49 protein-coding genes, 4 tRNA genes and 1 pseudogene (2 of these 54 cut by a window edge) are annotated in these 57,671 nt (G+C 51.4%); 31 read left to right on the top strand and 23 right to left on the bottom strand.

Going from position 1 to position 57,671, the window contains the following annotated elements; translation table 11 throughout:
- The 3 genes from mnmA to IG82_RS0100685 all read left to right on the top strand — a co-directional run.
- On the top strand, positions 1-417 hold the 3' end of the coding sequence (gene mnmA / locus IG82_RS0100695) for a tRNA 2-thiouridine(34) synthase MnmA (protein ID WP_245591050.1). It extends 699 nt beyond the left edge of the window; 417 of the gene's 1,116 nt are visible here — the last part of the coding sequence; its start codon lies beyond the left edge, outside the window; the stop codon is at positions 415-417.
- A complete protein-coding gene (locus IG82_RS0100690) occupies positions 381-899 on the top strand; it encodes a hypothetical protein (protein ID WP_156095275.1) in 519 nt (172 codons plus the stop codon). Before mnmA ends, IG82_RS0100690 begins: the two co-directional genes overlap by 37 nt.
- A 144-nt stretch (positions 900-1,043) precedes the next feature.
- Positions 1,044-2,717 carry a hypothetical protein gene (locus IG82_RS0100685; protein WP_031933776.1) on the top strand — a complete coding sequence of 558 codons (1,674 nt, stop codon included), beginning with the start codon at positions 1,044-1,046 and terminating at the stop codon, positions 2,715-2,717.
- 90 nt (positions 2,718-2,807) lie between these two features.
- On the opposite strand, the gene IG82_RS0100680 is transcribed toward IG82_RS0100685, so the two are convergent.
- From IG82_RS0100680 to IG82_RS0100670, 3 genes are read right to left on the bottom strand one after another with little or no spacing between them, the layout of a single operon-like run.
- A complete protein-coding gene (locus IG82_RS0100680; protein WP_031933775.1) occupies positions 2,808-3,596 on the bottom strand; it encodes a helix-turn-helix domain-containing protein in 789 nt (262 codons plus the stop codon).
- Positions 3,586-3,891, bottom strand: coding sequence for an alanyl-tRNA editing protein (locus IG82_RS0100675; RefSeq protein ID WP_031933774.1), 306 nt, complete (start codon positions 3,889-3,891; stop codon positions 3,586-3,588). The genes IG82_RS0100680 and IG82_RS0100675 overlap by 11 nt, the downstream gene beginning before the upstream one ends.
- Positions 3,869-4,351, bottom strand: a complete 483-nt coding sequence (locus IG82_RS0100670) for an alanine--tRNA ligase-related protein (protein WP_052545540.1) — start codon at positions 4,349-4,351, stop codon at positions 3,869-3,871. Before IG82_RS0100670 ends, IG82_RS0100675 begins: the two co-directional genes overlap by 23 nt.
- An 883-nt stretch (positions 4,352-5,234) precedes the next feature.
- Here IG82_RS0100670 and IG82_RS0100650 point away from each other — a divergent pair.
- The gene (locus IG82_RS0100650) at positions 5,235-7,274 is read left to right on the top strand and encodes a hypothetical protein (RefSeq protein WP_156095274.1); all 2,040 of its coding nucleotides are present in this window, start codon (positions 5,235-5,237) and stop codon (positions 7,272-7,274) included.
- A 70-nt stretch (positions 7,275-7,344) separates the two neighbouring features.
- Here IG82_RS0100650 and IG82_RS0100645 read toward each other — a convergent pair.
- The 3 genes from IG82_RS0100645 to lpdA form a co-directional block, all read right to left on the bottom strand.
- Positions 7,345-7,437: transfer RNA gene (locus IG82_RS0100645), tRNA-Ser, on the bottom strand.
- A 25-nt stretch (positions 7,438-7,462) separates the two neighbouring features.
- Positions 7,463-7,537: transfer RNA gene (locus IG82_RS0100640), tRNA-Val, on the bottom strand.
- Between the two features lie 114 nt (positions 7,538-7,651).
- Positions 7,652-9,046 carry a dihydrolipoyl dehydrogenase gene (gene lpdA, locus IG82_RS0100635; RefSeq protein WP_332840767.1) on the bottom strand — a complete coding sequence of 465 codons (1,395 nt, stop codon included), beginning with the start codon at positions 9,044-9,046 and terminating at the stop codon, positions 7,652-7,654.
- Between the two features lie 93 nt (positions 9,047-9,139).
- On the opposite strand from lpdA, the gene uppS reads away from it, so the two are divergent.
- Positions 9,140-9,844: an undecaprenyl pyrophosphate synthase gene (uppS, locus tag IG82_RS0100630; RefSeq protein WP_031933768.1), complete on the top strand. Its 705-nt coding sequence runs from the start codon at positions 9,140-9,142 to the stop codon at positions 9,842-9,844.
- Positions 9,845-9,849: 5 nt separating this feature from the next.
- Positions 9,850-10,548, top strand: coding sequence for a phosphatidate cytidylyltransferase (locus tag IG82_RS06795; protein WP_052545539.1), 699 nt, complete (start codon positions 9,850-9,852; stop codon positions 10,546-10,548).
- Here IG82_RS06795 and IG82_RS0100620 read toward each other — a convergent pair.
- A complete protein-coding gene (locus tag IG82_RS0100620) occupies positions 10,520-11,836 on the bottom strand; it encodes an aminoacyl--tRNA ligase-related protein (protein ID WP_031933766.1) in 1,317 nt (438 codons plus the stop codon). The two genes, IG82_RS06795 and IG82_RS0100620, sit on opposite strands and share 29 nt — an antisense overlap.
- A 238-nt stretch (positions 11,837-12,074) precedes the next feature.
- Here IG82_RS0100620 and IG82_RS0100610 point away from each other — a divergent pair, with 238 nt between their 5' ends.
- The 3 genes from IG82_RS0100610 to IG82_RS0100600 all read left to right on the top strand — a co-directional run bounded on the left by IG82_RS0100610 (position 12,075) and on the right by IG82_RS0100600 (position 15,087).
- A complete protein-coding gene (locus tag IG82_RS0100610) occupies positions 12,075-12,839 on the top strand; it encodes an outer membrane protein assembly factor BamD (protein WP_172642843.1) in 765 nt (254 codons plus the stop codon).
- A 3-nt stretch (positions 12,840-12,842) separates the two neighbouring features.
- Positions 12,843-14,915 carry an NAD-dependent DNA ligase LigA gene (ligA, locus tag IG82_RS0100605; protein WP_031933763.1) on the top strand — a complete coding sequence of 691 codons (2,073 nt, stop codon included), beginning with the start codon at positions 12,843-12,845 and terminating at the stop codon, positions 14,913-14,915.
- 98 nt (positions 14,916-15,013) lie between these two features.
- Positions 15,014-15,087 (top strand) — tRNA-Gln (locus tag IG82_RS0100600).
- 60 nt (positions 15,088-15,147) lie between these two features.
- On the opposite strand, the gene IG82_RS0100595 is transcribed toward IG82_RS0100600, so the two are convergent.
- A complete protein-coding gene (locus IG82_RS0100595; protein ID WP_031933762.1) occupies positions 15,148-16,077 on the bottom strand; it encodes a divergent polysaccharide deacetylase family protein in 930 nt (309 codons plus the stop codon).
- A gap of 107 nt (positions 16,078-16,184) precedes the next feature.
- Positions 16,185-16,913, bottom strand: a complete 729-nt coding sequence (locus IG82_RS0100590) for a pseudouridine synthase (protein ID WP_031933761.1) — start codon at positions 16,911-16,913, stop codon at positions 16,185-16,187.
- 140 nt (positions 16,914-17,053) lie between these two features.
- Here IG82_RS0100590 and greA point away from each other — a divergent pair, with 140 nt between their 5' ends.
- The gene (gene greA / locus IG82_RS0100585; RefSeq protein ID WP_052545536.1) at positions 17,054-17,560 is read left to right on the top strand and encodes a transcription elongation factor GreA; all 507 of its coding nucleotides are present in this window, start codon (positions 17,054-17,056) and stop codon (positions 17,558-17,560) included.
- A 115-nt stretch (positions 17,561-17,675) separates the two neighbouring features.
- Here the strand turns inward: greA and IG82_RS0100580 are convergent.
- Positions 17,676-17,752, bottom strand: a tRNA-Pro gene (locus tag IG82_RS0100580).
- A gap of 284 nt (positions 17,753-18,036) precedes the next feature.
- Between IG82_RS0100580 and IG82_RS0100575 the strand changes: the two genes are divergently transcribed.
- The 4 genes from IG82_RS0100575 to ppdK all read left to right on the top strand — a co-directional run bounded on the left by IG82_RS0100575 (position 18,037) and on the right by ppdK (position 25,037).
- Complete coding sequence (locus IG82_RS0100575; protein ID WP_031933759.1) at positions 18,037-18,942, top strand: glycine--tRNA ligase subunit alpha; 906 nt, start codon at positions 18,037-18,039, stop codon at positions 18,940-18,942.
- Between the two features lie 143 nt (positions 18,943-19,085).
- Positions 19,086-20,195, top strand: a complete 1,110-nt coding sequence (locus IG82_RS0100570) for a hypothetical protein (protein ID WP_156095273.1) — start codon at positions 19,086-19,088, stop codon at positions 20,193-20,195.
- Between the two features lie 77 nt (positions 20,196-20,272).
- Positions 20,273-22,375: a glycine--tRNA ligase subunit beta gene (gene glyS / locus IG82_RS0100565; RefSeq protein ID WP_031933757.1), complete on the top strand. Its 2,103-nt coding sequence runs from the start codon at positions 20,273-20,275 to the stop codon at positions 22,373-22,375.
- Positions 22,365-25,037 carry a pyruvate, phosphate dikinase gene (ppdK, locus tag IG82_RS0100560; RefSeq protein WP_082192002.1) on the top strand — a complete coding sequence of 891 codons (2,673 nt, stop codon included), beginning with the start codon at positions 22,365-22,367 and terminating at the stop codon, positions 25,035-25,037. The genes glyS and ppdK overlap by 11 nt, the downstream gene beginning before the upstream one ends.
- 42 nt (positions 25,038-25,079) lie before the next feature.
- On the opposite strand, the gene IG82_RS06790 is transcribed toward ppdK, so the two are convergent.
- Positions 25,080-26,267, bottom strand: a complete 1,188-nt coding sequence (locus IG82_RS06790; protein WP_052545535.1) for a tyrosine-type recombinase/integrase — start codon at positions 26,265-26,267, stop codon at positions 25,080-25,082.
- Positions 26,268-26,274: 7 nt separating this feature from the next.
- Positions 26,275-26,931, bottom strand: coding sequence for a transaldolase family protein (locus tag IG82_RS0100550; protein ID WP_031933754.1), 657 nt, complete (start codon positions 26,929-26,931; stop codon positions 26,275-26,277).
- Positions 26,932-27,249: 318 nt separating this feature from the next.
- On the opposite strand from IG82_RS0100550, the gene hpf reads away from it, so the two are divergent.
- From hpf to trkA, 7 genes are all read left to right on the top strand, one after another.
- The gene (hpf, locus tag IG82_RS06785; RefSeq protein WP_052545534.1) at positions 27,250-27,603 is read left to right on the top strand and encodes a ribosome hibernation-promoting factor, HPF/YfiA family; all 354 of its coding nucleotides are present in this window, start codon (positions 27,250-27,252) and stop codon (positions 27,601-27,603) included.
- Between the two features lie 811 nt (positions 27,604-28,414).
- Complete coding sequence (gene dnaK, locus IG82_RS0100520) at positions 28,415-30,361, top strand: molecular chaperone DnaK (RefSeq protein WP_031933751.1); 1,947 nt, start codon at positions 28,415-28,417, stop codon at positions 30,359-30,361.
- A gap of 1,025 nt (positions 30,362-31,386) precedes the next feature.
- The gene (locus IG82_RS0100495) at positions 31,387-31,677 is read left to right on the top strand and encodes an HU family DNA-binding protein (protein ID WP_031933749.1); all 291 of its coding nucleotides are present in this window, start codon (positions 31,387-31,389) and stop codon (positions 31,675-31,677) included.
- A 379-nt stretch (positions 31,678-32,056) separates the two neighbouring features.
- Positions 32,057-32,920, top strand: a complete 864-nt coding sequence (locus tag IG82_RS0100485) for a hypothetical protein (RefSeq protein WP_156095272.1) — start codon at positions 32,057-32,059, stop codon at positions 32,918-32,920.
- Positions 32,921-32,954: 34 nt separating this feature from the next.
- The gene (locus IG82_RS0100480) at positions 32,955-34,031 is read left to right on the top strand and encodes a sensor histidine kinase (protein WP_031933746.1); all 1,077 of its coding nucleotides are present in this window, start codon (positions 32,955-32,957) and stop codon (positions 34,029-34,031) included.
- 55 nt (positions 34,032-34,086) lie between these two features.
- Positions 34,087-35,454, top strand: coding sequence for a sigma-54-dependent transcriptional regulator (locus IG82_RS0100475; RefSeq protein ID WP_031933745.1), 1,368 nt, complete (start codon positions 34,087-34,089; stop codon positions 35,452-35,454).
- A 14-nt stretch (positions 35,455-35,468) separates the two neighbouring features.
- Positions 35,469-36,839, top strand: coding sequence for a Trk system potassium transporter TrkA (trkA, locus tag IG82_RS0100470; protein WP_082191978.1), 1,371 nt, complete (start codon positions 35,469-35,471; stop codon positions 36,837-36,839).
- 60 nt (positions 36,840-36,899) lie between these two features.
- On the opposite strand, the gene gltX is transcribed toward trkA, so the two are convergent.
- A complete protein-coding gene (gene gltX / locus IG82_RS0100465) occupies positions 36,900-38,366 on the bottom strand; it encodes a glutamate--tRNA ligase (RefSeq protein WP_216476112.1) in 1,467 nt (488 codons plus the stop codon).
- Between the two features lie 108 nt (positions 38,367-38,474).
- Between gltX and rbfA the strand changes: the two genes are divergently transcribed.
- From rbfA to IG82_RS07370, 6 genes and pseudogenes are all read left to right on the top strand, one after another.
- A complete protein-coding gene (gene rbfA, locus IG82_RS0100460; protein ID WP_052545533.1) occupies positions 38,475-38,870 on the top strand; it encodes a 30S ribosome-binding factor RbfA in 396 nt (131 codons plus the stop codon).
- Positions 38,855-40,105, top strand: a complete 1,251-nt coding sequence (locus IG82_RS0100455) for a lipoprotein-releasing ABC transporter permease subunit (RefSeq protein WP_031933741.1) — start codon at positions 38,855-38,857, stop codon at positions 40,103-40,105. The genes rbfA and IG82_RS0100455 overlap by 16 nt, the downstream gene beginning before the upstream one ends.
- A gap of 76 nt (positions 40,106-40,181) precedes the next feature.
- Positions 40,182-40,388: a 30S ribosomal protein S21 gene (rpsU, locus tag IG82_RS0100450; protein ID WP_031933740.1), complete on the top strand. Its 207-nt coding sequence runs from the start codon at positions 40,182-40,184 to the stop codon at positions 40,386-40,388.
- Positions 40,389-41,180: 792 nt separating this feature from the next.
- Complete coding sequence (locus tag IG82_RS0100435) at positions 41,181-41,915, top strand: metal ABC transporter ATP-binding protein (protein WP_052545530.1); 735 nt, start codon at positions 41,181-41,183, stop codon at positions 41,913-41,915.
- Positions 41,894-42,944, top strand: a pseudogene (locus IG82_RS07375) (metal ABC transporter permease); the annotation flags it as partial. The gene IG82_RS0100435 and the pseudogene IG82_RS07375, both read left to right, overlap by 22 nt.
- A gap of 1 nt (position 42,945) precedes the next feature.
- Positions 42,946-43,675, top strand: a 730-nt coding sequence (locus IG82_RS07370) for a metal ABC transporter solute-binding protein, Zn/Mn family (protein WP_408605310.1), incomplete at its 5' end; no start/stop codon positions are given.
- 24 nt (positions 43,676-43,699) lie between these two features.
- Here the strand turns inward: IG82_RS07370 and IG82_RS0100425 are convergent.
- The 3 genes from IG82_RS0100425 to IG82_RS0100410 form a co-directional block, all read right to left on the bottom strand.
- Positions 43,700-44,713: an ABC transporter permease gene (locus tag IG82_RS0100425; RefSeq protein ID WP_031933736.1), complete on the bottom strand. Its 1,014-nt coding sequence runs from the start codon at positions 44,711-44,713 to the stop codon at positions 43,700-43,702.
- Entirely contained in the window at positions 44,713-45,801 is a 1,089-nt protein-coding gene (yejB, locus tag IG82_RS0100420) for a microcin C ABC transporter permease YejB (protein ID WP_031933735.1), read from the bottom strand. Before yejB ends, IG82_RS0100425 begins: the two co-directional genes overlap by 1 nt.
- Positions 45,802-45,913: 112 nt before the next feature.
- Positions 45,914-46,354 (bottom strand): rubrerythrin family protein, encoded by a 441-nt coding sequence (locus IG82_RS0100410; protein WP_031933734.1) that lies wholly within the window; start codon positions 46,352-46,354, stop codon positions 45,914-45,916.
- A 144-nt stretch (positions 46,355-46,498) separates the two neighbouring features.
- On the opposite strand from IG82_RS0100410, the gene IG82_RS0100405 reads away from it, so the two are divergent.
- From IG82_RS0100405 to IG82_RS06540, 3 genes are all read left to right on the top strand, one after another.
- On the top strand, positions 46,499-47,095 hold the full coding sequence (locus IG82_RS0100405; protein ID WP_031933733.1) for a superoxide dismutase: 597 nt from the start codon (positions 46,499-46,501) through the stop codon (positions 47,093-47,095).
- Positions 47,096-47,109: 14 nt separating this feature from the next.
- Positions 47,110-48,217, top strand: a protein-coding gene (prfB, locus tag IG82_RS0100400) for a peptide chain release factor 2 (protein ID WP_216476111.1) whose coding sequence is annotated in 2 segments (ribosomal slippage) — positions 47,110-47,172 and positions 47,174-48,217 — 1,107 coding nt in all. Because the reading frame shifts where the segments join, the coding sequence is not laid out codon by codon here.
- Between the two features lie 12 nt (positions 48,218-48,229).
- Positions 48,230-49,309, top strand: coding sequence for a N5-glutamine methyltransferase family protein (locus IG82_RS06540; protein ID WP_156095270.1), 1,080 nt, complete (start codon positions 48,230-48,232; stop codon positions 49,307-49,309).
- Positions 49,310-49,655: 346 nt separating this feature from the next.
- On the opposite strand, the gene IG82_RS0100380 is transcribed toward IG82_RS06540, so the two are convergent.
- Together IG82_RS0100380 and recR are read right to left on the bottom strand one after the other, a co-directional pair.
- A complete protein-coding gene (locus IG82_RS0100380; RefSeq protein WP_168338578.1) occupies positions 49,656-50,612 on the bottom strand; it encodes a peptidylprolyl isomerase in 957 nt (318 codons plus the stop codon).
- 151 nt (positions 50,613-50,763) lie between these two features.
- Positions 50,764-51,363: a recombination mediator RecR gene (recR, locus tag IG82_RS0100375; protein ID WP_031933730.1), complete on the bottom strand. Its 600-nt coding sequence runs from the start codon at positions 51,361-51,363 to the stop codon at positions 50,764-50,766.
- 322 nt (positions 51,364-51,685) lie between these two features.
- Here recR and IG82_RS0100365 point away from each other — a divergent pair, with 322 nt between their 5' ends.
- Positions 51,686-52,381: a hypothetical protein gene (locus IG82_RS0100365; RefSeq protein WP_031933729.1), complete on the top strand. Its 696-nt coding sequence runs from the start codon at positions 51,686-51,688 to the stop codon at positions 52,379-52,381.
- Between the two features lie 414 nt (positions 52,382-52,795).
- Here the strand turns inward: IG82_RS0100365 and IG82_RS0100355 are convergent, their stop codons facing one another.
- The 5 genes from IG82_RS0100355 to tkt all read right to left on the bottom strand — a co-directional run.
- Positions 52,796-53,851 (bottom strand): hypothetical protein, encoded by a 1,056-nt coding sequence (locus tag IG82_RS0100355; protein WP_156095268.1) that lies wholly within the window; start codon positions 53,849-53,851, stop codon positions 52,796-52,798.
- Positions 53,852-54,143: 292 nt separating this feature from the next.
- Positions 54,144-54,827, bottom strand: coding sequence for a DNA repair protein RecO (gene recO / locus IG82_RS0100350; protein ID WP_031933726.1), 684 nt, complete (start codon positions 54,825-54,827; stop codon positions 54,144-54,146).
- Positions 54,824-55,714: a GTPase Era gene (gene era, locus IG82_RS0100345; protein WP_172642842.1), complete on the bottom strand. Its 891-nt coding sequence runs from the start codon at positions 55,712-55,714 to the stop codon at positions 54,824-54,826. The genes recO and era overlap by 4 nt, the downstream gene beginning before the upstream one ends.
- Positions 55,707-56,294, bottom strand: coding sequence for an RpiB/LacA/LacB family sugar-phosphate isomerase (locus IG82_RS0100340; protein ID WP_245591046.1), 588 nt, complete (start codon positions 56,292-56,294; stop codon positions 55,707-55,709). The genes era and IG82_RS0100340 overlap by 8 nt, the downstream gene beginning before the upstream one ends.
- 24 nt (positions 56,295-56,318) lie before the next feature.
- Positions 56,319-57,671 carry the 3' portion of a transketolase gene (gene tkt, locus IG82_RS0100335; RefSeq protein ID WP_031933723.1) on the bottom strand. Its footprint extends 669 nt past the window's final position, so 1,353 of the gene's 2,022 nt are visible here — the last part of the coding sequence; its start codon lies off the right edge, out of view; its stop codon occupies positions 56,319-56,321.

Here is a 57,671-nt window from a genome sequence, read left to right as displayed (position 1 = left end):
CAGAGGCGTGGATTGAACCTGAATGAAAATGAACCCCTGTTTGTGGTGAATATTCACCCCCAAACCCATGAAGTCCGCGTGGGACCTAAAGAAGCCCTCTTTTGCCACGCCTTGTCCCTTGAAAAGGTCAATTGGCTTTTAGATCCGTGCGAGCAAACAAGCCGCACCCTTTCGGTGAAGGTGCGCTCATCAGGCGCGTGTCATGAGGCGCGCGCGCTGTTTGATGCCAAAACCCACACAGCCTTAGTGTCGTTAAGAGAGCCCGAGGCGGGCGTGGCCCCGGGCCAGGCGTGCGTCTTTTATGACGATGATCTGCTTCTTGGCGGCGGCTGGATCCAGTCAACACATCAACACCCCATCAAAAAACAGGAGCCCTTTTTATGTTCCGCACAACCTGTCTATGGGCATGCGTCCTAGCTCTTTACACTCTTGACCCCTTGGGCTTTACCCGCCCGCACGGCCTTTATGCCTTTCCTCCTCAGCCACCCATGCCCCCTGAAGCCACCCACGCCCTGGCCAAGCTGTTGATACAAAAAGCCAAGCTCCCGTCACAGCAGCCGCCCACACAAAAACCACCCGCTCCCCTAAAACCCTCCATTTCCTGCAAAGATTTGATCCACAGCACCCTCAATGCCCCGAGTGACGGCAAGGTGGTGAGCATTTGTGAAAATGCCAAAGACCGGTGCGTGGAATATGCGGCCCTTAAATATCTTGTTGAGCGCGGGCAAAGCCCCTTCCCTGAAGAGCAAACCTTACGCTTCTTGGCCGAACTTAAGGAAAAGAGCATCGAAGGGCGAGCGCGCTGTGAAACCGTGCGCCGGGCCTGCCGGGATAAAGATTTCCTCACCTCCCTTTTTGACTCCCGCGAATCTGCCAGCTATCGCCGGATTGAACGTTAATTGAGCGCTGATCTCCGTTTGGGGGCCAGATAGCCGCTCTCTTATGCTGTCCCTGGCCTGTGCCTGTGTTTACGGAATCCATGCTTTTTGACAAATCGTCATTTTTTGTCCTATCATCAGCTTTTATCGCGTAGGTTGACAGTTATGCACCTGTTTCTTGGCATGGTCGCGTTTTTGACGGGGCTCTTTTATGCTGTTTCGCCCCTGACTGCCACCGGCGAAACCATGCTTCACACGTTGGAGGCCTTTGACCCCCTGCTTTACGCCTTTGACGCTCGCCCCACACACACCCTGAATGCCCAAGGCCTGGAGATCAAGCCTGCAACGGTGCTTTTTTTGCCCAGCACACACCCAAGACATGAAATTCAATCTCGTTTTGTTGACACATCCGCGTTTCATAAGCTCACAGAAGAGACGCGCACTCTTGATGAAGCGTGCCGTGAGTTTCGCACCCACATCTCAAACGAACACCCCTTAAGGCTGACTATTCATGTGAAAAAAGGAAACCACCCTTTATGTTTGCACGCACAGCACATCCAACATCTCAGCATCACGGTGGATGAAAAAATCTATCCCCTCACCTTAGGCGATGTGCCTGATGTCACGCACGTCACCCTTAACCTCCACCTTGCTGGGGTGACCCATCTCCCTGAAGGGTTAGCAACACTCCCCAAACTACGCACCCTGTCTTTTACTGTTCATGATCCGTTTCTTTTGTCTGTGCCCCAGGCACTGGCCGACCGAAAACCCGTGATGTCATGTCATCCTATCTTGGAATATATCCATATTGATGGGCAACAAGGCTGGGCGGGGCTGTATGATGAATCCAAGCACGCCTTTCCTACCCCGACCTCAGACGATGCATCAGAAAGTTTTCCAGGTGGTTTGCCAGGCGGCTTGCCAGATGATGTATTCGGGGGTGACAGCCTCACAAGCGGTCTACCCAATCATTCACCCAAAAAGGGGCCTCTCTATAACCGCTTTCCCATCGTGGCCTGCAATGAGGCAACAGCCCTGGTTTTAGAGAAAAGTTGGAAGATGCCCATGACGCCGTGCCGCCTGCACTTCCTTCCTACTGAAAAAAAGGGAGCACCAGATGCCCCACCAGTCCCTACCTTTTTTGAGGTGACAAAAACGTTTGCTGATCCTGTCATCACGGCTATCCGCATCTTTAATAAAACACCACCCAAGGCTTGGCAATGGCAAAAAGAAATAGATTTCCCTGCGTTTGTACCTCCCTTTGGAGATATGCAAAGCGTTTTGACACAAAGATGTCGTGAATGCAAAAACCTCACCTCTCAAGCCCCCCTTTATTGGGAAAACGCCATAGAGGTTACGTCACAAGGCACTACACACAAAATGATTGGCCGGCTTGAGGTAGAGCCCGTGTTTTCTCACACCGCTTCAGATGAGGCCACCATCGATAAGGCCTCAGGCTTTGCCCTGACCCTTGTGTGGTCACAAGCTGAGCCAGATAAGCCTGCCATGACTTTATCTTTAGGACCTCTCTATATCAAAAATGACTTGGTGCGGGAAGGTCACCCACCCTATTACACAGAGGCCTTAGCACAAGAAAACTATACTTCTCAGGGCAAAGACTTTATCAATGTTCACCAAATGTATGAAGGCACATCTTATGTCAGGGCGTTCTTAACCCACATCATGAACACCTTGATGGCCCAAACCCTTCGTCATCAACACATCCATGCCCGCAAAGACGCATCGAAAGACACAGCGCGGACAGAGAAAACCTCGCAGGATAAAATGCCTGCCCACCCTGCAGTTGACCCTTCTCTCCTCAAAGAGGGTTCCTGCTAACAACCAACGCCCCTTGACAAGAGCCATCCTCTTAAGAGCAAGAGGGGATACACTGGCCTATCACGCACAGCATCGCACAAGAGCGGCTCTTTAAGACCTCTCAGGAATAGGGGCCTCTTCTTCGGCCCATGCCAGAAGGTGCACAAGCTGGTCAATCACCCGCTGGGTTTCTTGCCTGTGCCACGCCGCCCATTGCGCATGGGTGATGGCAAATTCGCTGATCCGCGCCAGCCCAATATAGGTGCCCAATAACGCCAGAGACGCCTCAATGCGCAGCATCACCACATCATGGGGGTGTTGTAATAGCACCCGGCGCACCTTGTGTGCATCGTCTGCCAACCGCGTGAGAGAGGCCGCCACGTCATGAATAACCGGTTGGCGATCCAAGATCCACCCCTCCTCCCTTTTGAGAAACGGGCATTGCTTTGCCATCTCCAGCGAGGCTTCAGCATAAAGGGTCAGGTGGGTCACCACGTCTTGAAGGGTTTTGTTTTTGAACCGCATCCCTGCCTGGCGCTGATCAGGCGTCGGCTCTTTCACCGAAACAGGCAGCCCATACCCCACACCGCGTATGTTGGTGATCATGTCACCCAGCCCGGGGCGCACGTGGTGAAGCGTTTGCCGCAGCGCTGACATTTTGCGATGAAGGCGGGTATCATCCGTGCACACCATATGACGCTTGAGCAACACAGACGTGAGGTGCGCATAAGACACAGGCTCAGGGTGATGGGCAAACAGGGCCGCTAACATGTCAGCATGGTGGAGTTTGAGACGATGCTGGCGATGAGCCGCCTCAGAGGACACCTCCAGCACCATGGCCGACACATTGAGGGTGTAGGTCCACCCAGTGCGTGTATCAATCAGCTGTTTAACATTCATCCAGGTTATAAAACGCTTTTGTCTGCCCCTTCTTGATACGACAGGATGTGATCCGAATCAACCCAATGTCGTGCACACACGCCACATGCGTGCCGCCACAGGGCACAGGCGGAAAGCCCTCAATCACGCATACCCACAGCGCTTTGTCCGCAGGCAACGCCAAGGATGAAGGCAGCGCGGCCACATCTGCTGGCTGCAAGGCGCGCGTGGTGACCCGGCGATTTTCATGTCCTGCAAGGGCTTCTTGCATTCTAGCGGCCAGATCGGGCACCTCACACACGCCGTCCCACGCCACATAAGCTTCCCCCTGGAAATTGATGCGCTTTGATGGCCTGAAGGCCCCACAAACGTTCACCCAAGGCAGCCACAAAATGCCCCGCCGTGTGATAACGCGCATGAAGATGGCGCCGCGCGGCATGAACCTTCAAACGCACCGCTTGACCCGGTGAAAGCCCATCGCCTGGACTTCTGGGCGCGAGATAGTGGTGCACACGCCCGCCCACCAAGCGCACATCCACCACAGAAGCAGACATGTCTGCCCCTTGTATTTCTCCCTGATCAGCTGGCTGGCCGCCGCCTTGCGGGTAAAACACCGTCTGATCCACCACCACAAACGGCCCCCGCACATCGGTGTCACAGGCCATCACCAAGGCTGAGGCTTCCAAACAGGTGGGGGCCTCTCTATACATCAACTGTGTCGCCATCGCTGGGCCCATTGGCTGTGCAGGTTGCTGTTTATCTGGCTGTGTCGTCATCTTGGGCTCCTTTCAGTCCTTGGTGTGCCTTGGCAAAGCCTGAGCTCACCATAAGGCACGAGTTAAGCGCCAGGCTAGCACCCATACACAAGGATCACGAGCACACAGACCTCCTCTCACGAGGGAAAAACACACTTTTTATCCCCAGATTATCCCCGTTTTCTCCATGGGGTTTGCCCTCCCTTTTGTGCAGAAGACTTTTGATGCCAACAGCCCCCCACATTCCCTCCTTTACAGATCGTTGCCCTTGATCCATACCCTATCCACACCCCGATCCATAACTCTTATTCATACGCTTATCCATAGGTTTTGATATAATTTTTACGTTTTGACAAAAAAGCTTGACATAAAATGTTTTTTATTTACGATAAAATATATCTATTTGTTTTTGTGGTGTTTTTTGGTCCGTGTGTTGGTGAGGTTAGCGTGGTATGTGGGTGGCTTTGGTGAAGCTATGTATGTGAAGTGTTTGTGTGGAATCGTGTAGTTAAGTGATAACTGTGGAGTCGTGTGTGTTCAGTGTGACGAGGGCATGTGTGTTGGGTGTGTGAGATGTGTTTGGGTGTGTGGGGGATGGTAAGATAAACGGCATGTGTCGCGGCATGAGGCCTCACGGGGGGTGAAAAAGCTGGCGAAAATCTCGCCCCTCGGCATGCACGCGGCACAGGCCATACACGCAAACAAAAAAGAGGCAGCATGTGAAAGGCAGCCAACCGGTGCACAGCCCAAACGGCCCTTCGTGGCGCCGACCCGTCGCCCTGAACCCCTTGTGTCACAATGAAAAGATCATAAATAGCGTGAGGTCACCATGACAATCATGACAACCCTTTCCCTAACATACAAACCCAGCGCCTCCATGAACAGCCTAGGCAGGATAAAGATCATGGCCTTGTTTGTCTCCTTTTTGCTGATCGTCGTGTGGACCTCTTCTTTCTTATCCGCCATGGACCCTGATGATAGCCCTTCCCCGCACAAGGCTTTACCAAAATCACCGCCGTTCACCCCAACGCCTGCACAACAAGATGTCATGGCGTATATCAAGAAGAATATGAACACAGGTGATGTATCAGCCACAGACGCCCGCACCCAACGCAACCGTCACCTCCACACGACGATTGACGAACTGTATCCTTTGAGTTTTACCGTCACCTATAAGAAGGAGGGGAAGGTTGGCATCCTGAGCAGTTGTCGGTCCTGTGACACCTATGCGTTGTTACGCGGACATTTTGATGATGGCTTTTTGCAAATAGAAGCTGTGCCCGAAGCTGGGATCCGCACATTGCCTGAAGCCATAGAACATCTTATTACATGGAGAGGGTCACCCGACTCTTCGTCTACCCGTTGGCGTTGTGACATAAAAATTCATATAGGGGAAGACACCCTATCTCCCAGCAACCTGACGTTATCTTCCCCTCTGGTCATGAATCTTGGGATCCGTGAGATTGATCTTTATAAAGGCTTTCCCACGTTTGGTGAGATGCCTCACCTTGAAACCGTGACCTTTTTATCCTGGAGGTCTAACGTCATGTGGTTGCCCCTCAGCCTGGCGCCCGCACACGATCATCTGCCTCACTTACGGGCTATTTCCTGTTTTGGGGGTGATGATTATCTCCCTAAGCCCTATCTCTGGGCTCCCAAAGGTCTTGTATGCGAAGATCGTGTGATGATGGAGCCGCCCTTGTTTCAATATAGCCACCTTCCTGACCAGGTGGGCTGGGCTGACTATGTGCCACGACCCGGAAAGCTTTGGGGGGGAGATTGTGTCTATGTGCCGCACGAAAAGCAACCAAAACCTGACGCTCCTGTTGCCTCACCTGTCGCCAAAAAATTTTCCATGTTCACCCTGGACCGTCACACCGCCGCGCGCTTATCTGAAGAATATAAGATGCCCACAACGTTTGAAGCCTATCGCCTCACTGTGACTCAACGATCTGAACAGAAGCCCACAAAAGACAAGGAGAAACAAAGCCAGGAGGAAAGCAAGGAGGCGGCCAATTCCCAAGACGCCATCCTTGCTCTGCTAAAAAATGACCTCATCGACCCTACAAAAAAAGTCCTCACCGACTCTATGTATAACTATCTCCTTGAACAGTTGGGCATTACGGCAGACATCATAAAAAAAGGTGACCCAACCGCACAACAAAACGTGAAAGATTATTTTGAGGCCCCTGCAAAGTATCATTCTCACACAGCTGAGGATAGGTTCATGCACAAGGTGTTGTCCGCTTATCTTCCCCTTGAGATGTGGTGGAATATCTTTGGGTTTCTGGAGCAAGAGCCCCTGATGGTGTGGCGTTTGGCCAAGCGTTACCCAGCCTTTGCCCCCTACTGCCAAAACATTTTGCGCGCTGCAGAGCCATGCCTGCCCAGGGTGATCCTGAAAGATATCTATGAGGAACAGCAAAGAGACTTTTGCGATGACGGAGGTAGCCTACCATCTGACGATGTGCCCACCTTCTCAGATGACGATGATGAGGACAGCATAACATTTAACAGTGTGCCCCCAGAACATGCCTTTTCAACCATCATCGATGGGTTCCATCATGTCTCGTGGCTTGCGCTTCATGGTAACCTTCAGGTGAAATCCACCATTGCTGTGACAGAATCTTTTTCTGCCCCTTCAGAAGCAAGCAAAGAGGCACAGGAAAAGGCACAGTTTTATGCATTGACGGTGCGTTGGGAGCCTGACGGTAAAGCGCCTTGGGGGGCCTTTACTGCGGGTCCTTTTTATGTGAAACAACCACACGCTTCAAAAGACCAAGAGGCCCCTTCCTCAACGTTTGTCTACGGCGAGCCAATACGCCTCCATACTGTGGAAGAAGACGATGCGAAGGCTTTTCTTATCCACACCCTCAACATCCTGGCGTGTGAAGAGCTCAATGCCTATAAAGAGGCTATCACCCACCCTGAACAGAAGAGCTGACCGCACAGAAAATGAGAAACACGCGTGCCAGAAAACGCACACACTACGAACGCAGAATAGCAAGAAAATATGGCGGAGAGAGAGGGATTCGAACCCTCGATACGGAGAAAATCCGTATAACGGTTTAGCAAACCGCCGCCTTCAGCCACTCGGCCACCTCTCCCCTGTGGGCACAGACCACCTATCTCTGGTGGGCGTAATAGGATTTGAACCTATGACCCCTACGATGTCAACGTAGTGCTCTCCCCCTGAGCTATACGCCCGCCCTCTCTTTCTGCCACACGCCTTCAAAAGACTCAAGCCCTGAGACCGGATTTTTTGCCAAGGATGGACGCGCATGCCTTGCAGCCGCACCACCCGCCCGCGAAAGGACCGCGTTAATAATGAATGCCGCGATCCATGGCCGCCAAGAGCGATTCATGAAGCGTTTCTGACAAGGTGGGGTGCGGGAACACCGTGTGCAAGACCTCGGCCTCGGTGAGCTCCCCTGTCATGGCCAGGGCGATGTTTGAAATCAGCTCGGTCACCCCGGGCCCAATCATGTGGGCGCCCACAATCTCACCCGTTTTTTCATCCACAAGGGTTTTGATGCCACCATCCCCTGCCCCCATGGCCAAGGCTTTGCCGTTCGCTTGAAAAGGGAACAGGCCCACCTTCACCTGATGGCCGGCCGCCTTGGCCTCGGCTTCGGTAAGGCCCACGCTGGCAATTTGAGGCGCACTGTATACACACGCCGGGATCGCCCGCACGTTCATCTTATGGGGTCGTTGGCCAGCAATAGCTTCTGCGCACAAGATGCCTTCATGGCTGGCCTTATGGGCCAACCACGGCCCCGCCGTGACATCCCCAATAGCATAAAGGCCCGGCACACAAGTTTGACAATCGGGGCCCACCGCCACGCGGCCATGCTCAAACGTCACCCCCAGATCTTCAAGACCTAGGTTTTCGGTATTGGCGCGCACACCCAGCGCCAGCAATACGGCTGAAGCCTTGAGGGTCTTTTTATTGTCTAATGTCACCACACACCCGTCTGCTTCTGTCTTCACAGAGGTGAAACGCCGCCCCAATTGGCACGCAATCTTGCGCTTTTTAAAGGCTTTGAGCAACGATTCAGAAATAAACGCATCGGCAGAAGGCAAGAGGTGCGATTGCGCCTCCACTACCGTCACCTGAGCGCCGAGATGTGCATAAAAACTGGCAAATTCAAGACCAATGGCGCCAGAACCCACCACAACCAACGATGGGGGACACTGTTTTTGCACCATGGCTTCTTTCGAGGTCCACACATGCTGTCCATCCACGTCTATAGACGGGGGCACCACAGGACGCCCGCCCGACGCCACAATCACATGTTTGGCCTTGAGGATCTTTTTGCCTGCCACTGTTACCTCAAACAGGTCCTGTTTTTTCCCTACAAGGCTGGCGGTGCCAGACATCACCTCCACCTCATGCTTTTTGAGCAAAAAACTCACCCCCTTGGACAACTGCTCAGACACGCGGCGTGAGCGGGCCACCATCGCCTCAAAATCAAACGTCACATCCCCAGCAGAGACCCCAAAATCAGCCAGATGCTGTGCCTGATGATAGACCTCGGCAGAGGTGAGTAAAGATTTGGTAGGAATACATCCCCAATTAAGGCACACGCCGCCCAAATGCTCCTTTTCCACCACCAGCACTGACAGCCCCAACTGAGCCGCACGAATGGCGGCCACATAACCACCAGGCCCGCCTCCTATGACAATGACATCTTTTATCATAACGCGCGAAATCACCCGCTTAACATTTATTTCTTAGTGAACTGTAGACAAAAAAACATGAAATGCCTATAAAGTTAGTAGTTATTGTGGGGTAAAAATTTTGATTTCATGACGCTTCCTCCCCAGCATATTGCCTTTATCATCGACGGCAACGGGCGCTGGGCCCTCAACAAACGCCTTTCTCGTGTTGTAGGTCACAAGCACGGCGCCGTCACAGTTAAGAAAATCATTGAGGCCTGCCGCAAGCGCCACATTCCCTATATTACGGTTTATGCCTTTTCATCGGAGAATTGGAAACGGCCCGTGAACGAGGTGAACCACCTCATGAATCTGTTTGAGCATTACTTGGAAAAAGAGCAAGAAGATATGCTGAAGCAGGATATTCGTCTTAAGGTGATTGGCGACAGAGAGCGGCTGCCGCCTCGCCTCATTCAGCGCATTGAACATGTGGAGCAGGCCTCGCAAAACAGCCAATCCATGACCGTGCACGTGGCCTTTAACTATGGCGGGCGAGCTGAAATTGTGCGCGCTACCCAAAACATAGCCGCCCAAGTGAAACGGGGCGACCTGGCGCTTGATGATATCACCGAAGAAAAGCTGACCCAGCACCTCTATACCCACGGCGCGCCAGATCCAGACCTTTTGATTCGCACCAGTGGAGAGCAACGCTTGAGCAATTATTTGCTTTGGCAACTGGCCTATACTGAGTTCTTCTTTTTAGATAAACATTGGCCTGATTTTACAGAGCAGGATCTAGACTTGGCCATTTTCTCGTTCCAAAAACGTCATCGGCGTTTTGGTAAAGCGGCCTAACCCTTATGACGAACGCCACAGGGGCTTATGGCACCGACCTCAAGCATCGGGTGCTGTCTGTGGCCGTGATGCTGGCGCTGTGTGTCCCCATCATCTATTATGGCGGCGTGTTTTTGTTGGGCCTGATTGCGGTGCTGTGGGTGGGTCTTTGTTGGGAGGTGATCAAGCAACCCATGTCAAAAGGACGCGCTGTCCACACAGTTGCGCTGTTGATTCTGGTCCAGACCCTGGCGTTTTGCGTGTATCTCACCCTGTTCGCCGCGCCCTCTTATTTGTTCTTTCTTTTTTTTCTGTCCACATTGTGGATCACAGACAGCGCAGCCTATATAGGGGGAAAATGGATCGGTGGCCCCCGCCTGGCGCCTTATATCAGCCCCAACAAAACATGGAGCGGCTTTGTCTCAGGCCTTGTGACGGGCCAGATGTGGGGCGTGGGGTTTTTGATGCTTGCCGCCCACCTCCAAGGGATCAATCTTTTGATCGGGCTTGTGCTTCCCATTGTGGCCTCGTTGAGCGACCTGGGTCAGTCATGGGCCAAACGCACGTTGGGCATCAAAGACACCAGCAACCTCATCCCCGGCCATGGCGGCCTGTGGGATCGTTTGGATAGCACGCTGGGCACCCTGCTCTTTTTTGAGGGGGTGTATATGCTCTTTCCTCAAGCCTGGCGTTGCTTTATCGCAAGCTTTGCTGGCGCGGGCTGAGGTTGGACCCAAAAACCTGAGACCATGTGCCCGCTTGGGCATGGGACACAAAAGCGGATTCCGCCAACGTCACTTCTTCCCCGGTCGCTCGGTTTGTCACACACACCTGTTGTTGAGACGTCACCACAGCCTGGTAAGGCAGCCCCAAAAGATCCATGTCCTTTTTCTTCACAAGGGGCTCCACGGCGCGATCATCATAAAGCACATCCACGCCGGCCTTTCTCAAATGCGCATACACCGCATCACTGGGCACACGGAGATTTTCATCCATCACCATCAATGACAACGCAAAAGGGGCAAAACAGTCAGGCCACACAATCCCTCGCGCGTCATGAAAAAGGCCGATAAGCCCGGCAAGTAAAGCCGACAAATTGATGGCATAGCTTCCCATGAATACGGGCAAAGAGGCTTTATCATCATGATCAACGCACGCACCCAAGGCGTTCGATATCGATGTCCCCCACAAGGTGATATGCCCCACCTGGACGCCGCGACCACGCACAAAAGTACGCGATGAGGACGACGTATGGGTGGACGCATCTGCAACCTGGGCCTCATACAAGGTGCCCTGCCTCAACGCATCGTGCATAGCCTCGTCTTCATACACGACATCCAGCGACCCCTCAGGAGTCAGTAACACCACCTGGTGAGCACGGGGATTCTCTGGATCCGGCACCAGCACAGCTGATGCGCCCATGCGCTGAAAAACATTCGCATAACTGCCCACTACCCGCCGACGTGACTGGTGCATCCCTTTTTCATCGGCATCAAAAGAACAACCATCTGCCGTGATAAAATCGCGAGAGCGCAACATACCTGGGCCTGGGGTCTCCCGATCTGCAAATTTCCACTGAAGTTGAAAAAAGTATTGAGGAAGCTGTGAGGCGCGCTGAATGTGCGCCTTGAAAAAATCTGTCAACGCCTCTTCACTTATGGGGCTGCACACACATCCTTCACCCTTGCGATCCATCCATGTCACCAGCTCAGGGCCATAAGAGATGGCGCGCCCGCTCGCCTGCCACAAGCGTAAAGGCTGAACCATGGTCATCATAACCTCAAGCCCACCAATGGCTTCTTGGGCCTCACGCACAAGGGTGGATACCTTTTTCAACGCCTTAAGGCCCATGGGCGACCATGCATAGATGCCTGTGGACAAGGGATGGATCATGGAAAGACGACGCATCCACGCATAAGAGGTTTCCCCCGTTAATGAAGGATCATCACATGTATGCCAGAAATAGTTTGTTAACCGCACAACGACCTTTTTGCCAATAATAAAGTTAAACATTGACTATAATCTATTAAACCATGTGGTGAATAGAGTGTATGATAAAAAATAACTTGTTTCTTTTATTTAATGACTCTCTTAATTCTTGCTGTTGATCAGCATCACATACCTCTTTACCAGGGGTCTCTCACCTAGGGTGCGCAGAAAAGGCATTTTTTCAAAGCTTTTTTTAGAAAAGTTTTCCCGCACGAGGTGCTGAAGCTTGACAACCCACAGATAAGCTTTCATGGTCAACACTATGTTGAGGCGTTCTGGATTTTTTGTTAGCTGCGTGGTGGGCATGCTTCTTGTGTCTGGATGCCAGAATAAGGAAGTGCCCTATTCAGATCGTTCCCTCTACACCATTTACATGGCAGGCGTTGATAAACTTGAAAAAGAGAGATTCGTGCAATCGGCGGATGAGTTTGCTCAAGTTGAACAGCAATACCCCTATTCAAGTTGGGCGCCCAAGGCCCAGCTGATGGCGGGCTATGCTCTTTATGAGGGCAAAAAATACACGCGCGCCATTGGCACGTTTGAGAATTTTCTCTATCTCCACCCCTATCACCCTTATGCTGACTATGCCCACTATATGGTGGCCATGGGCTATTACCAGCAAATGGATAACATCAATCGCGACACACAAAGCAGCGAATATGCTCTTGAGGCCTTTACAACGGTGATGAACCGCTATCCCACCACCGCTTATGGCCTTGATGCCAAAAACAAACGAGAAAAAGCGTTCAACCACATGGCCGCCCACTATACTGCCACGGGGCGCTTTTATCAGCAGAACAAGCTTTTCATTGCGGCCATCAAGTCCTTTCAAAAGGTGCTTAACGATTTCCGCGGCTCTCGCTATGAGCCTGAGGCCACATACCGCATTTTAGAGTGTTCGCTCTCCTTAGGCTTGCCCCGAGAAGCCGAGCTGGCCCAGAAACACCTGGTTCGACATTTCCCTCAAAGCGTGTGGTGCACGCGCGGAAAAGAGGTGATGGCGGCGCGCCAGGCCCCTGCGACCTAAGCCATGAATCAGGGCCGTGCGCATGCGCAAGCACGCCTCAAACACCTCGATCAAGAGCTGTCAAAACATAATGACCTTTATTATAACCAAGACGCCCCCATCATTGATGATGCCACCTATGACGCCCTCAAGGCAGAGCGAGAAGCGTTGCTGAAAGCCTGGCCTGACCTTGCCGCATCCAGCACTCTGACTTCGGTCGGCCACAAGCCCACAAGCCCTTTTGAACGCGTCTTACACCGCGCGCCGCTCTATTCTTTGGATAACGTCTTTCAGCCAGACGACGTTATACACTTTATGGGCAAGATGGAACGTTTTTTGGGGGTCTCCGAGCCCCTTACGCTGGTGGCCGAACCCAAAATGGATGGCCTATCCATTGCCCTTGTTTACGAAAACGGAAAGCTCACACAGGCGGCCACACGGGGCGATGGGAAATGGGGGGAAAACATCACCGAAGGCGCGCGCGTCTTGTCCAGCATTCCCCATGATTTAGGTACATCGGCGCCACCCCTCATAGAAATCCGAGGCGAAGTCTATCTTGACAAACAGATGTTCCTTATGCTCAATCAGCAGCGAGAAGCGGCAGAGCTGCCTCCTTTTGTCAATCCACGCAACGCTGCCGCCGGCTCGATGCGCCAATTAGACCCTGACGTCACAAAATCGCGAAACCTGTCCTTTCGTCCCCACGGATTTTTTACACCATCGCCTTGGGTGACCCACTATGACGAGGGTATACGCCACCTCAACACATGGGGCTTTACCACAAATCAGATAACGCTGTGCCAAAGCTCTGAGGATGTGAACCACTATCACCAAGCCATGGAGAAAGAGCGTTCACACCTCGATTTTGATATTGACGGTACGGTGTACAAGGTGAATGACCTGGCGTTATGCCAAAGGCTGGGGCACAGCCACAAAGCACCACGTTTTGCCTTTGCCTACAAATTTGATCCCGAAACGGCCCTGAGCCGCCTTGTGCACATCGACCTTCAGGTGGGACGCCTGGGCACCCTCACGCCTGTGGCGCATCTTGAACCTGTCAATGTGGGAGGTGTGCTGGTGACGCGTGCGTCGCTGCACAATGAAGATGAATTAAGGCGAAAAGATATCCGCATAGGCGACACGGTATCGATTCACCGCGCCGGAGACGTGATTCCCCAGGTCACAGGCGTGCTTCTTGATGATCGCCCCCCAGGCACAACCCCTTTTGTGTTTCCACACGCCTGTCCTGTGTGTGGCGCCCCTGTTATCCGCAAGGAAGGTATGAGTGCCAGCCGATGCACGGGCGGCCTTGCTTGCAAAGCGCAAGCCATGGCGCGCCTCAGACATTTTGTGTCACGTGATGGGTTTGATATTGCTGGTTGTGGCGACAAAAATATCGCCTTTTTCTGGGAAGGTGGATGGGTCACATCCCCTGCTGATTTTTTTACGCTAGGTGCACGCAATGCCCAAAAAACAGAACCCCTGGAGACCCAGCCTGGCTGGGGCCCCTTATCCGTCAACAATTTGTTACGCGCCATCGACGCGCGGCGCCACATCTCACTTAACCGTTTTCTTTATAGCCTGGGCATTCCTCAGGTGGGCGTGGTATCGGCCCGTGTGTTGGCAGAAACATACCTCACCCTTGACGCTTTTTGGAGCGCCCTTGAGCAAGCCACCAATCGCGAAAGCCAGGCTTTTCATGACCTGCAAGCCATTCACAGCATCGGCCCCCTTGTGGCGCAAGAAATCATTCATTTTTTTCAAGACCCCACCACCCAGCAAAGTGTGAAGGATATCTGTGCCCACATCACCATCACGCCTACTGCCCCACCTTCGTCTCAAGAAAAGCCTCTCTCGGGCAAAAGTTTTGTCTTCACCGGCACGTTGTCTCAACTGACACGGCAAGAAGCCAAAGCGCGCACAGAAAGCCAGGGCGGCAAGGTGCTGACAAGCCTATCGAGCAAAACAGACTTTCTTGTGGCGGGCACGAGCCCGGGCAGCAAAATCAACAAAGCACAAGCCTTAGGCGTTGACGTGTTGGATGAACCTGCCTTTTTGGCACTCTTAGACGCCCAGCCGTTTGGAAACCCACCATAAAAGCCACACGTGTGCCGCGCCCCACAGAAAGATTGAGGGCATCGCCTTTACGAAAAAGGCTTGGCTTTTCCCGCAGAGTTTCTTACCCTCATACCTAATGGGAGATAGTTTAACGGTAGAACGCCCGGCTCTGGACCGCGTAGTCCTGGTTCGAATCCAGGTCTCCCAGCCACTGTCTTCTGTGCCAACAGCCCCTTTCAGGTCTTTCAAGAGGCAACAAGTCTCAAATCGCCTATCTGGGGCGAACAGACAGCTGCGCCGATAAGGGCACAACATGACCTCCCGCCTTATGAACGCGCATGGGCAGATGTGCGAGACGCTCCATATCACCGCGCGTGACCAGAATGGCAATCACAACAGATTTCTTTTTCCTCACCAATTTTGCCAAAAAAGCGGGTGTCACCCTCTGACACCCATCAAGAAAGACGTGAGACGTGATGACATACAGCCCGCACTCTCGACCCAAACGCTCTGCACAACTGAAGGGTGTGGCTAACGTATCTAAGAAAAAAAGGGCATGCTGACAACAATAATCAAAAAGCCGCCCCATAGCCTGCTCATTTTTTGTGAATGCGGTACCGTTGGTGTGGGTAATGCCAATCACCCGAAAAGCACGCACACGATCCATATAACGCGCTATATCTTCACAAGAGCTTTGGGCGCTTAAAAACTGTTGATCCTGAATGCGACCCTCTGATTCTAGCGGCACATCCAACAACACCTCATGCCCTGTTTTATAAAAACGCTGACACAAAAAATCAGCATGATACGTCCCAAAAGGCACTGCCACAGCAAACTCGCGCGGAATGTGCACAAGCGATTCTTTTACCAGCTTTTTGTCTTGACCTAACCCAAAAATCACAAAGCTCACAAAAGGACCCTTGCCTTTTAAGGGCGCAATGTGCCCATGCTCACCCAGTTTACCGCCCTCATGACAAGAGGCATATTTTTTGGACTCTGGTTTTGCCACCACAGATACATTCAGCGCAGGAGCTTGGTGCACCACATCCTCACGAAAGGCGTCCTCCCCCTTTTTCTCTCCCTCAAACAACCACAAAGCTGACATGAGAAACGTCAAGCATATGCCCACCACCACGCCCAACACAACAGGCCGCGTGATGGGGCGGAAGATACGTTTCAAAAACTCAAGAAAGGGCAGCATGATCAAAGAGTGTTACAGCAAAAGTCAAAAGGCCAAAAGTTATGTTTCAGAAAACCCTGCACCACGCCAGTCAACACCGTGACAATCAAAACCCAAGCAATCATCGTTTATGGAACATTTTTATCCATGTTGTCAATTTCTTTTTCTTGCACCTGTCTGTGCGCTCCAGGCGTGAGTCTGCCAAGAGAAACACCCCCATAACGCGTTCTGATAAGACGCCGCACTTCACACCCCCAAAAACCCAGGATTTTGCGAATTTCCCGATTTTTTCCTTCGTAGAGGGTGATGGCACACTGATGATCTTGCGCCCTTGTGTTGCGCAATGGCTGAATAGAGCATGGTGCATAGTGCACCCCCTTGATGGTGAGGCCTGCGCGCGCCTGGGCACACATGTCAGGTGTGAGCCCCCCCCGATAATGCACATGATACACACGAGCAATCCTGTGACGCGGCAGCTCTAAAAAACGCTTGAAAGCCCCATCATTAGTGAGCAACAACAACCCTTCTGATTCTTGATCCAAGCGCCCCACAGTTTTGAGACCTTTTCCCGCCCCTTTAAACACATCAAACACAGAAGGCCTGTGAAAATCATCATGATGGGTTGTCAGCACCCCACGCGGTTTATAAAAGGCCCACACACGCCTGGCCGGTTTTGCTGAAGGAACAGGTGCACCATCCATCACAATGTGGTCTGCCTCGCTCACCTGCATGGCAGGGTCAAAAACACACACATCATTGAGGCACACGCCGCGCTCTTGAATCCACCGGTCCAAAAAGCGGCGCGAGCCCATGCCACGCTCAGCTAAATATTTGACGAGTCGCACCTTGCGCCACACTCCTACCTTTGTGGGACCTTGAAACAAAAACCCCTTGCGCGTTGTGATGATTTTTTAAAAAACGACCCACCCCTCTTGTGCAGGCCCCGCATCTCTCCTAATATATCCTCTTATCTTAATGGGTAGCAAGGGGGAGAGATATGCCTAAGATTCCCATGACGCAACGGGGCTACAAACAGCTGACGCAAGAATTGAGTCGCCTCAAAAGCACAGACAGGCCTGATGTCATTGCCGCCATTGCCGATGCCAGGCGCCATGGTGATCTCTCTGAAAACGCAGAATATGCGGCGGCCAAAGAAAAACAGCGCGTGATTGAGCGGCGCATCAGTGAACTTGAGCAAAAAATTGCTGATGCTGACGTTGTGCATGTGCGCGCCCCGGCGGATAATTCGGTGGTCTTTGGTGCGTGTGTGACCCTTTTTGACGAGGCAAGCGAGCGCGAGCTTTCCTATCAAATTATTGGCGAAGACGAAGCCGACATCAAAAATGGCTTTTTGTCCATTGAATCACCCTTGGCGCGCGGCCTTTTAGGAAAAAAACAGGGTGAATCCATTGAAATCACCTCTCCTGGCGGCACGAAAGAGTATGAAATTCTCAGCATCTCTTATGACATTGCCCAAGGTAAAGCAGCGCCTGTTTCACGCTAGGCCCCATTCATGCTCGTAACACCGCCGCTCAACAAAAGCTCGTCCCACATAAGGTGTTGCGATGACGGGACCACACATGTTGGCCCCATCTTAGCATAGGTTAGCCTACACCCCTTGGTCGGGGTGAGAGGATTTGAACCTCCGACACCCTGCTCCCAAAGCAGGTGCGCTACCAGGCTGCGCTACACCCCGACCCTTCTCAAGTAACATAAAAAAAAACTTATTTCTATGTTATTGTTAATAATTATTTACGGATGTGCTTTGACAAGACACACAGACCACTGACAACAAATGCCGAGCATAATCATACATATGGGACATAATCTCAAATAAACACAGGCAAACAAAAGGCAATTATTGGCTGCACCCCCCCCTAAAGAGTTGACCTGACCTCTATCACATCCATCACCCTCCCTTGTTGCATGCGAGCTGGCTTTGCTTGACGCGCGCGCAAAAAACCCGATAAAGTGCACGGTATGAATGCTTGCCCACACACCAACGATCTCCCCTTCATCACCTTTCAAGGCGCTATCGCCACGTTGAATGCGTTTTGGGCAAATCAGGGGTGTGCGCTGTTGCCATCTTATGATATCGAGATGGGTGCCGGCACCTTTCACCCTGAAACGGTCTTTCGGTGTTTGGGGGCCACCCCGTTTTATGGCGCCTTCGTGCAACCCTCACGCAGGCCCACAGACGGGCGATTTGGCCTTCATCCTAACCGCGTCTATCGGCACCACCAATTTCAGGTGCTTCTCAAGCCGTCACCTGCCAACGTGCAAGACCTTATGCTGCAAAGCTTTGAAGCCCTGGGTCTTGACATGGCTATGCACGATATTCGCTTTGTGGAAGATAACTGGAAAAGCCCCACGCTGGGCGCCGCTGGTCTTGGATGGGAAGTGTGGTGTGACGGGATGGAAATCCTCCAATTCACCTATTTCCAACAAATGGGAGGGATCCCCCTCAAACCTATTACGGCAGAACTCGTCTATGGCCTTGAACGTTTGATGATGTTTTTACAACATAAAGACTGCGTCTATGATTTGTTGTGGCAGCGCATGCCAGACGGCACGTCCCTTACCTATGGCGATGTGTACCAAGAGGCCGAAGCTATGCTGTCGTCTTATAACTTCCACGAAGCCAATGTCTGTGACCTGACGACGCGCTTTTCCATGGCGGTGAAAGAGTCCAAACACCTGTCGTCCCGAGAAATGCCCCTGCCGGCCTATGAACGCTGTGTACATGCAAGCCATATTTTTAATCTTCTCGATGCGCGAGGGGCGCTCAGTGACAAAGAGCGTGTTTCTTATATACAAGAGGTACGACACTGCGCTGAACAAAGCATCCACGCGTGGCAAAACCGAGCTTCTGCCCCCCTTTCATGAGCTCTTCGCTTTTGAGGAAACACATCCCAGCGCACACCCATTGTTTGGATTTTTTATAAAAATAAATCAAAATAAGATCGCTTTTTTGTAAAATTTATATAAAATAACCACAATCCATGAAGTAAAATCACAATGAATACCTTATGTTTTATTTGTTAGCCACCTTTGTGGCCTGTCTATCTTTGTGCTCACCCACGTCCCATGCCGGCATGTTTGATCTGGCAATCCTGGCACCCAAAGATCTTGTGTCCACCCAACGACGGGTCTTATCTGGGCATGCCGAACGCCAACGTATTATACTCGACGTGCCACAACAAGCACCACGCATCTTTTTATGCAAAATCAATGTCAATGATGAGCAGGTAGAAAGCCTCGCCGGTGACTTAAGCTACGCCATCGGTGAATATGTCAAATGCACGCAAGGCATGGCTCTCCAAGCCATCATGCAAAAAAATCTTTCCTATAAAGGGGACACCCTTTTCTGGGAAGCTCACCTGACACCTGACAATCTTTTGGATCAGCTCAATAGACGCCTCTATTGCACGATTCATGCTTATGACCCTTTCCATCAGAAACCAGCCTTATTCCAAACGAATATCCTTGTGGCGCGGCATGTGAGAAAAACGAATGGCCAGATGTTTTCATCTCAAGATATGAACATGCTTGTTAATATGTTTACCCTTCCCTCCCTCACCTGGCGCCCACACACCCTGGCGCTGTCATCGTTTCCCGCCACACAAGCACAGAAAGAATACCTCTTCCCATTGGTGTCTAGCCCGGTTTCTTCTCCTTCCATTCCAAGCTCGGTGGCCCTTCGTTTGCCTTCGCCGCAAGGTTTTCCTGCCTCCCTGAAGCGCCACCGTCACCCTGCCGGTAGCCCTCAAAAAGAGACGATGCCTATGACGCCTGCACATAGCCCCACGTCTTCAGACACAGCCCTCTTTATCCCCTTTTTTTCACGCATGAACATAAACCCCTCCTTTCAACTGCAGCCCCCACCAAGAAAGCCTGTTAATCAACCCGCCCCACAAAACGCTTGCCCTGGGCCCCTAACGCCCCCTTACGATCCCCCACCTTATCAAAATCCTTTGCCACAAAGTCCCTTACAGCATTTTCCCTCACAGCAGGTGCCAGCACAGCAGGAACCGTTACCACAAGGGTTTGTGCCTCAAGACCTCTTACCACAAGATTCCTTACCACACGGGGCCCCAGAAATATCTATACCTCCGCTTCCCATGCCCCCAAACATGTGACAGCATGATTGCATCGTGGCTCAGAACGCGCTAACAATAGAGAGGTCAATCGTTAGAGATTCAGGTGGAGAGACGCTGTGGGTGATGTGGTGTTTGAGCTGTTGACAGAAGAGATGCCCGCCCGCGCGCTTAAGGGTGCACAAAAACAGCTTCAAGACCTGCTCCACAAAAAGCTCACACAGGCAGGCCTTGGCTATCAAGACCTCACCACCTTTGCCACACCGCGCCGCTTGGGAGCTCATATCCACACCCTTGACGCTGTGGTGAAACCTGAAACCCTCACCATGAAAGGGCCGCGCATTGATGCACCTGACGTGGCTCTTCAAGGGTTTTTAACCAAGGCGGGCACCACAAAAGCGCAATTGACACAAGAAACCTCCCCCAAGGGCACCTTTTGGACAGCCACCATCACCACCCCTGCACAAAACACACCCGACATGTTACCGGGGTTGCTTTTGGCGATTATCCAAGAATTTTCTTGGCCCGCGCGCATGTTCTGGGGGCAAGGCATCATGTCATGGGTGCGCCCGGTACGCAGAATCCTTTTGTTGTGGGATCAGCGCCCCTTGGCCATGGAGGTTAATTTTGACGGCACCCCCCTTATCAGCAGCCATCTCACAGAAGGTCATCGCTTTTTGGGGCGCGGGCCTTTTGAGGTGGATTCTTTTGCCACCTACCAACGCACTTTGCGTGAACACTATGTGATGGTGTGCACACAAGAACGACGTGCATCTATTTTATCCCAAGTGCAACCCTTGTTGGCTGCAAAAAGGCTTGAGTTGGCGCCTCACGATCTGGGCGAAGGCGGACTGCTTGATGAAGTCCAAAACTTGGTCGAATGGCCTCATGTGCTGCTGGGACGGATTCACGACGATGTGATGTGCCTTCCCGACAGTGTGCTGGCCACCACCATGCGTGTTCATCAGCGATGTTTCCCGACCTACACCTCTGACGGCGTGATTCAACCATTTTTCGTGGCCGTGGCCAACACCCACACCCCCGATGACGGACAAACCATCACCCAAGGCTTTGAGCGCGTGATCCAGGCCCGCCTTAAGGATGCGTTGTTTTTATATGAGCAAGATACCCAAACGCCCCTTAAGGCCCAGCGAGACAAACTCAAGCAGCGCCTTTTTTTCAAAGGGTTAGGCACCCTTTATCAAAAAACAGAGCGCCTTGACACCTTAGCCGGCACTGTGCTGCCCACCTCAACGCACCTCAAGCAAGCTGCCGCCCTTTCGAAAGCAGATCTTGCCACGCTGATGGTGGAAGAATTTTCCGAGCTTCAAGGATCCATGGGCGGCCATTATGCTTCGCGCGAAGGGTTATCCCCTGCCGTGTGCAAGGCCATTGAAGGCCAATACCAAAACCCTGCACAGAAAGAAAACATGAGTCAAGAAGCGCGTTATTTAGGGCTGATAGATCGCCTTGATAGCCTCTATGGCTTTTTCGCACTTGGCCATAAACCCACCGGGTCTAAGGATCCCTTAGCCCTCAAACGCATGGGCAACACCATCCTTGATATCTTGGCCTCCCTCCCCTTTGTGGACATAGACACGCTTTTGACCTCTGTGGCCGCATTATGGAAAGACCACGGGGTGTCTTGTGACCACCCTCAGGTGAGGGAAGATCTCGCCCTCTTTTTTAAAGAACGGTTGTCGTTTTTCTTCAAGCATCACGGCTATCCCAGCCCCCTGATCACCTTTATAGAGGGCGCCACCCTTTATGCCCCACTGGACCTTCAGGGCCGCTGCGCCTATGGAGCCTGGTTATGGCGCTTGTGGCAGCGCCCGGCCTTTCAAGGGATCATCCACGCCATGAGCCGCGCCACCAAGATTCTTGACAAATCAGCGCCTCCTTTATCAAAACCCCCTTCATCAACGCCAGAAGCTTTGCAAAACAACCATGAGCTTCCTGACACATCCTTGTTTACAGCCCCTGAAGAGCACGCGCTGTGGGACCAAATCGAAGCGCTGCACAACCAGCTCACAAAGCCTGCCATGCCTGTCGCGCCAGCGACGTTTGAGGAGCCCCTCTTTAGCCTTAGCGCCTCTATTGACAAGTTTTTTGAAGCTGTCATGGTAAATGCAGATGACCCATGTTTACGAGATAATAGGATCAAACTCCTTGCACTCCTCCATCACCTCACCCGACAATTTGGCCCGTGGGATGTCCTCTAGCACCCACGATTGGATCACCACCCTTGATGAACCGTCTGAAGGCGGTTTTCTAGAACAGCGCCAACGCTTGGGCGGCAAAGGCGCGGGCCTTAAGGAAATGGTGGCGCTGGGCCTGCCGGTGCCTCCGGGCATCATTCTCACCACTCGCCTGTGTAACTGGTTTTATGACCACAAGAAAACCCTGCCTGAGGCCTTTGATGAACTGCTGGCCTCTCATCTGATGCATCTTGAAAAACATATGGGCAAAGCCTTGGGCAATGCGCACGATCCCTTGCTGCTTTCGGTACGCTCAGGCGCGCGGGCGTCGATGCCGGGCATGATGGACACCATTTTGAACCTGGGGCTAAACGACCAAACGGTGCAGGGCTTAGCTGAAAAAACCCACAATCCCCGGTTTGCCTTTGACAGCTATCGTCGGTTTATTCAAATGTACAGCCACGTGGTGTTGGGGTTAAACCTCGAGCCTTTTGAGGCCATTTTAGAGCACTATAAAAAAGCCCGTCACGCGGCTCAAGATAGCGATCTTCCGCAAGAAGACCTTATGGCCATGACAGAGCGTTTTAAGGACCACGTACATCAAATCACGGGCGCGCCCTTTCCGCAAGACACCCACACCCAACTTAAGCAAGCCATCATTGCCGTGCTAAACAGCTGGATGAACAAACGCGCCATCACCTACCGCCAGCTTTATCACATCCCTGAAAGCTGGGGCACCGCAGTGATTATTCAAGCCATGGTTTTTGGCAATCTTGGCGACCACTCAGGCACCGGCGTGGCCTTCAGCCGCAACCCGTCTACAGGCGAAAAATCTTTTTTTGGGGAATATCTGCTCAACGCGCAAGGCGAAGACGTAGTGGCCGGTATCCGCACACCTGATCCCTTGACAAAGGCTCAAAAAAGAGAAGGGCAAATCTCTCTTGAGGAGGTGATGCCTGATGTGTTTGCAGAACTCAGCCGCATCAAAGATCACCTTGAGGCCCATTATAAAGATATGCAGGATATTGAGTTCACCATTGAAAACCACAAGCTCTGGATTTTACAAACCCGTGCCGGCAAACGCACGGCGCCGGCCTCCCTTAAGATTCATATCGACATGGTGCATGAAGGCCTCATCACCAAAGAGGAAGCCTTGCAACGCTTTGACCCCCTCACGCTGGATCAATTTTTACATCCTCAATTGGCCCCTGATCATGGCCTTGCAGCGCTAGGGCAAGGGTTGCCAGCCTCACCAGGGGCGGCGGTGGGGCGCATTGCACTCACGCCGGATGCGTGTCTCAAGTTTGCCGAACAGGGTGAGCCATGCATTTTGGTGCGCGATGAAACCAGCCCAGAAGACATCGACGGCATGGCCAAGGCCAAAGGTATTTTAACGGCGCGAGGCGGCATGACCAGCCACGCCGCGGTGGTGGCGCGCGGCATGGGAAAACCGTGCACCGTGGGCACGCCTGATCTTTACATCAATCTCGCCCAACACAAACTGTCATTGGGAGGTCACACGCTGAAAGAAGGCGATTTTCTCACCCTTGACGGCATGTCTGGCAACATCTTTGCTGGCGAAGGGGCGTTGCAGGTGGCCGCGCCGTCTGACAATTTTTCTACATTTATGACGTGGGCGGATCAAAACCGGCGCCTCTCTATCCGCGCCAATGCAGACACCCCTCATGATATTGAAACCGCCTTTTTCATGGGCGCTGAAGGCGTGGGGCTATGCCGCACAGAGCACATGTTTTTTGAAAGTCAGCGCATTTTGGCATTGAGAAAAATGATTCTCTCACCCGAATCTAATACACGCACGCAGGCGCTGGCTGATATTTTACCCATGCAGAAAAATGACTTTCTGGCCATGTTTAAGGCCCTTAAGGGTCACCCCATGACGGTGCGCCTTTTGGACCCACCTCTGCATGAATTCCTCCCCCATGGTGATGCAGAGATCGACCAACTGGCCCAGGCCTTGAGCATCCGCCCCCATAAAGTGCGCGCGCGCCTTTTGGAGTTGAAAGAAACCAACCCCATGCTTGGCAACCGCGGATGCCGGTTGGGGCTCACCATGCCAGAGGTATATGACATGCAAATACGGGCACTGGTAGAAGCGGGCGTTGAAGCGCAAGAAGACACCCCCGTCAACCTTGAGGTGATGATTCCTCTCATTTCCCTGGCTGGCGAGTTTCGTGTGCTGAAAAACCGCATTCATGAACACACGCAGCAGATCTTGACCACCCTGAACGCATCTTTTTCTTACAAGATCGGCACCATGATTGAGCTTCCGCGAGCCGCCCTGAAGGCAGATAAAATTGCGCGAGACGCTGATTTCATGAGCTTTGGCACCAACGACCTCACCCAGACCACCTTTGGCTTCTCCCGTGATGACGTCAACTCTTTTCTCCCCACTTACAGGCATCAAGGCATCCTTGAACGCGACCCGTTCACCTCTGTGGATCAATCCGGGGTGGGCGAATTGATTCGCATTGCGACCGAAAAAGCCCGACGCGTCAAACCCGCTATCAAGCTGGGTGTTTGTGGCGAACAGGGGGCTGACCCGCAATCGGTGGCCTTTTTTGAGCAACTTGATTTTGATTATATCTCGTGCTCGCCCTTTCGGGTGCCTGTGGCGCGCCTGTCTGCTGCCGCAGCCCGCGTCCGCCGCACAAGAAAGGCATTCTAACCACGCTCACCACACATGTGCGTTTTGACGTAGGGGTTTTGTTCAGCCCCGAGACGAGGGATTATTGTGAGGATGCGCCTTATCATACACCGCGCGCATGTGCGTCAAAGAAACATCGGTATACACCTGCGTCGAATTGAGCGAGGCATGACCCAAAAGTTCTTGAATATGCCGCAGGCTGACCCCCTCGCCTAAAAGATGGGTGGCAAAACTGTGCCGCAAGGTATGCGGCGTGACGCGACCTGTAAACCCCAAGTGCCCACGCAATACCGCCATAATCTGCGCCACACGCGTGGGGTGCAGCCCTTTTCCCCGCAGGCCCACAAAAAAAGGCGTCGTGGCCGTCACTATGTGCGGGATTTTCTGACGATAACGAGACAGCGCCTCATGCACGGGCTGCAGCAAGGGCACCTGTCGCTCTTTGTTCCTTTTCCCCACAAAACGAAGGCACAACCCTTTTTGCCACGCGGGGGGCACATCACCGTGGGTTAAGGACAAGGCTTCAGCAATCCGCATGCCTGCGCCATAGAGCAGCAAAAAAAGGGCTTTATCCCGAGCTTGTTGCCACGTATCCTCCGGAAGATCTGCCAACGAAAGCGCTTCTTGGGTGGCCAATGGACGGGGCAGAGAGCGTGGCGTCTTCATGGATCCCAGTCGTGAGAGGTTGTGAGCCGCCACCGAAAAATCAAGCCCAGCCGCCGGGCCTTCAGGCGCATCTTCACCCTCAGGTCGCGCAGCTTGTTCACGCGAAGAAGGATCAGCGGGGTTGGGCACATCGTGCTTCATGGCATTCTTCACAGTATCCCTCGTGGTGTGCCTCATCACAGCCTTCAACGGAGGATGGCCAGAGGAAGGTGTTAAGGCCGAAGAGCTGACAGTCAGGTCTTGCTGGCTATCTTTGAGAAAGCGAAAAAAGGTTTTCAGCGCCGATAAACTACGGGCCCGCACACGCGACCCCACCCCCTCTTGATGCCGGGCCGCTAAAAAAGCACGAAAATCAGTCACCGCCAGGGACGCCAGCATGGCGCCACTGACCGTCTCTCCATGATAATTCTGTAAAAAGAGAAAAAATTGCTTGAGATCCGACACATACGTCACCCAGGTTTTGGGAGAAAGACCGCGCTCAATGGTGATCCATGCCTCAAAAGCCTCAATCTTATCCCCCACAAAGGCATCGCACAAATGCCGCAAACAGGCAGAAGAAAGAGGTGTGCGCGGTGCCTTACTCATGCTGGCCTTAAGGCAAACACGTGGCCCGCAGCTCTGGATAATGGGGCACAATGGTTTCCAGGCCCTGATCCGTCATGGGGTGCGCGTGCAAGGCAAAAAAGATGGCCGCCGGGCACGTGGCAATATCTGCTCCCCGTAATGCCGCCCCTTCGGCATGCTCACGCTGACGAATAGACGCCGCTAGAATCTCTGTGTTCATACCGCCCATATCATAGGCAATGCGTATATCTTCAATAAGCTGCAGCCCATCGCCGCCTGAGGCCTCAAGACGACCAATAAACGGCGATATATAGGCCGCCCCTGCTTGCGCCGCCAGCAAGGCCTGCGCCACAGAAAAACACAGGGTTACATTCACAGGAATATCTTGCTCAGACAAAAGTCGGCAGGCTTTCAGACCTTCCGTGGTCAAGGGTACCTTCACCACGATATTATCGGCCAGAGAAGCAAAATATTTCCCCTGCGCCACCATCTCGTCTGCCTTTTCTGACAACACTTGCAGGTTAAAGGGCCCTTCCACCACCTTAGCCATGGCCGTAAGATCGGCAAAAGAAAGGTCTGACGATTGAGCCAACAGGTGAGGATTGGTGGTCACACCTGCCAAAAAGCCTGTTTCATGCGCGCGGCGAATATCGGCAGGAACAGACGAGTCAAGAAAAAAACGCAAAGGACACTCCCATGATGATGCGATGATTGCTGACCATTCTAAATTTGGTGCCTTTAAAAAACAATCTTTCTCTCAGCATTTTCAGCATGCCCTCCCCCTCACGCTCTTGCGCTCCACCTTTTTTCCCCAAAAGCCAAACCATTGTTTTTTATATGTGCACCTCACGCAAAAAAGTGGTAGAATAGAGATGAGCGTGTATGGTGCGTCTGTTCACCATGTTCCTTCGCCATTGTGTGGAACGATGGGTGACCAACCGTAACCATCACCAGCGATACGGGCGCCTCGCCTTATGAGCGTGCCCATGATAAGGGAGACGTGATGATGACACATGCTATTACTGGAAAAAATATCGACCTTGGGCCCACCTTTCATCAGTATATCGAAACTGAGCTGATTAAACTGAAAGAAAAATATCACCTTAAAGATATCGACGCACACGTCATTTTTGAAAAGGCGCCGCATCACAAATTTCATATGCACATCATTTTTCCCATCAACAAAACGCATATATTAAAAGCCCACAGCGAACATAGTGAAGCTTATCAATCTGCTCATGATGCCTTCACGCAAATGGGGCGTAATATTCAACGCTATAAAAGACGTCTTCATGATCATCACAAACATCATGACAATCACAAATTTCCACGCAAAGACCAAGCCTTGAGTGCTTAAAAAGCCTTAGCGAACCCAGTGAACGCGGGGGGCTTTCAAAAACCGGCCTTCCGCGTGCACGTTTAGGCGTCGACAAGGATGGCACGCACCCACATGACATGCAGGCATGCAAAGATTCGACAAAAGCATGAGGAAACCTTTGCCGTACACCTTGCCTGGATGCATGCAGGTGTGGCTTTTATAAGGGGCCAAGCCTTGCGTGTTTTTTTTGTTTATACCCGGATGTAGGGATCTTTTGCTTTTTTATGCGGCCTCCTTGTTTGCTGCGCTTAAAGAGATGAAGGTGCGACGACTCTTTTTTTACCTATCATTTCTTGCACATGCACAGCACAGGGAAAGAGATGTCATTTTTTGAAAAAAATATGATTAAGTAGCTGTATTTAAAGGTTTTTTTACGCAAAAAAGAGATTCTATAAAGAGAATCTCTCGATACCCTTTTGACTGTTTTCATGGCTATGTTGTGTACTCAAATTAACTGCTATTCCCTGCGCGCCTTGGCGCGGCATTGCATGTGGTGCTCTGTATGCAATTGTGCCCGCTTATCTTACGCCCACCCTTCAACGCGTTATGCATATTTTGAGGGAATGCTGGCTTTTTCTTCGCTTGTGGCGCTGCTGCCCCATACGCCCTCCCACACCTTTGTGTGCCTGGCTTTCTTGATGTGGACATCGCTTTTTTTTCTTGATTTTACCCCCCAAATTCGTTTAGATAAGCACGTACCTTTTGGCCATAAGGGCAAGGGGTTTATTGTATCAAAACAAAGGATCTCAGGGTTGCTGCAAAGGACCCCGAGCTTGCTGAAGGAGAACATATGAGCACGAATCGCGTTGTTGGCATAGACCTTGGTACCACCAATAGTTGTGTGGCCATGATGGTTGATGGCAAACCCAAAGTTTTAGAAAATGCGGAAGGGGATCGCACCACCCCGTCTGTGGCGGCCTTTGCCAAAGACGGCAAGCGCCTGGTGGGGCAACCGGCCAAGAGGCAAGCGGTCACCAACCCAGACAACACTTTTTACAGCATCAAGCGCCTGATTGGGCGGCCGTATGATGATGCGATCACGCAAAAAGATAAAGAGCTTGTGGCCTATAAAATCGTCAAAGGCGACAAAGGCGACGCCTGGGTAGAAGCCAACGGCAAACCCTATAGCCCCAGCCAGATCAGCTCGTACATCCTGCAAAAAATGAAGGAAACAGCAGAAAAGCACACCAGCGGCCCTGTCACCCAGGCTGTGATCACGGTGCCAGCTTATTTCAACGATGCTCAGCGTCAAGCCACCAAAGATGCGGGTAAAATTGCAGGGCTTGAGGTGTTGCGCATCATTAACGAGCCCACGGCGGCAGCTTTGGCCTATGGCCTTGAGAAAAACAAGGGCGGCAAGGTGGCTGTGTATGACTTAGGCGGCGGCACCTTTGACGTCTCTATTCTTGACATTGGAGAAGGTGTGTTTGAGGTACTCTCCACCAACGGTGACACCTTTTTAGGGGGTGAAGATTTTGACCAAGCCATCATCGATTTTTTGGCCGAGACATTTAAAAACGAAAATGGCATTGATCTGCGCAAGGATCGCATGGCCCTTCAGCGCCTAAAAGAGGCGGCTGAAAAAGCGAAGATTGAGCTTTCCAGCACAGAAGAAACAGACATCAACCTTCCCTTTATCACGGCGGATCAAAACGGCCCCAAGCATCTTCAAGTCAAGCTTACACGTGCTAAACTTGAGAATTTGGTGGACGATTTGATTCAACGCACCTTGGTGCCCTGTGAGAAGGCCCTCAAAGATGCCAAGCTGAACAAAGGGGATATCACTGAAATCATTCTGGTGGGCGGCATGACACGTATGCCCAAAATTCAGGAAGCCGTGAAAACCTTTTTTGGCCGTGCACCGCACACGGGCGTGAATCCTGATGAGGTGGTGGCCATCGGCGCCGCTATTCAGGCCGGTGTGTTGCAAGGTGATGTGAAGGATGTGGTGCTGCTTGATGTCACGCCCCTTTCCTTGGGCATTGAAACGTTGGGCGGTGTGTTTACCAAGCTGATTGACCGCAACACCACCATTCCCACCAAGAAATCACAAACATTTTCCACCGCTGAGGACAACCAGCCCGCCGTGACCATTCGTGTGTTTCAGGGTGAACGTGAAATGGCGGTGGATAATAAGCTCTTAGGCCAATTTGACTTGGTGGGTCTGCCCCAAGCACCGCGCGGTATGCCTCAAATTGAGGTGACGTTTGATATTGACGCCAACGGCATTGTGCATGTGTCAGCCAAAGATAAGGCCACCGGCAAGGAGCAACAAATCCGCATCCAGTCCTCAGGCGGTCTCTCGGAAGAAGATATCGAAAAAATGGTGCGTGATGCAGAACAACATGCTGAAGAAGACAAAAAACGGCGTGCGCTGGTGGAGGTGAAAAACCAAGCCGAAAGCCTGGTCCACACCACAGACAAAAACCTGAAAGAGCATGGGGATGCCCTTGAGGTCGCAGATAAAGAGTCCATCACCACAGCGTTGGAAGACGTGAAAAAGAATCTTGAAAACCAGGATGTGGACGCAGAGGCGCTGAAGAAAACCGTGGAAGAGCTGACACAAAAGTCGATGAAATTAGCCGAGGTGATGTATAAGGCGGAGCAAGAGAAAGCCAAAGCCTCTTCAGGCGATGCGCCATCTGGCGACGCATCTGAGCCAGAAAAGCCGGAAGAAAAAGTGGTAGATGCTGATTTTGAGGATGTCTCCACGAATAAAAAAGCTGATGGCGCTTAAGGGGCAAAGGCACAAACAACGCCACACCCTTTTGAGGGGCCCCTTGAGCAACGTGTCTCTTGCGTGCCTGCCTTGATTGAATGTTGTCATCTGGTGAAGCCTTCCTTACCTTAAGGGAGGCTTTTTTCTTTGTCACACAACGTTTCTAGATGCGGTGTTTTGTCGGCCAATGCAATGTTTATGGACCTAGCATGGGTAGGCTCAATAGACCACCGTGTGTGAGCCAGCGTTTTTGTAGAACAGTGTTTGCAAACGCAGCGTTTATAGGACCAGCGTTTGCCATCATACTCCTAAAAAAGCTTTATACGCCTGACCTTTTGCCCATGACGTTCTTGAACATTTCATCTCCCCCTCTCATCCATGCTCGCCTTCGTATCTCGCGCTCTTACCTCCCTTTTTTTGCTTCCTTTTTTGGCTTCCTCTTCTCACAAAAACACAGAAAACGAAGGCGTTCTGGGCCAGAGACCCACATGTTTATTAAAAAAACAACCCGCGTTTATGACTTTTCTCCACCTCATCATGGATGCAGACCCGCCAAAGAGATGGTCATGTTTTACCGAACACTCTTTTGACTGCACACCACAAACAAGAGCGAGCCTCATGGAAAAAACGATCCTCATGAAAACGTGTATTTTGTGTGTAACCCCAGAAAAACAGGGATATCCCACGCAAAAACATTGCGTCAAAACAGGCATAGACCTAGAATGAGCTTTATTTACAGTCAACGCCCTTTTTTTACTGTCATTGCCTTTGTCACAAATAAGTCTAAAAATTATAATAAAAAAGAGAATAAAAAATAATGTAACCTTTATTAGAGAATCAAAAAGCATAAATTTTGTCATTAAAATACTAAAAAATATATTTTTCTTGAAATATAACTTTATTAATAATAAAAACAGACTATAAGGAAAAACATGTCGTTTTTTTCAGAAAAACAGAAAACAATAGAGGTATGGTTCGTTTTGGCATTCTTTTTTCATAATATTCTGGTCAAACTCTTGTCACAAAAGTAGGGGGTTTTTTTTATGACTCGCTCAGATTTGATAAATCGACTTTGTCAACTGCACCCAGAAATGGATCACCAACTTATTGAAGGTGCTGTTTCTATTTTTTTTCTGGAAATTGTCAGCACACTTCAGCGCGATGATCGTGTTGAGCTTCGTGGACTTGGCAGTTTTTGTTTACGCAAACGTGAAAAACGCATGGCGCGCAATCCCAAAACAGGGGAACCCGTGCCCGTAGAAGAAAAGTGGATTCCCTTTTTTAAGGCTGGCAAAAAGTTGCGCTTGGCGATTAATCAAAAATCACCATCTTAACCGCGCATCACGACTTGTTTTCTTTTGTTCTCGCGCCTTTGCCTGTTAAAGACCTACGCATGTGAAGGCAGGTTGTGCACTTCCGCGTTGATAGGCCAGCAGCTTAGGATCCACAATAAACGTTGGGGAACCGATAAGGGTTGTGGCATTCTCTTCTTTCTTGTAGGATGTTTTTGTTTTTTTTGGACAAAATTATCTGAGGCTCTGTGCAATACACATCATCCACCACAAGGGCCGTGGTGTTGTTTTTCCCGATCAAAAAAAGTATCCCCTTGGATACGTTCTCGGACAGATCCCTGAGCACCGTCTTGAACACACACGTTGACACACCTTTAGTTTTGAGCACAAGCGCCAAGGCACGGGCTCAGGCCACACACCCATGATGTATGCCCGACAACACATAGCTGGTCATCCCACCCACCGAAAGGCCACACATAAAGCCCCCTCGCTTCATCAAAAGATTGTACAATTTTTTATTTCTCTGATTGCTCCGCCTTTTCTTTTTTTGGCCATCTTTTTATCTATCTTCTTCTATCTTGCCACCAGCACATGGTTTGACAAAAAAGTCACAGGCGCCATTTTAGAAGCTCAAAAAATCACCAAAGCCTATCTCAATGAGCACAAAGCCGTTATTAGGCAAAATGTTGACTTATTTTCCCAAGATATCACAGACGCCTTGCCTCATGTTATCCATAACCCTGTTGTATTAGACAAATTCCTCACCCTGCAGGTGGGATTACGAAGTTTGAGTGGTGCTATCCTTCTTAACCGCGAAGGTAATATCTTGGGGAAATCTCAAGTTGTCTTGGGGCTTGAGCCCTATCAAAAAAAAGAAACCGCCGCTTGGCCCCGCGTTCCAGAAGAAACAGCCAAAACGTATGAGACCTTCATCCATATCAATCAAGAAAAGACCATGTTCATCACCACCCGTGTCATTAATCCTGATGTCTTACTGATAACCAGTCGCCGCATAGACCCAGACGTGCTTAACAACATTCATAGGACACAAAAGGCCTTCCATGCCTATTCCCAACTCATCAAACACCGAGAAACCATGATTTTGTGCTGTGTGTTTTTTTTCATTCTGTTGATGTGCCTCACGCTGGGCATGGCTATTGTGTGGGGCCTGCGCCTCTCACGCATCATTCTCGTTCCCATCCACAACTTAATCCATGATGCAAGAGCCATCTGCGCCGGCCGACTTTCTTTGAGCAAACAAGCACTCCCCCCCCCAAACGCCTGATGAGCTGGCCTTATTGTACCAAACGTTTAGAAATATGGCTGCCGACCTTTTTCATCAGCAAAAAGAACTGAAAAAGGCCTATAACGAGCTCACCAAACGCCACCACATGTTAAAAAGCATTTTGGCCAGCATATCGTCAGGGGTGTTGGTGTTAAATCATCAAAAAAAAGTGACCCTCACCAACAAAAAAGCACGCAAACTGCTGAACATGAGCCATAAAAAGCTCCAAACAACATGTTTTGAAGACATCTTTCCAGGTGGTGGAGAAATCATAGAAAGCCAAGATGCTAACTGTCAGCAACTCTCTTTGAGGGTGAGTGGACAAACCTTGATTGTAAGGGTTCAAGCCACGGCCCTGGATGGCGGCAAAACCTTGGTTACCTTTGAAGATATGACTGCCTTCATCAACAGTCAAAAACAGGCCACCTGGATTGACGTAGCACGCTATCTCACCCACGAGATACGTAACCCCCTCACCCCCATACAGCTGTCAGCAGAAAGAATTGGCAAACTGCTCACACACCCCCCGTGCGATATTTCCAAAATGAGTCACTCAATTAACATCATCATCCGGCAAGTCACGCACCTGAGCCATTTGCTTAAAGAATTTTTCGTGTTTGCCAAACCCCCTGTTTCCCACAAAGAGTGGGTCGATGTTGTGCCCCTCATTCACCAAATCATGGAGCTTAAAAAAGCCATGGCACCCAGCATTTTGTGGGAACTGCATGGCCCCACCTCTCTTCAGCTTTATTGCAACCCCCAACAGATACAACAGGTGTTTTTGAATATTCTCAGAAATGCGGTGGAGTCTATTCAAGAAAAAAGTGCCACATGCACCGTGCAGGGCGCGATTCATATTGAAATAAAGCAAGGGCCTGATCATACAACCATCTACATCTCAGACAATGGGTTGGGCCTTGATGCCTCTTTCCAAGATCAGATGTTTGAACCCTATGTCACGAAAAAAAACAAAGGCATGGGTCTGGGTCTAGCCATTGCCAATAAAATCATTCAAGAACATCAAGGCACTATCCGCATGACACGCCATACCTCAGGCGGTGCTCAGTCTATTCTGCGCTTTCCCCAGAACAAACAGGTCCGATCTGCTTGATTTTTAGTCAAAAAAAGAACATGCTGCCGGTCAAAAGATCTTTTTTAGATAAATTATGCCCCGCCCCCCCCTATTGGTTGTGGATGACGAGCCAGACATTTGCGCTACCATCAAAGATCTACTCGAAGATGCGGGGTACCAGGTATGTGCCACCCACTCAGCCCGAGAGGCCCTTAACGCCTTGGTTCATTTGCCGCCATTAGTGGTATTACTTGACGTGTGGCTTAAGGCTTCGGATGGTTTTTCTCTTCTCAAACGCCTCACACGCTCGCACCCGCACACGCCGGTCATTTTGATGAGTGGACACGGCACCTTGGACATTGCGGCACAAGCCATTCAAAAAGGAGCCTACGATTTTATTGAAAAACCGTTTCATACCGATCGTCTTTTGCTCGCGATTCAGCGTGCGCTGAGAGAAAAAAAATTACAGCACGATAGGCAAAGGCTCACCACATATACCCACGACACACCTCTATTTGACCATACCAAAGGCCTGCGAGCTGTGCATCATCACTGTACGGCGCTGACGCGCCATATCCACGCCATGCTCATTGAAGGGGAAGCGGGCACTGAAAAAAGCCGGCTCGCCCACTGGATACACACCCACTCCCCCGAAACAGTCCACGGGCATTATGTGGAAGTCCATGCGCACACCCTTGATCCCCACACCTTTGATGACACGTTTTTAGGGCGAGAGGAACCACATTTTGGCCTTGAGCAGTGCGGTTTGGTGGACCACGCCTTTTCGGGCACCCTTGTGATCAAGCATGTGCACCAGCTGCACCCACGAATACAAAAAAAATTGACACACCTGATTCAAACCATGACCTTTACACGTTCATCTGGCACATCGCTTCCACTGCAAACCCGCATCATCGCCACCACAAACACACCGCTTGATCGGGAGGTGACGCGCACAACATTCAGCCAGACACTGTATGACCGCCTCCAGATGCATCATGTGCGCATTCCTCCCTTGCGCATGCGGAAAAAAGACATTAGCGCCCTGGCGCATCACCATCTCCACACCCTATGCACACGGTATGGACAAAAGCCACGGAGCTTGATGCCTGAGACTGTGACGGCCCTTGAAAGCTATGCATGGCCAGGGAATACACGAGAGCTCAAAAATCACCTTGAACGATGTCTTTTGCTGACAGATCCGGATAATGAGGCCCCCTTGGTGTGTCCCTCTCCTGCACCCACATCTCACCCCCAGGCTGCCTCCTTCCTCCATGACTATTTACGGATGCCCCTTAAACAGGCGCGAGCTCACTTTGAAAAAAAATATTTAATGGCACAAATTGAACGGTTTGATGGCAATATACAAAAAACGTCACAATTTGTAGATATGGAACGCTCTGCACTTCATCGAAAAATACGTATGCTACGCTCAACAACAACGGCTCAAAAAACAGGATAAAGGGAACAGCATTCATGAAGGTTGTCATCTGTGGTGCGGGAAATGTAGGCTTAAGCATTGTGGAATACCTGGCCAATGAGTATGACATCACCCTCATTGACACCTCTGCTGAAGTGCTGTCAGGGGCCATTGAAAAATTTGATGTGCAAACCATCCAAGGCAGCGCCACTGACCCTAATATCTTGAAAAGGGCTGAACTTCACAAAACCAATATTTTCGTTTCTGTCACAGATACGGATGACACCAACATTGTGGCATGCCAGCTGGCCGACAGCCTTTTTGGTGTCAAAACAAAAATTGCACGGCTTCGTGATAGTGCTGACCTTGAGATGCCCTTAATGACGCCCTATAAAAAGCGCTATCTCCCCATTGATATTGTGATCAATCCCGAAAAAGAAACCGTCCAAGAAATCTTACGGAATCTCCACGCTCCCTTTGCCTTCACTAATTTTCCGCTGTTTAACGGACAGCTCCATGTTTTTGGCATCAAAATTACGGAATCAAGCCCGTTTCTCAACTGTCCCATCAAACACCTTGATAAAGACCTCGGCCCCCTTAATGCCATGATTATCAAGATTGTGCGCCACAAAACCACCTTTATCCCCCAAGGGCATGAACTGCTCAATATAGGGGATCATGCCTATTTTCTGGTGCCTGCGGACGCCATTGAAGCCTTTTCAGAGGTGGCAGGGTTTCAAGAAGACCGCACGCAGCGTATTTTGATTTTGGGAAATAACCGCATGGGCCTGGCGCTGGCCTCAGAAATTGAACGCCTCTACCCTGCGATTTCTTGCATTTTTATTCGTTATCAAGACACCCAAAACCTTGACTTTGTGAGTCAACTCAACAACACCATTGTCATTCAAGGGGACCCCCTCGATCATTACATCCTTGAAGAAGCCGGCATCCAGTTTACCGACAACATCATTGCCATCACAACCGATGATAACGTCAATATTTTAGCCTCGCTTTTGGGCAAACGTTATGGCGCCAAACGGGCGACCACCTTAGTGTCGCGAAAAAGCTATGTGTCACTCATGAACTCCCTCGGCATCGAAAACCCGCTGAATTTATCGTCTCTCACACTGTCACTCATTTTAAGGCGCATCCGCAGAAACTATGTCCACGCCCTCTATAAACTGGGAGACGGCATTTTTGACACCATCATGGAGATTCACCTCCAAGAAAACACCAGTGCCAGCCATATGACATTAAGCCAAATCAATACACCACGTGAAATTTGGGTGTTCGCCGTGTTGCGCGATCAAAGCATTTTGTTTCCCTCCCCCGACTTTCTCTTGGCCGCTGGCGATGTCTTAATCTTGTTGACAGACCAAAACCACTTCAAAAAAGTGCAATCTCTTTTTGAACCGAAAGAGGCTTAGCCGCCCCCCTCAACCGCAGAGAAATCGTGTAACACACCTTTCTAGGCATAGGAAATGCCGCTAACCCTTTTGGGAATATGCCAGACGCGCAAGGCAGGCCTTTTTTCCCACAATCGACATCACTTCAAACAACGGCGGAGACACCGATCGCCCCGTTATCAACAGCCGCAAGGGCTGGGCCATCGTCACCAATTTCAGATCATGTTCCTCTGCAAAGCTGCGCGTTAAAGACTCAAGGGATGCTGCCGTCCACACATCCTGTTGTATAAGCTGGTCTACATAACGTGGCAGGTGGCGCACAAAGGCCTCAGGCAGCGCATGTGCATCGACAGAAAATGGGCCTTCGTGGGTATAAAAATGGGCACTTTCAGCCAAATCTTTCAGCGTATGGGCGCGCACAGCCAAGGCAGGCAACCCCTTCATCAGACGATCGCTCACAAGAGGCGAGGCAGGAGGCACGCTCAAAAAGGGCACACAGGCCTCCATCAATGCCTCAGGCGATAACGCTTTGAGATAGTGGGCATTGAGTGAGGCCAATTTTCCTGGATCAAACCGCGCCGGCGATGCCCCCACATGGGCAAGCGAAAAAAGAGCTACAGCCTCATGAAGAGAAAAAATTTCTTGATCTTTGTGCCCCCACCCCAGACGCAAGAGGGCGTTGATCAGAGCCTCTTTCAAAAATCCTTCCTCCTTATAGGTGTTGACATCCAACGCGCCATGACGTTTTGACAGCTTCGCCCCGTCTGCGCCATGAATAAGCGGAATATGCGCAAAAGAAGGGCAAGACCACGACAGCGCCTCATAGATATGCAGCTGCTTGGGCGTGTTGCTGATATGATCGGCGCCTCGAATGACATGAGAGATGCGCATGTCATGATCATCCACCACCACAGAAAGCATATAGGTGGGCGAGCCGTCCGCCCGCAACAGCACCAAATCATCCAGCTGATGATTGTTCACGCGGATCTGGCCATGCACCTGATCTGTAAAAGAAATCTCGCCTGTGCGCGGCATTTTAAACCGCAGCACCGAAGAAGATGATCGGGGTTGAGGTGTATCACGCCCCAGGTACAGTGGCGCCCGGCCATCAAGACGCGCCTGGGCCTTAAGAGAGGCAAGCGCCTCGCCATCCATGTCACACCAATAAGCATGGCCTGCGGCTAATAACCCCATGGCCACCTCTTGATGACGCGTTTGTTGTTGAGATTGAAAAACCATTGGTTCATCCGGCGTCAGCCCCAACCATGACAACCCTTGTGTAATCGAGGCAAGCGCCTCTTGTGAAGATCGCTTTTGATCGGTGTCTTCGATGCGCACACAAAACGTGCCCCCTTCATGCTTAGCATAAAGCCAATTAAACAAAGCGGTGCGTGCGCCGCCCAAGTGAAGTGCACCCGTGGGTGATGGCGCAAAGCGCGTACGTACTGTCATGAACTGATTGATCCTGGCCGTTGTCTTTCCCGTGTCCTCTTTCTTTTTATAAAAGAAAATCACCGTCAGCAAAAGACGCGGATCTGAAATCAGCACACAGCATAGACAAAGCTGTCACGTCCAGACTTTTTGTTTGCGCGCCCACAAGGGTCAGTGTAGAATGGTGAGTAAAGGTATGTCGTTAGCAACGCCTGGCAAGGGACCATGACCACAAAAAGCCAAGGGTTTTCCAAAAGACAGCGTCAGGTGGCTGAACAGGTGCGACAAGCCCTCTCGTCTCTTTTGATGCATTACCAAACCTCAGACGGTACCACCTTAACCATCACATTGACCGAAGTGCAGATGAGCCCAGACCTGCGCCATGCGCGGGTTTATTTTGTGCCGCTTCATGATCACCACACAAAGGCTCATGATTATTTGACGCACCTCAAGCAAGAGGCACCCCGCCTGCAACACAATCTTCAACATCTGGTGAATCTGAGGTTTTTGCCGCGCTTGCGTTTTGTGGAAGACACGGCCTTTGACACCGCAGAAGCCATTCAAGACACACTCAGCCAGATCAAGAAACCTAAGGACACATCCTCATGTCCCCAGCCTTGATGCTTGCCTTGAAATACGTGAAGCCGGGGCGCAAAGACAGCTTTATTTCTGTGGTGGCCGGCTTTTCCTTTGTGGGCATCATGCTGGGCGTGGCCACCTTGATTGTGGTGATGTCTGTGATGAATGGCTTTAAAAGTGAACTGATGACCCGCATCTTAGGCATGAATGGTCATGTAGGTGCTTATTACATCGATCCGCAATCGCCACAAGCCAAAGCATACAAACATCATCAGCAATTGATCCAAGGGCTGGCTGGCGTTAAACACGCCTTTGCCTTGATTGAAGGCCAAACCATGATGCTTAACGAGGGGCGCGCCCGGGGCGCTCTTGTGCGCGGCCTTGAAAAAAAAGCCTTCTTGATGCGCCCTGCCTTTCGCACCAGCCTTAAACAAGGTCACATTGACCACTTTTTTGGGGACACCCTCTTTTTGGGTGAAAAACTTGCCTTGCGCCTGGGCGTGTCTTTGGGCGACGAGGTGGTGCTGGCTTCACCGCAAATCACACCCACCGCCCTGGGCGGGCTGCCGAAATTTAGGCGCTTTCGCATTGGCGGCCTTTTTGATTTTGGCATGAATGATTATGACCAAACTTTTGTGTTTATGCCGCTGCACGCAGCGCAACAATTCTTTGATTCTCCTGGCACGGTCTCAGGCTTTGAGATTTTCGTAGACCACCCTGAACATGTGCGCACCCTTACCCAATCTATGCGTATGACACTGGGCCCTTTGGGGTTGCGTGTGGTGGATTGGCAAGAAGCCAACGCTAGCTTTTTTTCTGTGGTGGAAGTCGAACGCAACGTGATGTTTATTATCCTTGCCCTCATTATCCTGGTGGCCGCTTTTAATGTGATTTCCAGCCTTGTGATGCTGGTGAAAGAAAAAAGTCGGGATATTGCCATTTTGCGCTCGATGGGCGCTTCACAAGGCATGGTTTGCCGCCTGTTCTTGATGGTGGGCATGGCCATAGGCACGCTTGGCACAATGTGCGGCATGGGGTTGGGGCTGGTCATTGCCTATCATATGGAGCCCATTCGCCGCGTCATGGAATCGTTGACAGGGTCTTCTTTGTTTCCGGCCGAGTTTTATTTTCTCTCCCAACTGCCCTCGAAGGTCGATCTTTATGAAGTGATCTGGGTGGCGGGGGTGGCACTGAGCTTGACGCTTCTGTCTTCGCTCTATCCGGCTGTACGTGCGGCGCGCCTGACACCACAAAAAGCCCTACGTTTTAGCGAATAATCGCCAGGCACCTTGCGAAATCTTATAAAAATTGATAGGATGCCCCCATGACACACTGCGCATAAGGAGATCTTTTTTGGTTCAGGTCGTTGTGAGAGATAATGATATCGAACGTGCATTACGCATGTTGAAAAAGGGGCTTCAAAATGACGGATTTTTCCGCAGGATGCGCCTTCGGCGCTATCATGAAAAAGCCTCCCAGAAAAGACTCCGTGAAAGCGAAGAATCTATGCGCCGCGTGAGAAAGCTTAACCGCAAACGCATTGAGCGCTACGGCTATTAAGAAAGGCCTGACGCACCCCTGTTTGAGACCCCCTTTTGGGAACGTTCCTTGCTTAGAGATGTTGTTCAGGCCGTTCGTGTGATATTCCCCCCTGAAGATTCTTCTTTGGAAGAAAGAGGCTTTGGCTGGTGTTGTCAGGCCTTGTGCTCTGCGTACGGGTGGATTGCATTGTGGACGTCCTGTTCTTAAGGAAAAAGATCGGTTTTCGAATAAGCCTGCCGCCCTTTCTTGACTGACATATAAAATCACACGCCAGATCTATTTTTTAGCCCCTAACAGTGGGCATGAGCGCGTTGCAGCTCTTGCGAGCGATGCTTCGTTTGCCAAGGGACGGCACACCTTGCAAAGCAAGCTTTTCCTTTGCTTCTTTTTATTAAACCACACGCAGGTTATCTTCAACCCATGACCCATGCACGAGGTGCTCAAGGCGTCCTGCGTCCTCGTCTATCCAAAACACGAGGCCATACGCAAACCACACAAAGCCAGGACCCTGCGAGAATGCACACCCACAAAAGCCCCGAAAAAACTTTATCCTTTTATGCTTGATTCGGCGTTTGGCATGCACAATAATGAAGGAGTAAGGAGTCAGTCACATTCATTGTTAAGGATTGGCGGGCATACTGACGACAAATGAGAATGATTCTTAAACGCAAATGGGGTGAAACATGCGCGGGGAAAAATTTGCTGAGTGGGGCGTGTGGAAACGTCTGGCCGGCGTGTTGGTTTTTTTGGTGCCTCTGTGGGGGTGTTTTTTGTTGGCGGGGCTATAGCTTCTTGTAAAAGTATGTTGTTGTGACGCCTGCCTCTTCTGACTCTTTTGCATTCACCGCCCACCATGCCTCTTTCAAGCGTCACAATCATGTGATTGTCTCGGGCCTTTCCCTTTCTGTGCCGCGAGGAAGCCTTGTGGCCTTGGTGGGACCGAATGGCAGCGGTAAATCCACCCTTCTTGATGCCATTGCCCAATCTCAAGCCCCTTGTGAGGGGGCCTTTCACCTCTCTCCCCACGAGCAGTGCGTCTATTTGCCCCAGCTGTGTCGCATGAAAAGAGATTTTCCCCTGCTTGTGCGTGATGTGGTGGGTTCGGGGCTGTGGCCACAGCTTCCTTTTTGGCATGGGCTCAGACCCCCACATCATCAGGCCATTATGCAAGCGCTTGAGGCTGTGGGGCTTACCGCTTATGCCCTCACCCCCATTATGAACCTGTCGGGCGGACAGTTCCAGCGGGTCTTATTTGCCCGCATGATGGTGCAACAAGGCACGCTTTTGCTGCTTGATGAACCCTTTACCGGGGTGGATGAAGCCACCATATCTGTCTTGTTGGCACTGATCCAACAATGGCACAAGCAAGGACACACCCTGATAGTGGCCATGCATAATCTTGAGCATGTCAAAAAGCTTTTTCCCCACACGCTGCTGTTGGCCAGATCGTTTTCTCAGTGGGGACCCACGGCCACCACGCTCACCGAGGCCAATCTGGCAAAGGCCTATCAAAAATCCCATGAATGGAGCTTTTGTCCTTGCTAGCCTACGCCACCCTTTTATACACCTATATGCTTGAACCCTTTTTTGTGCATGCGTTTATGCTCAAAGCGCTTTTGGGGTGCGCCGCGCTGGCACTTGGGTGTGGCGCTGTGGGTGGCTTTCTTGTACTCAGGCGCATGAGCTTGATTGCTGATGCTTTATCTCACGGTCTTTTTCCCGGTGTGGCGCTGGCATTTTTATGTTTTGGATTTCAGGTGCTGCCCCTCAGTATCGCCGGAGCCTTCACAGGTGTGGCGCTGGCCCTGATGGCACATTGGATTACACAAAAAACCATGTTGCCCAAAGACAGCACCTTTGCCGCCCTTGTGTTGTTTTCTATGGCATCGGGTCTCTTTATTCTTTCAGCCTTTGGTAGCTATACCGATGTGATGCACATTTTGGTGGGTAACATTCTTGTGCTGTCCAAATCGCACCTATTTTGGCTGATGGGGGTGGGCAGCTTTACCCTCATCGCGCTGGCTTTATTCTATCGCCCCCTGGTGCTGCAGGCGTTTGATCCCCAATTTTTTCGGATGACCTACCCCCGCAGTGGATGGTTAGACCAAGGGTTTCTTGTCATCGTCACCTTGAATATGGTGTGCGCTTTTCAGGCCTTGGGCTCTTTGATGGCGCTGGGCCTGTTGCTCTTGCCTGCCATCACGGCGCGGTTGTGGGCTAAACAAATTTGGACACTGTGCGCACTTTCCACGATCTTTGCGTTTCTCGCCAGCCTGGCAGGGCTTTTGATTTCCTACCACACCGGGTTTCCTGCGGGCCCGCTCATCATTTTGGTCAGTGTGGCTTTTTATGCCCTCAGCCTTCTTTTGTATGTAACCGGTCTCAAGCTTCGTTATGTGGGGTGTGTGGCCCTGTTGCTTGCCGCGCTGCCTTTTGTGTTTCATGCCCCGGTCTCTGCACCCAAGCCGCCGCATATTGTGGTCAGTTTTACCATTCTCAAAGACCTGGTGTATCAGATTTGTGGCCACCAATTGCGCATCAAAAGCCTGGCCGGCCCCAACCAAGACCCGCACANCTTTGAGCCATCTCCGCAAGATATTCTTGAGTTAACCCAAGCTCGTCTTGTCATCATCAATGGTTTGAACCTTGAAAATCATTGGATGGAACGGTTTCTTAAAGAGCGCCCACCCTCCTCTCTTGTGATTGCTTCACAGGGGTGTTCACCCCTTTTCTTTGACGATATCTCTCAGAAAATTCCTGACCCTCATGCCTGGCACAATATTAATAATGTAAGAAGCTATGTAACCGTGATTGTGGAGGCTTTGTGTAAAACGTGGCCGCACATGGCGCCCATCTTTCGCTTTCGGGCGCGGCTCTTCGATCAAAAACTTAAAGAACTTAACCGGTGGGTGCGCACGCGCATCCACGCCCTGCCGCCAGAAAAACGATGCGCCCTCACCACCCACGATGCCTTTGGCTATTTTGCTAAGGCTTACGGTTTTTCCTTCCTATCCCCGCTGGGCATCTCCACTGACGATGAACCTTCTGCGCAAAAAATAGCGCTCTTGATCGAAGAAATCAAACGGCGCCATATTCGTGGTATTTTTTTTGAAAATATGGTGTCACCAAAAATCATGAACGCCCTGTCTCAAGAAACAGGCATCACCATCGGCGGCACCCTTTATTCAGACGCGCTCTCCCCCCCCGACGGGCCGGCGGCTGATTATATTGCCCTCATGAAACATAATGTCACCACCCTGTTAGCGCCTCTTGAAAAAACACAGGCACAACAGGGGTTACACTGACCTTGGCTATGGTGTGTTTTGGGGCTAGACGTTCGTGTGTGCATCGGTGGCATCACGCAGCCCTTCTCCAATAAACGCCACCAACACCAGCACAAAAGAGATGCCGCCAAACGCGGTCACCCCCAGCCATGGCGCATAAAGATTGTTCTTTGCTTGACTCAACAGTTCACCCAAAGACGGGGTGCCTAACGGCAAACCAAAGCCCAAAAAATCAAGCGAGGTGAGCACAGAAATGCTGTGATTAAGCAAAAAAGGTAAAAACGTGATGGTGGCCACCATGGCATTGGGCAACATGTGCTTCCACATAATGCGCACCGGCGACACACCCAACACAACGGCAGCCTTGGCATAGTCATGATTGCGCGCACGCAAAAACTCCGCCCGCACCAACGAAGCAAGCCCCATCCATGAAAAAAGAAGCATAATCACCAACAGCCACGTTAAATTGGGCTGCACAAAACTTGAGAGGATGATCAAGATGAACAAGATGGGCAAACTGGTCCACAGCTCTTGAAAACGCTGGCCAATGAGGTCCACTAGCCCACCGAAATAACCTTGAACAGCCCCCATCACCACACCCAGCACCAAACTCATCAGTGTGAGCAAAAATCCAAAAATCAACGAGACCCGCAAGCCGTAAACAAAGCGCGCCAACACATCCCGACCTTGATCGTCTGTACCCCACCAGTTGTCCCAAGACGGCGGCGCAGGTGCTATGCGCGCAAGGTTGACAGACGTGCCGCTATAAGGAACCGGCGGCCAAAGCATCCACCCCTGGTGCTCTTTGATAAAATCCAGGATCAGCGGGTCCTTAAAATCAGCAGGCCCATCGAGGGTGCCACCAAAACATCGCTCTGGATATTCTTTCACAATGGGCCAATAGGTCTTGCCCTCCACACGCACCACATAAGGCACGTCATTGCACAGCCACGGCGCCGCCAAAGAAAGCAAAAACACACCCACCAACAGCTGAAAACTGATCCACCCACGCCGATGCGCGCGAAACGCACGAACACGCCTTTCCAGAAGCGGGGACATCAGCGCCTCCTTTTTTCAAAATGCACACGGGGATCTACCTTCATATACAAAAAGTCGCCCACAATATGGAGCAACAGGCTGAGCAGCGTAAACACATAAAGGGTGCCAAAAATCACCGGATAATCACGGGTGATGGCGGCCGTGAATCCCAACAGGCCGAGCCCATCCAGTGAGAAAATAATCTCCACTAAAAACGCACCTGTGAAAAACAGATGGAGAAATGCCTGAGGAAACCCCACCAACAGCACCAAGCAGGCATTGCGAAACACATGCCCAAAAAGAACCTGCCGCGCGGACAGTCCTTTAGCATAGGCTGTTAACACGTAAGGTTTGTTCATTTCTTCTAAAAAGGCATTTTTGGTAAGAAACGTGAGCGAAGCAAAACCGCTTAACACCTGAGTTAATAAAGGCAAAGCCATATGCCAAAAATAATCACACACCTTACCCCACAGGGAAAGGGTTTCAAAGTCAGGTGACGTCAACCCACGCAGCGGAAACCATGACCAAAAGCTGCCCCCTGCAAAAAGAAGAACCAGCAACACACCAAACAAAAAGCCCGGCACCGCATAACCAATAATCACCACAAAACTGGTCACCACATCAAACGTTGTTTTGTGTGCGCGCGCTTTGGCCACCCCTAAGACGATGGAAAGGCTATACACCAGCAAGGTGCTCCACAGCCCCAGGCTGATGGAAACGGGGAGTTTTTCCATAATCAACGACGCCACCGAACGCCCCTTGAAATAGCTGACCCCCAGATCCCCTGTGAGATACTTTTTGATCATCAGGAGAAAACGGGTCCAAAAGGGCTTATCAAACCCATACATTTTTTCAATGTCACGGATAATCTGCGGATCCAGCCCAGACCCGCCGCGATAAAGATGATGATCCTCTGCAAAGGAGGTCATGTCACTTTGCTCAGCCCCTGAAAGGCCAGACGTGCCATCACCTGAAAGTCCTTGAAGCTGGGCCACCATCTGTTCTACAGGGCCGCCAGGCGCCCACTGAATCAGCAAAAAGTTGAGAAACAAAATGCCCAAAAGCGTGGGCACGGCCAAAAGCACGCGTTTTAAAAAATAGCCCCTCACAGCACGCTCCTCACCTTTGGCTTGTTTGCGAAAAAACCAGCGACGCTTTTATAAGAGCAGGGCCACGAGAAAGTCAAGCCCTTTTCTATGACCCCTTGATGACACGCAAGGATCAAGAAGCTTTTTTCAACCCTTCCAAGGCACGCTCAAAACGCCCTGCATGGGATTTTTCAGCCCTGGCCAGGGTTTCGAACCAATCGGCAATCTCTTCAAACCCTTCTTCACGGGCGGTGCGCGCCATGCCAGGATACATGTCGGTATATTCATGGGTCTCACCAAAAATGGCCGATTTCAAATTTTCTTCTGTGGAGCCAATGGGCACATCGGTCACAGGGTCACCCACCTCTTCCAAATATTCCAAGTGACCGTGGGCATGACCAGTTTCCCCTTCTGCCGTTGAACGAAACACAGCCGCCACATCCGTGTGCCCTTCAATATCTGCCTTTTGCGCGAAATAAAGATAGCGGCGATTGGCCTGCGACTCACCCGCGAACGCTTCCTTAAGATTGTGAAGGGTTTGTGTGCCGTGAAGGCCATGCTTAGACTCAGCCATGTATGTGCTCCTGAAGAAAGAACTGTTATATAGGTCATACCAAAAAGTCATACCCCATGCCAAGCATTATGACCGGATAAAACTTCACAAAAAATGGAAAAAAAGTTAGGATGGGCCGAAAACACCTTCTAAAAGCCTGCCCGCATGACCCATACCCTGCCTCCTCTCCCCTTTGCCAAAAACGCCCTGGCGCCCCACATTTCCGAAAGAACCCTTGAGTTTCATCATGAGAAACATCAGGCCGCCTATATTAATAAGCTGAATGCGCTTGTGGAGGGCACGCCGTGGGCTAGGGCTTCCCTGGAAGAGGTGATTCGTCAAACACGCCAAGCCCCAGAACACACCGCCATTTTCAATAATGCGGCCCAAACCTGGAACCACACGTTTTTTTGGCATAGCCTCTCCCCTCAAGGCGGTGGCATGCCCAAAGACGGGCCTTTGCAAAAGAAGCTGATAGAGGATTTTGGCGATCTTGACACGTTTCAGCGCCTCTTTAAAGAAAAAGCCGTGGGCCAATTTGGCAGCGGGTGGGCCTGGCTTGTGCTTGACGCACAAGGCAATCTTGCCATTCAAAGTTCGGCCAACGCTGAGATTCCCCAAAACAAAGTGTTGTTGACCTGTGATGTGTGGGAACATGCCTATTATCTTGATTATCAAAACCGCCGCCCTGATTATGTGACCACGTTTCTTGAGCACCTCGTGAACTGGTCGTTTGTTGAAGATAATCTGCGCGCGGCTTAATACGTTTTTGTCCCATGAGTACACCTGAGATTATTGAACACATTACACAGGATCTTCACATCCTAAGGGGGCATCTTTGACTGGGAAAAAGCCTTAGAACGCCAAAAAGCTCTGGATGCCCGGGCGGAAGATCCCTCCCTTTGGGACAATCCTGAGGACGCCCAGAAGCTTCTCAAAGAGCGTGATCATCTGATCAGTGCCATCACCGCGATTCGCCACACTGCTCAAGAGTTGGACGAACTCACGCAATGGATGCACCTGGCCGAAGAAGAGCAAGACGATGCGCTTGTGAAGGAAACCTCAGATAAACTTGAGGCGCTTAAGGAAAAAACAGGGCACATGCGCCTTGAAGCCATGCTGTCTGGTGAGGCGGATGCCAACTCCTGTTTTCTCGAAATCCACGCCGGCGCCGGGGGCACAGAAGCACAAGATTGGGCCATGATGCTTGCGCGCATGTACAGTCGCTGGGCCGAAAAAAAAGGCTATCGCGTCAGCACCCTTGAAAGCAGCCCCGGTGAAGAGGCGGGCTTTAAATCCGTCACCCTCAACATCGCCAACCACGAGCAGGCCCGAAACGTCTATGGCTGGCTTAAAAAAGAAAGCGGTGTCCATCGCCTTGTGCGTATTTCGCCCTATGATGGTTCGGGCCGTCGTCACACCAGCTTTGCTTCTGTGTGGGTCTATCCCGAAATTGACCAAACCATTCATATTGAGATTGAGGACAAAGATCTGCGCATTGACACCTACCGCGCCTCGGGCGCCGGCGGACAGCACGTCAACAAAACCGACAGCGCCATCCGCATCACCCACCTGCCCACCAACATTGTGGTTCAGTGCCAAAACAATCGTTCTCAACACCGCAATCGCGCACAAGCCATGGACATGCTGCGTGCCCGCCTTTATGAAGCTGCGCTGCGCCAAAAAGAGGAAGAAGCGGCCACCACCGCCAGCGCGAAAACAGACATTGGGTGGGGACATCAGGTGCGCTCTTATGTGTTACAACCCTATCAAATGGTGAAAGACACGCGCACAGATGTGGAGATAGGCAATGCCCTTGGGGTGCTCGATGGTGATATTGACCCGTTTCTGTGGGGCATGCTCAACAAAAAAGCGGATACGTAGGCAGGGCATACCATGACTTTCTCCGATCTCTCTCCCGATCGTCCTTTGCGAGATTTTTTGTGCCACCTCCGGCGCCACAGCGTGACAATAGGCAACGCCGATGAAGACACGGCGCACCGAGAGGTGTATCACCTGGCCCTTGAGAGCCTGGCGCTTGACCCCCTAACGTATGTATCGGTGCAAGATAGACCCCTGTCCTCTTTTCCCCATCACGCCCGTTTTTTGCGCTGGGCGGCATCCTACCAACAAGGTATGCCCCTATCGCGCCAGGTGGGGGAAAGGGCATTTTGGAATCACACCTTTGTGATCACTCCCCACACCTTGGACCCACGCCCTGAAACGGAAGGCATCATCGAAGCGGCGCAGGCCCTGTTTCCTGCTCAAACGCCTCTTCGTATGCTGGAGCTCGGCACGGGCAGCGGCTGTGTGCTTCTCAGCCTCCTGGCGCACTATCCCAAAGCCCAAGGCGTGGGCACAGATGATTGTCAGCATGCCCTGGATGTGACGTGGCTTAATGCAGGCCGCCTTGGGGTGCATGACCGCCTTCAGCTCTATCGAGGCAGCTGGTTTTCTGCCCTCACCCCGCCTCAGCCCCACGTTCCCACATACCCTGCCGGCTTAACTAACACCCACGCCAACAAAGGGGGAAGCAACAGAGAAACAAGCACTGACGTCCCCCCAAAAACTGCTTGGTTAGGGGGGCAAAAACCGACAACGCCCCCACGCGCCCCAAACGATGCCCCTTGGTTTGACTGCATGGTGGCCAACCCGCCCTATATTCAAACAGACGTCATCCCCACGCTTCCCAGGTCCGTGAGCCATTTTGATCCCCACCAGGCCCTTGATGGAGGATATGATGGGCTGGATGCCTATCGCGCCATCATCCCGCGCGCCGCATCCTTTTTGGCGCCCCAGGGCGCGCTGATTCTGGAGATAGGATGGGACCAAAAAGAGCCCGTGCTTGCCCTGTCGTCACGCTATTTCAAAACCCAAGACGTATACAAAGATGCATCCGGACACGACCGTATTGTGGTGTGCCGCCAAGCAATTAGGCCTTTTGCCCACAGGGTGATCACACACACCTCGCGATAGAATCCAGGGATAACGAGGCCAACAAGCAGAATCGCCACCAAGCGGCCTAACCATAAAAACACAGCCGCAAAACGCAACGACAAGCACGCAGCTACAAGAACGCGCAGACCTGGATCCACAGCGAAGATTGGCATATCAATCTCGTTAAACGCAACCCTGCTAAGATCAGCATGGCGAATGCACTCCACACACCATTGAATCGCATCAAGCAAAATGCAACACAGCGTCAAACTTTAAACAAAACCGCACACAGCAAAGGCGCCTATGAAACAAAAAAGGCGTGAAGACCATCAGATCCTCACGCCTTCCATCCCAAAAAGACAACGAATGCTTGCGCGCTCGTTTGTTAGGCAGCCGCTGCCGGTTTCCCTGCTGCGGTGCCCCCAGCCGCCTTCGCGGGCGCTGGTGATGCAGCGCCCGCAGGTGACAACAAGGAATCTTTGGTTTCATTACCGTCTAAGTCGAACAGCTTGACGTCCTCTTTGGTGCGCAATGATGCCATGAGTGTTTGAAGCTCTTTCATGGCCACAAAATCTCTCAACACAGGACGCGCTTGCTCAAAATTAGCTTTAAACTTCTTATCCAATTTGATAACAAACCATTTGCCACCCAACTCCAATGGTTGCATAGAGTGCCCTCCTGGCTTCAATCCAGCGACATGGGCCCGCAACTTACCATCAAGCCTGGCCATCAACATAGGCTCTGTAGAACCATCTTTGTTGGCTTTAGTGTCTTTGGAATACTGGCCTGCAAGATCCGCAAAAGAACGTGTCTTGAGGGCCAAAATCACAGACTTAGCTGTTTTTTCATCATTGAGCACAATGCGAGAGAGAGACACCATTTCTTGAGGATGCTTATTAAAGGCTTCCTGCAAGCTGGCGGGCGTAATCCGTTTTTCTATATATTGGCTCACAAACGCATTGGTCAAAAAGCTGCGACGCATTTGCTCGAGTTGATCCTTAACTTTGGGATCTTCCAAAATCAAAGCTTCGTGCTTCACAGCCTCATCAGACAAAAGGCGCATACCCACAATTTGGTCACGATAGAGCTTGTAATACTGCGCAAACTGAGCCGGGTTGCTTTTACGCAAATCCATAATGGGTTCACCCAAATCTCTGCGCATTTGGAGCAAAATCTCCTCTTGTGTAACGACCTTATCGCCAATGCGCGCAGCCTCTTTCACCTTAGGCTGTGCCGGCAACTTAGGATCTGCAGCGTATATATTGCCCGCAAATAATAGACCCAGCGCCAAAATAAAGAAACGACCACCCATTGATTGACTCCATAAACCCCACGTGTGCATATCCCCTTTAGGGAAACACAAAATCAACCCAATCGCAAGAGGCATCAAGCGTTTTCTGGTTTTTGCGCGCGTGAACGTCAACAAGTGGATGGATTTTCACCAAAAGGCCGCGCCGGCCCAAAGAAGATCACCTTCAAGGACGCCCACAGCGCTAGAAACGCTTACGCCCACGAAAGGCTTCCCCCAAGGTGCCTTCATCTAAAAAGTCAAGCTCGCCGCCCAAAGGCACACCCCGGGCCAGCATGGTAACATGAGGTGTTAAACCAGCTTTTTCGATTTCTTGGGTCACAAAATGTGTGGTGGCACTGCCCTCAACGGTGGGGCTCAAGGCCAAAATCACCTCTTGAATCACACCGCTTTGAAGGCGCGCAAGTAAGCTTTTCATACGCAAATGCTTAGGCCCCACTCCATCGAGAACCGAAAGATTGCCGCCCAACACATGATAGACCCCTTGGAAACTTTTCATTTTTTCAAGAGCCCACACATCACTGACATCGCTGACCACACACAGCAAGGAAGCATCGCGCCGTGTGTCTCGGCACAAATAGCATGGCGACTGCTCATCCAAATAGCCACACACAGAACAGGGGTGAACCTTTTCCATGGCCTTTTCCATGGATTGAATCAACGGCCCTAAGAGGCGTTCGCGATTTTTAAGCAAAAAAAGCGCCGCGCGCCGGCCCGAACGCGGCCCCAGGCCCGGCAAGCGCCCCAGACGTTGAATCATTTGCATAAGAATAGGCGATGCCATAGATCCTTGGTTCCCCCCACAACTTTGCCCTCAGCATAACGCACTTTAACCTGCTTGTCGTGACCCTTTCTGCGTCATATAAGCTTAACGCCCACCATAACGTACTGACACATGCCTTTCTTTCTGATGCCCTTCGTTTTATGCACATGCGCACCAAACTTAAGATATTTAAAATTTGACTAAATAAGATATTTTTTGTATGATTAAGCCATTCACCTTTGGAGACGCATTATGCTGTTTTATCATTGTTTTCACTCTATGTTTTGGCACATCATGATCATGCTATTGACCGTTTCAGGAGGAATCCAAAATAGGTGTCTCTATGAACACTCCTTCTCATGCTGACGCTTTGGAGACAGGCGAACCCACATCCTTGTTGTTTACCACACGCACATCTGGAACTCCCGCACCCGATGCAAAGGGAATTCAAGAAGATATTGAGGAAAGAGAAGTTGGTGTGAGCCAGGGCCAGCAAGAAAGTGTCAGACTGAACGACGTATTTGGATATCAGTTTTGCCCCAATTGCGCGAGGCAAGATAGCACAGATGCTGCTTTTATCTCTCAAAGACCTCTTGTGAATACCTTGCTTTCAAGAGCACTGAGCATGATGTCGATCCAAAGAAAAGCCTTGTTATTTTTTATCAAGCACATGAACGAGGTGCGTAGGAAAAGAAAGAGAGATACGTGCGATTCTGCCAGAGAGCCGCAAGAACAGTCTGTGGCCCTGCCCCCAGAAAAAACGTATGATACAGAAGACTATGAGGCTGTGCTGGACCATCTCAATGACCTTTACGTCAAATGTTATAATGACTATTCCTTCATTTCGCTGTGGGAAATAGGTGGGCTTTCACTCGAGCAGCTCAACCGCTATTTTGGTGACTGCCAGCACGAAAAAAATATGAAAGACCTCAATTCAGCCCTTGCCAAGCTTTTGGACGAATCTAGTGCCTGGACGCCCGATGATCCTGGCAAAACACTTAACAACCACAGGCTCTGTATGCAGGCGCAAACAAACTGAAACTCAGGCAAAAAAATAAAATGCGTGAAGAGACGGAAAGCGACAGAGAACGAAAAGAGTCACGAGGGCACAAAATAAACACTCCGCTTTTCGGGCTAACGATGGCGCGCAGCTAAGAACAAAGGGGCAACGCTTTTTCCGCAGCGCGGAGAGCCTAAAACAGAAAGACCTTCCCCGATCCACCCAGAGAGACAACAACGGCAGGGCATGAGCAAAGGCAAGATCCTCGCACGCCCACATCTCACCCACGGATTAGCCTTAACGGCCAAGGTCAAATGCCCGCGCGGGACACCCCCCATGCGTGGCAAAGTCCACACGCAAGCACACCTTATTTTGCAGAAAGATTCGCACACAGACTTCAGCGGCAATACGTCAATGGCAAAACTTTAAGACGTCTTTGCAGTAAACGCGCTTTTAGTGAAAAACCCTAGGCGTCGCCCACACGTCCTTCTTAAAGGCATCATGCGCATTTTTCATCATCTGCCATCCACCTCTACCAAGGCCATACAACGCATCCACGCCAAACACACCCATATTCAACACGGACACCCCCATACCCACAAGAGTCCTTTGGGCACCGCGCTCAAGCTTGTCGCCAAAAGAGGCGTCTTCAGCCAGAGGTGAAAAGGGAAAGGCCGGCCCCACCCAATCTTGCCCCTGCATAAACATGGGTAACCCTATCTGGCTGTGCACAAAAGCATCCTTGGTGTTGCGCGCAAGGTTCATCAAACCTTTGCTCCACTCAACACCCACATCTGCAAGTAAAGAGCCAGTTAAACACACACCGTGCATAAGCACATTGCCTCCTTGCTTTGACACATGCTTTGTTGTGGCCCAGGCCTCACTATCCAAAGCTTCACGCACCTTGCGACGAAGGGTTTGCGCGCCCTGGCTCACGGTGTCCACAGCTTGGCTTGTCCGTGCCCGCACCGTTTGGAAAAAGGATTGAGGTGTCTCATCCACAGTGCCTCCGGGCACTAACGAGGTCAGAGAGGAGGAGGAACGTGTCCCTTCCGTCTCTTCATCAGACATAGCCTGCACAAGAGAGGACACTAACGACGTGCGTGATGATGACAGCGATGCTTCCGACCGCATGGCTTCCACATCTTGGGGCAACACGGGGCTGCCAACCACACCCTGCATGCGCGTACCATCAGCCAAGTTAATGTCATAGGTTCCACCCTGCGCTTTAAGAGCCCACAAAGCTTCTTGAGAATCTCGAGATGTAAGATCGATAATGCGACGGCCATCATAATGCGATAAGGCTTTTGCATGGCCTTCATCATACTTCGACAACGTTGGTGTGGGCAAAGAGGTAGGCCCATCTTCCCTAAGGTAAGACCCATCCGCAAAACACGAACCCACCACAGCCGCGGTTAAGAATCCACACAGAAGAGGAGACATTTTGAGCATAGAGTAATCCTTCAAGATAAAAAACATCCGTAAAGACATATTAAACAATGCAGACAAAAATAAAACTTCACACCCTTAATTCACAGAAAAGAAAGCTAAAAAATACGAGACATACACTGCATTTTCTGCCAACAACACAGCTAACTTACAAAAAATCATTTATAAATTCAAGGTATTTTTTACTTTTTTTTAATAAAAAGAACAACTTATGCCAGCATGCAAAGAATAGCGCCACATTTATACACCTTGCCCTCTTACTTTTTGTTTCTTTATGCTTAAAAAACCGATTGAGCCTATTCATGGGCACCTTGCATGGTGTCGCAGCCCTATAACGCACAAAAGGAACCTTTTAGGTGCGTATGATGAGCCCCTCATCCACAGACAAATAGGCTTGGCAACACCGATCAGCAATGATTGTGGCCTTATAAAGCGCATCTTCACTCAATGGGACGGGCAAAGCTAGGCTGGCCTCGGGCATAAACGTGGCAAAAAAAGAAGGCACCTTGAGAGTGTCCTGCGTCTCTTGAGCACAAAACATGCCCGTTTTTTGGCAAAACAACCGCAGCCCTTGTGACCATGTGTGTGAAAAATCAATGCCATACCCCAGCGTTTTGAGCAGAAAAAACCGAAAAACCATATGTGCCTGCGCAAAATCAGCCTTGCGGGCACTGGCCATCAAGCGGGCCAAAGCCTCAAATAAAGGGGGATAAGGGTGCCCCTGCGCCAATACACGCGGCAACAGATGACACACCTCATAAAGCGCTGCCAGGCTGCGGGAAGCTTCAGGCATCAAGGTTTTTGTGACCGCTAATGACGGATAGGGCGTTTCCGTGCGCTCAAGACGGGCCAGCGGAATCTTGCCCCCTTGCGGTGCATAGGCCGCCCACACGCAAGTGCCCATATCATAAGGCGTGCGCCCTTCCCACATCACCCGAACCAACCCATGATCACGGGACAAGAGCGTGATCAAATGCCGTTTATCGCCATAGGCCCTGGCGCGCAAAACATAGGCATCATCACACACCTCCCTCATGAAAACGGCAACCCCACCAGGCGGTAAAAATCAGCCTTTTCCTCCCACAACGGGGTGTGGCGGACATAAAGAAACAGGTGCACCTTGCGCCCCAAACGCTCGCACATGGTTTCGCGGGCGCGGGTTGAAATCTCTTTAATCATCTGACCCGCCCGTCCCAGAATCATTTTTTTATGATTTTTCTCAGCCACGTGAATCACCTGATGGATGCGCACAAACCCTCGTGAGGCCTTGGTGAATTGTTCTGTTTCCACATAAAGCTTATGGGGGAGCTCTTGCCCCAGCATGCGCAATAACACCTCTCGCGTGATCTCGGCGGCCCACAAACGTTCGGGCAGCGTGGTGAGCATATCATCCTCAAACAGCCACGCCCCTTCGGGCATGGCGTCTGCCAGTGCATGGTGCAAATCCTTTGTGCCATCTTTTTTGGCAGCTGAAATCATAAAGATTCTGTCTGCCTCTGGGTCATAGGCGGCAGCCCACGTGAGCAGTTCTTCTTTTTTGATTTTATCAATCTTATTGAGCGCCACCCAAAAACGGGGACGCGATCCTTTGATGTGTGCCAGCGCGCGCGCGAGTTGTTTTTTGCTTTTGGTCACATCCACCACCACCAACACCACATCGGCCTCAAAAGGCGCATCTTGCGCTGCTTGGATCATGGATTTTTCAAGGCGGCTTTGCGGTTTAGCCAACAATCCCGGCGTGTCCACCACCACGATCTGCGATTCCTGCACAACGCTGATGCCACGAATGGGAAAACGGGTGGTTTGTGGTTTGGGCGACACGGCCGCAAGCGACGTGTCTAAAAACGCATTAAGCAGGGTGGACTTGCCCGCATTGGGCTGCCCCAGCAAAGCCACAAACCCACATTTTTTTGGACTAGTCACCCAACTGATCCAGCTTGTCTATGCGCGGCTGGTGGCGCCCACCTTCAAAGGGTGTAGACAAAAACACACGCAAGATGGCACTGGCATGCTCAGGCGTGGTGGAGCCACTGCCCAGAACCAACACATTGGCGTTGTTATGCTGACGAGCCAGCCGCGCCGTTTGCTCATCATGACACAGGGCCGCCCGAATCCCTCGAAAGCGATTGGCCGCCATGGCCATGCCCTGGCCTGAACCACAAATCAGCACCCCACACACATCGTTGCCTGACGACACCGCGCGCACCACCGGCGGCACTTTGTCAGGATAGTCCACCGATTCTTGCGAGGCGCTACTTTCAGCCTTTTCAAGCACCACGTCTTTGTAAGGCAGCTCTGCCAGGGTGACCTGAAGCGCCTGGCCGCGATGATCACTGGCCATGACCACGCGTTTAAACATAAGTTCTGGGCTTGTGCTCACCACCGGCATATGTTTTCTCACCGCCTTTTTTAAGGCGTTGTAAGCTCCCACACTCACCATCGAGAGCACCAAAAACGTGCCCAACATCACCAACAAACGCGCCGTCGATACCGATTCAAACATACCTACCCTCTTTCTCTACTATGCCTAGCCGCCTGAGGCGTGATTCAGCCTTGGTGAGGCCAAACGCGCTAAGATGGCCTTAACCACCGACGGCACATCTAACCCTAACCATGCATAGAGCGCCTCGTGCGGCGCGGATGCCCCAAAACCATCCACCCCAAATGTAAGCGCATCCACCCCTAAAAGGGCCCGCCACCCTTGGGTAGCCCCTGCCTCGATAGACGCCCGCAATACAGGCTGCCCCCAAGAAAGAACCTCCGCCTGATACGCCTCTTCTTGTTCCAAAAAAAGCTCGCGGCACGGCATCGACACAAGACGCACACCCACACCTTGTTCTTCAAGCTGCTGACGCACCTCATGGGCCAGCGACACCTCCGAGCCTGTGGCCACCAGAGTCACCTGATGTGCATGGCTCGCCTCTGACAACACATAGCCCCCGCGGGCTGTGGTCGCCTCAAGATCCAGGGTGCGCCGCAAGGGGCTCACCTTTTGACGTGACAGCAAAAGGGCACTGGGGCCTGTGCGCTTCAGCATCAGCATCCAGCATTCCGCTGTCTCTATGCCATCGGCGGGTCTGAACACAAAGAGGTTGGGCATCAGGCGCAGCGATTCTATATGCTCCACCGGTTGGTGCGTGGGACCATCTTCCCCCAGACCAATGGAATCATGGGTAAACACATAATGGGTGGGGATATTCATCAACGCCGCCAAACGCACCGCCGGCCGCATATAATCAGAAAACGCCAAAAATGTACCCCCATAAGGCAGATACCCGCCATGAAGCACCATGCCGCCCATGGCTGCCGCCATCAGATGCTCGCGCACGCCATAATGAACATATTGCCCCCCGTGCAATGCGCCATCCACCGCCTCCATGGCTTTGGTTTTTGTATTATTAGATGGCGATAAGTCCGCCGACCCGCCCATAAGGCCAGGGATCACTTCCAACAAACACGAAAGCATCTGCCCCGACCATTGCCGCGTAGCTTTGTGTTCCGGCGACCATACCTTGAGAAAAGCCTCTGCCACCTGGGCCTGCCACGCTGCAGGCAACCGTCTTTCCATGCGATCCACAAACGCGGCGGCCTTATGAGGGTCAGCCTGTTGACGGGCCTGCCAAGCCTGGCGCTTAGCCTCACCACGTGCTTTCACCCCATGCCATAACGCAAGATCGTCTTGCGGCACCGCAAAGGGCGCCGCCGCGCCATATCCCAGGCTTGCCCGCGCCACAGCGGCTTCCTCAGCCCCCAAGGGCGCCCCATGCGCAGCCGCAGTGCCTTGTTTGGTGGGTGAACCGCGCCCAATCACCGTGCGACACATCAAAAGTGAAGGCTTGGCGGTTTCTGCCTGCGCAGCCTGAAGCCCTGCCCGGATAGA

Source organism: Candidatus Hepatobacter penaei (assembly GCF_000742475.1).
Taxonomy (GTDB): domain Bacteria; phylum Pseudomonadota; class Alphaproteobacteria; order Holosporales; family Hepatobacteraceae; genus Hepatobacter; species Hepatobacter penaei.
Note: the sequence above shows the minus strand (reverse complement) of the source record. Positions and strands in the feature narration are given on the sequence as shown.

What these genes read in the sequence shown, in the direction of transcription:
- IG82_RS0100595 (WP_031933762.1), bottom strand. Translation starts at nt 16,077, where the DNA reads ATGCTGCCCTTTCTTGAGTTTTTGAAACGTATCTTCCGCCCCATCACG.
- IG82_RS0100475 (WP_031933745.1), top strand. Translation starts at nt 34,087, where the DNA reads ATGCCCCGCCCCCCCCTATTGGTTGTGGATGACGAGCCAGACATTTGC.
- IG82_RS0100480 (WP_031933746.1), top strand. Translation starts at nt 32,955, where the DNA reads ATGGCTGCCGACCTTTTTCATCAGCAAAAAGAACTGAAAAAGGCCTAT.
- dnaK (WP_031933751.1), top strand. Translation starts at nt 28,415, where the DNA reads ATGAGCACGAATCGCGTTGTTGGCATAGACCTTGGTACCACCAATAGT.
- IG82_RS0100680 (WP_031933775.1), bottom strand. Translation starts at nt 3,596, where the DNA reads ATGAATGTTAAACAGCTGATTGATACACGCACTGGGTGGACCTACACC.
- IG82_RS0100670 (WP_052545540.1), bottom strand. Translation starts at nt 4,351, where the DNA reads ATGACGACACAGCCAGATAAACAGCAACCTGCACAGCCAATGGGCCCA.
- trkA (WP_082191978.1), top strand. Translation starts at nt 35,469, where the DNA reads ATGAAGGTTGTCATCTGTGGTGCGGGAAATGTAGGCTTAAGCATTGTG.
- IG82_RS0100485 (WP_156095272.1), top strand. Translation starts at nt 32,057, where the DNA reads ATGATGTATGCCCGACAACACATAGCTGGTCATCCCACCCACCGAAAG.
- uppS (WP_031933768.1), top strand. Translation starts at nt 9,140, where the DNA reads ATGACGCTTCCTCCCCAGCATATTGCCTTTATCATCGACGGCAACGGG.
- recR (WP_031933730.1), bottom strand. Translation starts at nt 51,363, where the DNA reads ATGGCATCGCCTATTCTTATGCAAATGATTCAACGTCTGGGGCGCTTG.
- IG82_RS06795 (WP_052545539.1), top strand. Translation starts at nt 9,850, where the DNA reads ATGACGAACGCCACAGGGGCTTATGGCACCGACCTCAAGCATCGGGTG.
- rbfA (WP_052545533.1), top strand. Translation starts at nt 38,475, where the DNA reads ATGACCACAAAAAGCCAAGGGTTTTCCAAAAGACAGCGTCAGGTGGCT.
- IG82_RS0100685 (WP_031933776.1), top strand. Translation starts at nt 1,044, where the DNA reads ATGCACCTGTTTCTTGGCATGGTCGCGTTTTTGACGGGGCTCTTTTAT.
- IG82_RS0100455 (WP_031933741.1), top strand. Translation starts at nt 38,855, where the DNA reads ATGTCCCCAGCCTTGATGCTTGCCTTGAAATACGTGAAGCCGGGGCGC.
- IG82_RS0100380 (WP_168338578.1), bottom strand. Translation starts at nt 50,612, where the DNA reads ATGCACACGTGGGGTTTATGGAGTCAATCAATGGGTGGTCGTTTCTTT.
- IG82_RS0100570 (WP_156095273.1), top strand. Translation starts at nt 19,086, where the DNA reads ATGTTTTATTTGTTAGCCACCTTTGTGGCCTGTCTATCTTTGTGCTCA.
- hpf (WP_052545534.1), top strand. Translation starts at nt 27,250, where the DNA reads ATGATGACACATGCTATTACTGGAAAAAATATCGACCTTGGGCCCACC.
- IG82_RS0100610 (WP_172642843.1), top strand. Translation starts at nt 12,075, where the DNA reads ATGTTGAGGCGTTCTGGATTTTTTGTTAGCTGCGTGGTGGGCATGCTT.
- IG82_RS0100690 (WP_156095275.1), top strand. Translation starts at nt 381, where the DNA reads ATGTTCCGCACAACCTGTCTATGGGCATGCGTCCTAGCTCTTTACACT.
- IG82_RS0100340 (WP_245591046.1), bottom strand. Translation starts at nt 56,294, where the DNA reads ATGTTTGAATCGGTATCGACGGCGCGTTTGTTGGTGATGTTGGGCACG.
- IG82_RS0100365 (WP_031933729.1), top strand. Translation starts at nt 51,686, where the DNA reads ATGAACACTCCTTCTCATGCTGACGCTTTGGAGACAGGCGAACCCACA.
- IG82_RS06540 (WP_156095270.1), top strand. Translation starts at nt 48,230, where the DNA reads ATGACTTTCTCCGATCTCTCTCCCGATCGTCCTTTGCGAGATTTTTTG.
- IG82_RS0100495 (WP_031933749.1), top strand. Translation starts at nt 31,387, where the DNA reads ATGACTCGCTCAGATTTGATAAATCGACTTTGTCAACTGCACCCAGAA.
- IG82_RS0100410 (WP_031933734.1), bottom strand. Translation starts at nt 46,354, where the DNA reads ATGGCTGAGTCTAAGCATGGCCTTCACGGCACACAAACCCTTCACAAT.
- IG82_RS0100650 (WP_156095274.1), top strand. Translation starts at nt 5,235, where the DNA reads ATGGCCTTGTTTGTCTCCTTTTTGCTGATCGTCGTGTGGACCTCTTCT.
- ligA (WP_031933763.1), top strand. Translation starts at nt 12,843, where the DNA reads ATGAATCAGGGCCGTGCGCATGCGCAAGCACGCCTCAAACACCTCGAT.
- IG82_RS0100575 (WP_031933759.1), top strand. Translation starts at nt 18,037, where the DNA reads ATGAATGCTTGCCCACACACCAACGATCTCCCCTTCATCACCTTTCAA.
- greA (WP_052545536.1), top strand. Translation starts at nt 17,054, where the DNA reads ATGCCTAAGATTCCCATGACGCAACGGGGCTACAAACAGCTGACGCAA.
- IG82_RS0100425 (WP_031933736.1), bottom strand. Translation starts at nt 44,713, where the DNA reads ATGTCCCCGCTTCTGGAAAGGCGTGTTCGTGCGTTTCGCGCGCATCGG.
- IG82_RS0100405 (WP_031933733.1), top strand. Translation starts at nt 46,499, where the DNA reads ATGACCCATACCCTGCCTCCTCTCCCCTTTGCCAAAAACGCCCTGGCG.
- IG82_RS0100620 (WP_031933766.1), bottom strand. Translation starts at nt 11,836, where the DNA reads ATGTTTAACTTTATTATTGGCAAAAAGGTCGTTGTGCGGTTAACAAAC.
- IG82_RS06790 (WP_052545535.1), bottom strand. Translation starts at nt 26,267, where the DNA reads ATGAGTAAGGCACCGCGCACACCTCTTTCTTCTGCCTGTTTGCGGCAT.
- recO (WP_031933726.1), bottom strand. Translation starts at nt 54,827, where the DNA reads ATGAGGGAGGTGTGTGATGATGCCTATGTTTTGCGCGCCAGGGCCTAT.
- ppdK (WP_082192002.1), top strand. Translation starts at nt 22,365, where the DNA reads ATGTCCTCTAGCACCCACGATTGGATCACCACCCTTGATGAACCGTCT.